General features: G+C 55.6%; 50 protein-coding genes (1 of these 50 running past the window's edge). 23 read left to right on the forward strand and 27 right to left on the reverse strand.

Annotation, left to right across the window (positions count from 1 at the left end):
* Nucleotides 1–1,381: 1,381 nt before the first annotated feature.
* Nucleotides 1,382–2,272, reverse strand: coding sequence for an MBL fold metallo-hydrolase (locus tag WCS52_15130; protein MEI6168514.1), 891 nt, complete (start codon nucleotides 2,270–2,272; stop codon nucleotides 1,382–1,384).
* A 256-nt stretch (nucleotides 2,273–2,528) separates the two neighbouring features.
* Between WCS52_15130 and WCS52_15135 the strand changes: the two genes are divergently transcribed.
* The 4 genes from WCS52_15135 (at nucleotide 2,529) to WCS52_15150 (ending at nucleotide 5,921) form a co-directional block, all read left to right on the forward strand.
* Entirely contained in the window at nucleotides 2,529–2,837 is a 309-nt protein-coding gene (locus WCS52_15135) for a hypothetical protein (protein MEI6168515.1), read from the forward strand.
* Nucleotide 2,838: 1 nt separating this feature from the next.
* Nucleotides 2,839–4,176, forward strand: a complete 1,338-nt coding sequence (locus tag WCS52_15140; protein MEI6168516.1) for a terminase family protein — start codon at nucleotides 2,839–2,841, stop codon at nucleotides 4,174–4,176.
* Nucleotides 4,177–4,245: 69 nt separating this feature from the next.
* Complete coding sequence (locus tag WCS52_15145) at nucleotides 4,246–4,635, forward strand: hypothetical protein (protein MEI6168517.1); 390 nt, start codon at nucleotides 4,246–4,248, stop codon at nucleotides 4,633–4,635.
* Nucleotides 4,636–4,721: 86 nt separating this feature from the next.
* Nucleotides 4,722–5,921 (forward strand): DUF935 family protein, encoded by a 1,200-nt coding sequence (locus WCS52_15150; protein MEI6168518.1) that lies wholly within the window; start codon nucleotides 4,722–4,724, stop codon nucleotides 5,919–5,921.
* 244 nt (nucleotides 5,922–6,165) lie between these two features.
* On the opposite strand, the gene WCS52_15155 is transcribed toward WCS52_15150, so the two are convergent.
* Both WCS52_15155 and WCS52_15160 read right to left on the reverse strand, forming a co-directional pair.
* Nucleotides 6,166–6,687 (reverse strand): hypothetical protein, encoded by a 522-nt coding sequence (locus WCS52_15155; protein MEI6168519.1) that lies wholly within the window; start codon nucleotides 6,685–6,687, stop codon nucleotides 6,166–6,168.
* 31 nt (nucleotides 6,688–6,718) lie between these two features.
* Complete coding sequence (locus WCS52_15160; protein ID MEI6168520.1) at nucleotides 6,719–8,221, reverse strand: ATP-binding protein; 1,503 nt, start codon at nucleotides 8,219–8,221, stop codon at nucleotides 6,719–6,721.
* Nucleotides 8,222–8,410: 189 nt separating this feature from the next.
* Between WCS52_15160 and WCS52_15165 the strand changes: the two genes are divergently transcribed.
* From WCS52_15165 to WCS52_15205, 9 genes are all read left to right on the forward strand, one after another.
* Nucleotides 8,411–9,553, forward strand: a complete 1,143-nt coding sequence (locus tag WCS52_15165; GenBank protein ID MEI6168521.1) for a phage protease — start codon at nucleotides 8,411–8,413, stop codon at nucleotides 9,551–9,553.
* Between the two features lie 57 nt (nucleotides 9,554–9,610).
* A complete protein-coding gene (locus tag WCS52_15170) occupies nucleotides 9,611–10,033 on the forward strand; it encodes a hypothetical protein (protein ID MEI6168522.1) in 423 nt (140 codons plus the stop codon).
* A 58-nt stretch (nucleotides 10,034–10,091) separates the two neighbouring features.
* Nucleotides 10,092–11,036 carry a hypothetical protein gene (locus WCS52_15175; GenBank protein ID MEI6168523.1) on the forward strand — a complete coding sequence of 315 codons (945 nt, stop codon included), beginning with the start codon at nucleotides 10,092–10,094 and terminating at the stop codon, nucleotides 11,034–11,036.
* Nucleotides 11,037–11,105: 69 nt separating this feature from the next.
* Nucleotides 11,106–11,531, forward strand: a complete 426-nt coding sequence (locus WCS52_15180; protein ID MEI6168524.1) for a hypothetical protein — start codon at nucleotides 11,106–11,108, stop codon at nucleotides 11,529–11,531.
* Nucleotides 11,528–13,186 (forward strand): choice-of-anchor Q domain-containing protein, encoded by a 1,659-nt coding sequence (locus WCS52_15185; GenBank protein ID MEI6168525.1) that lies wholly within the window; start codon nucleotides 11,528–11,530, stop codon nucleotides 13,184–13,186. Before WCS52_15180 ends, WCS52_15185 begins: the two co-directional genes overlap by 4 nt.
* Before the next feature lie 15 nt (nucleotides 13,187–13,201).
* Complete coding sequence (locus tag WCS52_15190) at nucleotides 13,202–13,564, forward strand: hypothetical protein (GenBank protein ID MEI6168526.1); 363 nt, start codon at nucleotides 13,202–13,204, stop codon at nucleotides 13,562–13,564.
* Nucleotide 13,565: 1 nt separating this feature from the next.
* Nucleotides 13,566–14,258, forward strand: coding sequence for a hypothetical protein (locus tag WCS52_15195; protein ID MEI6168527.1), 693 nt, complete (start codon nucleotides 13,566–13,568; stop codon nucleotides 14,256–14,258).
* Nucleotides 14,259–14,270: 12 nt separating this feature from the next.
* Nucleotides 14,271–14,540, forward strand: a complete 270-nt coding sequence (locus WCS52_15200; GenBank protein MEI6168528.1) for a hypothetical protein — start codon at nucleotides 14,271–14,273, stop codon at nucleotides 14,538–14,540.
* Entirely contained in the window at nucleotides 14,540–14,977 is a 438-nt protein-coding gene (locus WCS52_15205) for a hypothetical protein (protein ID MEI6168529.1), read from the forward strand. The genes WCS52_15200 and WCS52_15205 overlap by 1 nt, the downstream gene beginning before the upstream one ends.
* Nucleotides 14,978–15,255: 278 nt before the next feature.
* Here the strand turns inward: WCS52_15205 and WCS52_15210 are convergent, their stop codons facing one another.
* The 6 genes from WCS52_15210 to WCS52_15235 form a co-directional block, all read right to left on the reverse strand.
* Nucleotides 15,256–15,849 (reverse strand): hypothetical protein, encoded by a 594-nt coding sequence (locus WCS52_15210; protein MEI6168530.1) that lies wholly within the window; start codon nucleotides 15,847–15,849, stop codon nucleotides 15,256–15,258.
* Nucleotides 15,850–15,915: 66 nt separating this feature from the next.
* Nucleotides 15,916–16,503, reverse strand: coding sequence for a hypothetical protein (locus WCS52_15215; protein ID MEI6168531.1), 588 nt, complete (start codon nucleotides 16,501–16,503; stop codon nucleotides 15,916–15,918).
* A gap of 102 nt (nucleotides 16,504–16,605) precedes the next feature.
* Nucleotides 16,606–17,325, reverse strand: a complete 720-nt coding sequence (locus WCS52_15220) for a polysaccharide biosynthesis/export family protein (GenBank protein ID MEI6168532.1) — start codon at nucleotides 17,323–17,325, stop codon at nucleotides 16,606–16,608.
* Nucleotides 17,325–19,523 (reverse strand): polysaccharide biosynthesis tyrosine autokinase, encoded by a 2,199-nt coding sequence (locus WCS52_15225; GenBank protein MEI6168533.1) that lies wholly within the window; start codon nucleotides 19,521–19,523, stop codon nucleotides 17,325–17,327. Before WCS52_15225 ends, WCS52_15220 begins: the two co-directional genes overlap by 1 nt.
* A 108-nt stretch (nucleotides 19,524–19,631) precedes the next feature.
* Nucleotides 19,632–20,840 (reverse strand): outer membrane beta-barrel protein, encoded by a 1,209-nt coding sequence (locus WCS52_15230; GenBank protein MEI6168534.1) that lies wholly within the window; start codon nucleotides 20,838–20,840, stop codon nucleotides 19,632–19,634.
* Complete coding sequence (locus WCS52_15235; GenBank protein ID MEI6168535.1) at nucleotides 20,837–21,208, reverse strand: hypothetical protein; 372 nt, start codon at nucleotides 21,206–21,208, stop codon at nucleotides 20,837–20,839. The genes WCS52_15230 and WCS52_15235 overlap by 4 nt, the downstream gene beginning before the upstream one ends.
* On the opposite strand from WCS52_15235, the gene rpoD reads away from it, so the two are divergent.
* Both rpoD and WCS52_15245 read left to right on the forward strand, forming a co-directional pair.
* Entirely contained in the window at nucleotides 21,201–23,039 is a 1,839-nt protein-coding gene (gene rpoD / locus WCS52_15240; protein ID MEI6168536.1) for an RNA polymerase sigma factor RpoD, read from the forward strand. The two genes, WCS52_15235 and rpoD, sit on opposite strands and share 8 nt — an antisense overlap.
* Before the next feature lie 66 nt (nucleotides 23,040–23,105).
* On the forward strand, nucleotides 23,106–23,531 hold the full coding sequence (locus WCS52_15245) for an RNA-binding protein (GenBank protein ID MEI6168537.1): 426 nt from the start codon (nucleotides 23,106–23,108) through the stop codon (nucleotides 23,529–23,531).
* Nucleotides 23,532–23,592: 61 nt separating this feature from the next.
* On the opposite strand, the gene WCS52_15250 is transcribed toward WCS52_15245, so the two are convergent.
* Nucleotides 23,593–25,800: an ATP-dependent RecD-like DNA helicase gene (locus WCS52_15250; GenBank protein ID MEI6168538.1), complete on the reverse strand. Its 2,208-nt coding sequence runs from the start codon at nucleotides 25,798–25,800 to the stop codon at nucleotides 23,593–23,595.
* 123 nt (nucleotides 25,801–25,923) lie between these two features.
* Here WCS52_15250 and WCS52_15255 point away from each other — a divergent pair, with 123 nt between their 5' ends.
* Together WCS52_15255 and WCS52_15260 are read left to right on the forward strand one after the other, a co-directional pair.
* On the forward strand, nucleotides 25,924–26,895 hold the full coding sequence (locus tag WCS52_15255; GenBank protein MEI6168539.1) for a CsgG/HfaB family protein: 972 nt from the start codon (nucleotides 25,924–25,926) through the stop codon (nucleotides 26,893–26,895).
* Between the two features lie 61 nt (nucleotides 26,896–26,956).
* Complete coding sequence (locus WCS52_15260; protein MEI6168540.1) at nucleotides 26,957–28,573, forward strand: protein kinase; 1,617 nt, start codon at nucleotides 26,957–26,959, stop codon at nucleotides 28,571–28,573.
* A 21-nt stretch (nucleotides 28,574–28,594) separates the two neighbouring features.
* Here WCS52_15260 and WCS52_15265 read toward each other — a convergent pair whose 3' ends face one another.
* Complete coding sequence (locus WCS52_15265; protein MEI6168541.1) at nucleotides 28,595–30,130, reverse strand: hypothetical protein; 1,536 nt, start codon at nucleotides 30,128–30,130, stop codon at nucleotides 28,595–28,597.
* A gap of 370 nt (nucleotides 30,131–30,500) precedes the next feature.
* Between WCS52_15265 and WCS52_15270 the strand changes: the two genes are divergently transcribed.
* Together WCS52_15270 and aroE are read left to right on the forward strand one after the other, a co-directional pair.
* On the forward strand, nucleotides 30,501–32,060 hold the full coding sequence (locus WCS52_15270) for a 2-isopropylmalate synthase (protein MEI6168542.1): 1,560 nt from the start codon (nucleotides 30,501–30,503) through the stop codon (nucleotides 32,058–32,060).
* A complete protein-coding gene (gene aroE / locus WCS52_15275) occupies nucleotides 32,057–32,920 on the forward strand; it encodes a shikimate dehydrogenase (GenBank protein ID MEI6168543.1) in 864 nt (287 codons plus the stop codon). The genes WCS52_15270 and aroE overlap by 4 nt, the downstream gene beginning before the upstream one ends.
* On the opposite strand, the gene WCS52_15280 is transcribed toward aroE, so the two are convergent.
* From WCS52_15280 to aroA, 4 genes are read right to left on the reverse strand one after another with little or no spacing between them, the layout of a single operon-like run.
* Nucleotides 32,917–33,606: a class I SAM-dependent methyltransferase gene (locus tag WCS52_15280; GenBank protein ID MEI6168544.1), complete on the reverse strand. Its 690-nt coding sequence runs from the start codon at nucleotides 33,604–33,606 to the stop codon at nucleotides 32,917–32,919. The two genes, aroE and WCS52_15280, sit on opposite strands and share 4 nt — an antisense overlap.
* A 2-nt stretch (nucleotides 33,607–33,608) precedes the next feature.
* Nucleotides 33,609–35,027, reverse strand: a complete 1,419-nt coding sequence (pcnB, locus tag WCS52_15285; protein MEI6168545.1) for a polynucleotide adenylyltransferase PcnB — start codon at nucleotides 35,025–35,027, stop codon at nucleotides 33,609–33,611.
* A 31-nt stretch (nucleotides 35,028–35,058) separates the two neighbouring features.
* Complete coding sequence (gene cmk / locus WCS52_15290; protein MEI6168546.1) at nucleotides 35,059–35,733, reverse strand: (d)CMP kinase; 675 nt, start codon at nucleotides 35,731–35,733, stop codon at nucleotides 35,059–35,061.
* Nucleotides 35,723–37,048, reverse strand: a complete 1,326-nt coding sequence (aroA, locus tag WCS52_15295) for a 3-phosphoshikimate 1-carboxyvinyltransferase (GenBank protein ID MEI6168547.1) — start codon at nucleotides 37,046–37,048, stop codon at nucleotides 35,723–35,725. Before aroA ends, cmk begins: the two co-directional genes overlap by 11 nt.
* A 134-nt stretch (nucleotides 37,049–37,182) precedes the next feature.
* Here aroA and WCS52_15300 point away from each other — a divergent pair, with 134 nt between their 5' ends.
* On the forward strand, nucleotides 37,183–38,340 hold the full coding sequence (locus tag WCS52_15300; protein MEI6168548.1) for a PAS domain-containing protein: 1,158 nt from the start codon (nucleotides 37,183–37,185) through the stop codon (nucleotides 38,338–38,340).
* A 66-nt stretch (nucleotides 38,341–38,406) separates the two neighbouring features.
* Here the strand turns inward: WCS52_15300 and WCS52_15305 are convergent, their stop codons facing one another.
* The 4 genes from WCS52_15305 to WCS52_15320 all read right to left on the reverse strand — a co-directional run bounded on the left by WCS52_15305 (nucleotide 38,407) and on the right by WCS52_15320 (nucleotide 42,613).
* Nucleotides 38,407–38,787 carry a prepilin-type N-terminal cleavage/methylation domain-containing protein gene (locus WCS52_15305; protein MEI6168549.1) on the reverse strand — a complete coding sequence of 127 codons (381 nt, stop codon included), beginning with the start codon at nucleotides 38,785–38,787 and terminating at the stop codon, nucleotides 38,407–38,409.
* A 226-nt stretch (nucleotides 38,788–39,013) separates the two neighbouring features.
* On the reverse strand, nucleotides 39,014–40,396 hold the full coding sequence (locus WCS52_15310; GenBank protein ID MEI6168550.1) for a sigma-54 dependent transcriptional regulator: 1,383 nt from the start codon (nucleotides 40,394–40,396) through the stop codon (nucleotides 39,014–39,016).
* 106 nt (nucleotides 40,397–40,502) lie between these two features.
* The gene (locus tag WCS52_15315; GenBank protein ID MEI6168551.1) at nucleotides 40,503–40,820 is read right to left on the reverse strand and encodes an HPr family phosphocarrier protein; all 318 of its coding nucleotides are present in this window, start codon (nucleotides 40,818–40,820) and stop codon (nucleotides 40,503–40,505) included.
* Nucleotides 40,817–42,613 (reverse strand): ATP-binding protein, encoded by a 1,797-nt coding sequence (locus WCS52_15320; protein MEI6168552.1) that lies wholly within the window; start codon nucleotides 42,611–42,613, stop codon nucleotides 40,817–40,819. The genes WCS52_15315 and WCS52_15320 overlap by 4 nt, the downstream gene beginning before the upstream one ends.
* Before the next feature lie 136 nt (nucleotides 42,614–42,749).
* Here WCS52_15320 and der point away from each other — a divergent pair, with 136 nt between their 5' ends.
* Together der and WCS52_15330 are read left to right on the forward strand one after the other, a co-directional pair.
* The gene (gene der / locus WCS52_15325; GenBank protein ID MEI6168553.1) at nucleotides 42,750–44,138 is read left to right on the forward strand and encodes a ribosome biogenesis GTPase Der; all 1,389 of its coding nucleotides are present in this window, start codon (nucleotides 42,750–42,752) and stop codon (nucleotides 44,136–44,138) included.
* A gap of 308 nt (nucleotides 44,139–44,446) precedes the next feature.
* Nucleotides 44,447–47,290 (forward strand): vitamin B12-dependent ribonucleotide reductase, encoded by a 2,844-nt coding sequence (locus WCS52_15330; GenBank protein MEI6168554.1) that lies wholly within the window; start codon nucleotides 44,447–44,449, stop codon nucleotides 47,288–47,290.
* 6 nt (nucleotides 47,291–47,296) lie between these two features.
* Here WCS52_15330 and WCS52_15335 read toward each other — a convergent pair whose 3' ends face one another.
* The 5 genes from WCS52_15335 to purN all read right to left on the reverse strand — a co-directional run bounded on the left by WCS52_15335 (nucleotide 47,297) and on the right by purN (nucleotide 51,378).
* Nucleotides 47,297–48,373: a glycosyltransferase gene (locus WCS52_15335; protein MEI6168555.1), complete on the reverse strand. Its 1,077-nt coding sequence runs from the start codon at nucleotides 48,371–48,373 to the stop codon at nucleotides 47,297–47,299.
* Nucleotides 48,374–48,378: 5 nt separating this feature from the next.
* Nucleotides 48,379–49,629: a tetratricopeptide repeat protein gene (locus WCS52_15340; protein MEI6168556.1), complete on the reverse strand. Its 1,251-nt coding sequence runs from the start codon at nucleotides 49,627–49,629 to the stop codon at nucleotides 48,379–48,381.
* Nucleotides 49,630–49,645: 16 nt separating this feature from the next.
* Nucleotides 49,646–49,735, reverse strand: coding sequence for an AURKAIP1/COX24 domain-containing protein (locus WCS52_15345; protein MEI6168557.1), 90 nt, complete (start codon nucleotides 49,733–49,735; stop codon nucleotides 49,646–49,648).
* Between the two features lie 41 nt (nucleotides 49,736–49,776).
* Nucleotides 49,777–50,664: an ATP phosphoribosyltransferase gene (gene hisG, locus WCS52_15350; protein ID MEI6168558.1), complete on the reverse strand. Its 888-nt coding sequence runs from the start codon at nucleotides 50,662–50,664 to the stop codon at nucleotides 49,777–49,779.
* 69 nt (nucleotides 50,665–50,733) lie between these two features.
* The gene (purN, locus tag WCS52_15355; GenBank protein ID MEI6168559.1) at nucleotides 50,734–51,378 is read right to left on the reverse strand and encodes a phosphoribosylglycinamide formyltransferase; all 645 of its coding nucleotides are present in this window, start codon (nucleotides 51,376–51,378) and stop codon (nucleotides 50,734–50,736) included.
* A 116-nt stretch (nucleotides 51,379–51,494) separates the two neighbouring features.
* On the opposite strand from purN, the gene WCS52_15360 reads away from it, so the two are divergent.
* Nucleotides 51,495–53,348: an ASKHA domain-containing protein gene (locus WCS52_15360; protein ID MEI6168560.1), complete on the forward strand. Its 1,854-nt coding sequence runs from the start codon at nucleotides 51,495–51,497 to the stop codon at nucleotides 53,346–53,348.
* A 43-nt stretch (nucleotides 53,349–53,391) separates the two neighbouring features.
* Here the strand turns inward: WCS52_15360 and WCS52_15365 are convergent, their stop codons facing one another.
* The 3 genes from WCS52_15365 to WCS52_15375 all read right to left on the reverse strand — a co-directional run.
* On the reverse strand, nucleotides 53,392–54,969 hold the full coding sequence (locus WCS52_15365) for a 3-phosphoglycerate dehydrogenase family protein (GenBank protein ID MEI6168561.1): 1,578 nt from the start codon (nucleotides 54,967–54,969) through the stop codon (nucleotides 53,392–53,394).
* 93 nt (nucleotides 54,970–55,062) lie between these two features.
* Complete coding sequence (lon, locus tag WCS52_15370) at nucleotides 55,063–57,537, reverse strand: endopeptidase La (GenBank protein ID MEI6168562.1); 2,475 nt, start codon at nucleotides 57,535–57,537, stop codon at nucleotides 55,063–55,065.
* A gap of 74 nt (nucleotides 57,538–57,611) precedes the next feature.
* Nucleotides 57,612–57,671, reverse strand: partial view of an aldo/keto reductase gene (locus WCS52_15375; protein MEI6168563.1) — the 3' end only. 930 nt of this gene lie beyond the right edge of the window; the window shows 60 of its 990 coding nt (coding positions 931–990); its start codon lies off the right edge, out of view — the gene reads right to left on this strand; it ends in the stop codon at nucleotides 57,612–57,614.

Below are 57,671 nucleotides of genomic sequence, written 5' to 3' on the forward strand. Positions count from 1 at the left end.
CGGGCAAGCCGAACGTTTAGGAAAACGGCACCCCGTTAGGTTGACGCATATGCGCGAAGCGGGACTTCGAGGACGGCTACTGCCGGACGAGTTCTTGGCGCTTGAAAGGGACGGGCGGGCGACACGTTTGTGGAAACTGAACCCATGGGGCGGATCCCGCCTCCGGCGGGACGAGTCGACCCCGACGGTTCGTGCGCGGGTGCGAGGCTTTTGCGAGCACGAGCCGTCGCGTATTTGCCATTTTGCGGGGGTGAGGTACGAACCTCCGCAATATGGCGCGACGGCGAAAGCGCACGATCCGTTGGGGTCGCGAGCGCGAAGCGGACGCCACATGGGTGAAAGTTGGAACAATAAGCGGCGATCCGAACGGCCCTTTGAAGCGCCCTGGACAATAGGGTGTCAATAGAGAGACCGGAGGCCGCGTAGCGGCGCCCTGGCGCGGCACCTGGCCTTTTCTTCGCAGGTGCCGTGACAGGGCGTAGCGGAGCGGTAAGGCCCATGAAAAAGATAATAGGGAGACCGAAGGCCGCGTAGCGGAGCTGACGGCGCGGCACCTGGCCTTTTGAAGCAGGTGCCGTGACGGAGGCGGAGCGTAGCGGTATGAGCGCCGGCTCCCGGCGCGCTGAGATGGGGCGGTGTTGAATCCGTCCGGGGCGAGATCCAGCGCGGTACGCGCCTCGACCCGGACGGATTGAACACCGCACTCCGGTTTGTATGGCGGAGCGCATGGAGAGATGGCTGTGGGGGAGTGCGGCGATTTGAACGGGGCCGACGATAGGCGGCACCGGGCAAATCGTCCGCACGGAGGAAACTGACAGCGCTCGATGCGCGTAGCGTTCCGCGCCGGTTGTCCGGCGCGGTGTGATGGGGCTGCCTTGGTGTGACCGATCCGGGTGGGGAGCGAGGAACGAGCGGAGACCCGGAACGGGCACACGAAGGCAGCACTCCGGTTTGTATTGTATTGCGGAGCGCCATGGAGTGGTGCTTGCGATGGAGCGAGACGGGCGGTCAACCTGACGAAGGAAGGTTGTACGACCGGCGCGCGGAGGCGCAAGTGACACTCGATGCGCGTAGCGGTCAATAGAGAGTCCGACCTGGATCGAAGATCTTTGGTCAATAGGGAGTCATGTGCTGAGGGCGGTCTGCGCCGGCCTCGTAGAGGCCGTCGCTGTCCGTCCGAAGCGCGTCCGGCAGGCCGTATTCACGGCGGAGAAATGCGGTCGCCGACGTAGACGGCGACTGCGTTTCGGAGCCGTGCTGGACCACAGCGACCCCTTTATGGGGGAGCGGTTTCTGTAAGGAAGCGTAGCGCTTCAGGTTGAGCGGAGCCCTGGCGCGGAACCTGGCCTTTCAAAGCAGGTTCCGTGTCAGGGCGTAGCGGTCAGTCCGTTGGGAGATTGTACCCACCCCGAATCAGCATGACAGGCCCTTGAAAACCGCTCTGTTCGATAACCGACCGGACATCTTCCATTGAGGACTGACTCTCATAACGTCTGCTCATGTGGAACAGGACCAGGTTCCGGACGCCGGCATCGCGTGCGGCGGCCATGACAGACTGGACATCAGAGTGCAGTCCCTTGGATGGATCGGCTTCGCCTGGCAATACGAATGACGCCTCATGAATCAGGACGTGCGCTTTGGCAAAGAAATCCGGTGCTGGCCGTAATGTGTCTCCCGAGTACGCAAGCTCGCACTCGAACACTTCCTCCTCCAGAGTTCCGCGAGGTTCCTGCCGTACAAGTTTGGCGATTTCGACTGCACCCAGCGTAGCATATTCGGCCTTGAGACCTCGACGCATGCGCCCAACGCGGTAGGCCATACACTGTTGTCCTGGCTGGTGCTCTACCGCTTTAGCCGCCAACACACGCCCGTTCCGGAGTTCGAATGTATCACCATCATCCATCGCCCGGAACGCAATCGACGCCATGCCGCGTCTGGCCGCAAAGGATTCTGCCTCCTGTATCCAATCGGCCATCGAGGATGATTGTTTTGGGTAGAGAATCGTCAGGGGCTTATCGTTTGCACCCATCAAGCCAGCCCGGGCATCCAGAAGGCCGATCAAGCCACGGCAGTGATCCGCATGGCCATGGGATATGGCCAACACTTCCGCACGAAAGACATGGTCGTCGAGGCGGATGGCTGATCCCTCTCCGCAATCCAATTGCAGGCGAAAAGCCCGCCATAGAAAGAAATGTGAGAACGACCACGAGTAGCCTTGCAGGTTAGATGTGATCATTTCGGGGATATTGGCGGCATTGAAAAGAATGTGCATGTGTTTGGTTGATCCCTTTCAATAACCGCCAGCAGCCAATGCGTCAAAGGTTGTGGTTGATGCGAAATTATTCATACGCACCAAATATGTTTTTGAGGCGATGGGTGCAACAACAAAATAGCTCCACTGGTTGATTTTCACCCATTTATTAGATGGCGTGATGAAATAACTGGCGAGGGTGCGAGATATGAGTTTTGAGACTGGAGAATCGGGCAATCCCCAAGGAAGACCAAAGGGATCATATGGTGGGCGCATTATGGCTTTGGCGAGTCTTGATACGTTACTGGCCAAAAAAAAGAATCAGAAGGCGCTTATGGCAGCACTGGAGCAGGATCTGTTGGAGGATCCTGTCCGGTTCTTCAAGACGGTGATCATGCCGTTGCTCCCCAGAGAGGCTAAGTTGTCGTTTGACCATGATGGGGTGATCCAGTGGAAGAGTTTATTGGGAGGGGAACCGGTGGACGGCCCCTCCTCCGCCCAAGGGGCTACGGAGGGCAAGGGGCAGTTGGCGGCTGGCGATGTCTCGGACGGAGCGGACGGGATCAGACGCATCGGGAAGGAGTAGTATGGCCTTCGTGTTCAATTATCTCCCCCACCCTGCACAACAGGCGATTCACAAGGCGCGTAAGAAAAGGTTTCGGACGGTGTGTACTGGGAGGCGATTCGGAAAGACTTTATGCCTGGCTGCGGAGTTACTGGATCGTGGTGGGTGTGAGAAGGCCGGTGATTATGGGTGGATTGCGCCGACCTATAATGTCGCTGATCGTGGGATTGAGGCTTTCCGGACCATTGCCGATGGATTTATCCAGATTTGTGGTCGGGCACCGACACGGGTTGAATTTACCGGGCCTGCTGGACCTGTGAGGATCTGGTTCTTGTCCGCCGATAACCCGGATAATATCCGCGGGTTCGGATTTCAAGGTATTGTGATTGATGAGGCGGCGATGATTTCACCGGATGTGTGGAATTATGTCCTGCGGCCCACCATTGCCCAGACTCTGGGATGGGCTGTATTCGTCAGTACCCCAAAGGGCCATAACTGGTTTTATGACCTGTACACCCGGGGGATGGATCCCGGCGAGGAGGATTACGCCAGTTTCACCTTTCCGAGCAAGGCATCACCATTCTTCCCAGTGAAGGAATGGGATGAGGCGAAGAGGACCTTGCCGGAAGATGTATTCCGGCAGGAATACATGGCTGAGTTTATGGAGGATAGTGCGGGTGTATTCCGGAATGTGGATGCCTGCCTGATAACACAGACAGAACGGACCGAAACGGACAAATATCACCGGCACGTCGTAATCGGCTGTGACGTGGCCAAGCATACGGACTGGACAGTCCTTATCGCCATGGATGCTGAGACGGGGCAATGCTTCGCAATGGAGCGGTTTAATCAACTGGACTGGCCGATCCAGAAGGAACGAATACTGGAGTTCGCGCGCAAATACCGGGGACGGTTGATATTGGACGCTACGGGTGTCGGGGATCCGATCTATGACGACCTGAAAAGGGTTTATGCCGATATTGAGGGGTTCAAGTTGACATCGTCGAGCAAGACGGCGTTGATCCAACGGTTGATTGTAAGCGTTGAACAACGGAAGTTAGCATGGCCCTCCTTCGCTCCCACGGCGCAATCGCCTGAAGTTACGCAGGGCAGGCCAAGTTCCGTACAATGGGATATCCTGACAGCTGAATTAAAGCGGTATGAGTACAAAATCTCACCGTCGGGTGGGATCACCTATAATGCCCCGTCGGGGTATCATGATGACTGCGTCATGGCCTTGGCCCTGGCGAACCATGGGCGGTGGGAAGCTGAGAGTAGCGGGAGTATGATTGCGCTGGGTGGATTTGGACGCCCGGCTGCCAGTACTTTACGCCGCCGTCAGCGTGTTCTACCGGGTTAATTCTCGCCCTCTTGCACCCGCATTAACTGTCGGGTGGTTGATTTCTGCCTATATATTGGAGGAATCAATATGAAAAAGTTTTTATTCGTAATGTTGGGTTCTGGGTTCTTGGTGTGTGGTGGATGCGCGTCCATGGTGAAGAAAGTGGACGTCAATAAGGGGTTGGACAGTTATTACAGCCAGCCAAGAACGATTGATCTGGTCACGATCAAGGGATCGAACATGACCATTTCGGCGACTGGGGTCAATGAGATGAAGGTTTCTTCGATCCTGCCGCCCTTGAATGCCATCCCCAGGGAGCCGGGTGTGCTGGAAAAGGCAATTGGTGGAGTTGCGGACGTGGCGAAGTTTGGGATCGGCTTCTATTACGGGAACCAGATGCTGGGTAAAGCGCTTGAACAGCCTCGCACGGTGAGTCCGGAAATTGTCAGGCCGGAAGTAATTCAGGCCGGACAATAGGCGGAATAGGACTCGGACGGACCCGCCTCCGCCTTGGGCTACGGCGCGGCAAGTCGGACGTTTCGGACGAATCTGTTGGTGAGACTATGGGAATCCAGATCTACGATCACAAAAGCCAAGGATGGCGTGATAAATATAATCCCCTGAGGGGGTTGAGCCTGCCGAAATTGGTCTCGCTCCTGGAAGCCGGGGAGCGCGGTGCCTATGCCGACCTGCAATGGTTTTACCATTACATGGAGCGGTCAGATGCCATGATCCATGCCGTAATCCAGAGGCGGAGGGCGGCGTTGCTGGCATGTGATTGGGATATACGCGTGAGCGCAGATGAGGATGCAGACAAATGCCTCGCGGAAGAACAATCCGCATTCCTCCGCGAGGCGTATGACCGGGTAGAGAACTTCCGGGATGCGGTATCATTTCTGTTTTCAGGATTATTCCGGGGGTATGCACATCTGGAAAAGCACTTTGCACCTTCGGGCCTGGTAACACGGCTGGAGCCGGTGGAACAGTGGTTCTGGGTTCGGGACGGTTTATTTGGGGAATGGGAGTATAACCAGAATGCAAGGAGCGGCGCTGCCCGAGGACTGGCGGTTGATTTTGAGAATTTCCTGGTCTTTGAATCTGTACCCCTGAATCGAATGCTGGCGGTGCTGTATCTCCGAAAGAATCTGAGTCAAAAAGACTGGGATTCGTTTCTGGAGGTTTACGGGATCCCATCCATATTTCTGGTCGGACCGCCGAATACACCGGAAACGAAGGAAACGGAATACCACAAGGTCGCCCAAGAGATCATGTCGGATGGCAGGGGCTACCTACCCTACGGCAGCGATGTGAAGTTTGTGAATGGCGGCGGCAATAAGCCACCGTTTTTGGAACATATTGACTACATCGACCGGCAGATTACCCTGGCCGCCACGGGCGGTCTCTTGACGATGCTGGCGGAGTCCGGATCCGGAACACTTGCCGGCAATGCGCACTCGGATACCTTTCTGCAGATCGCCCGGGGCGATGCGGCGTTGTTGAGCGGATTGTTTCAGGAACAGTTCGACACGCCATTGATGAGAGAATATTTCCCAGATCAACCGATCCTGGCCTATTTCGAGTTCGCCCCGCCTGCGGCGGATGAGGTGTCGAGGGTAGTCAAGGATGCGGTGGAGTTGGCGAAGGCGGGGGTGAGAATGGATTTGAGGGAGCTGAGCGAGAAGACGGGGTATAAATTGGAACGATCCGCCGCCGTTAAGTCAAACAATGATGGAGCCGAATCCCCTGTACTCCGCGCCACTTGACGATTACGGCTTTTCACTTGACGATTACTTGACGATTTTATCGGACCATAATGAGTTCGTATTCTATGCTTCTCACTACACAAACAGGCCAAATAGACCCTACTTTTCTGCATCTCATCGGTCGATTATCGGTCAGTATTCCAGAAATGTTTTTCTGACCAGTGATAGATTCCCGTATTTTGGTGATAGATAAGTAGGGAATAAGTACCGCCAACAGTGATCGACATGAACTCAATTGCAATGATCACTTTTTCTTTTGAGAATCGACGAGGGTCTGCGCCGCACTGCCGATCTGATCTGCACGTGCCAATTCTGTGCTGAACAGCCAGAACGGGAAAAACGACATTGATAATTTCTTTGTATGGATGTCCCAAATCTTTCCGTCACGAAACTTTAATCTCACGCATGAGCCCCCTGTAGGATCGAGAATGCCACAAAACAATGAATTCGCGTACATGGCGCGAATTGACACCTCATCAACATCAGCCCATTTGTATGAAACAAACTTCCCGTAAGATTCAACGGTAAAAGTTTTCTGTTCCCTTCCGATAAACTCTACGACGGTGAACCCATTCTCATCCGCACCGGTTTTGGACACGGCATCTTTCGTCCAGAATTCATGATTCCTTTTAATCGTGGCATCAATTGCCGCAACCTCGCTCTTTCCGTGAAAGGCGTGTGGCGATGGGGGCCGGGAAGAGATGCAGCCCGTACTCAGCATGACCAAACATAGCAACAAGGCTGGACGAATGATGTGGGGGAACATTCTCAGGATTCCTTTGAGTTATGGCGCTGCATCAACCCTTTGCATCCTTATCGAGCCTGACACGCCCCTTTGCCGTGAGACGGTATTTCTGGAGGCGACTGGTAGGCTTGGAAGGGATGGTCATTTCCAGTAAACCCTCTTCAAGAAGAGGGCCCACGACTTGGTGCCTGAACTTGGTGCGGTCTGATCGGCCCGCGATCTCCATAAGATCCACTAACGTGCTATCATTGTTGCACTTACGAAGAATTCCGACTTGGTGCCGACTTAGTGCCGACTTGGTGCCTAGCGGGGAAGGAACCTGCACTGCCGCGGCAGATTTTGTTCGCCACATTGTCTGAACGAAAAAGCCACCATCCTGGCGGAATTCTGGTTCCCGTAAACCGGCGTCCTGACATTGCTGGAGCATGTCAAGAATGCCACTGCCGGCCTTCTCGGCATACCGGGTCAGAAACATAGGATCGGCAATGAGCGGGTTCCTGGGTAAGGAGGGATGAGGATGATGGAGTTTGGCAACTGACAATGCCGACGGCAATTCCCCTGGATTCCAAATTTCCAGACGATCTGCAAAGAGCATGACCTGAACGCTACCGTTACTGGCATAGTCACGGTGGGTCACGGCATTAACAATGGCCTCACGCACCGCTTTCCAGGGAAGTTCGTATTCGACATCGCTTGCGACCTTACCGTCGCGAGGAATCACGGCCCGGGCAAGTTTGGACATAACAAAGTCAGCCGCCTGATCCACCATCTCAAACAAGTCACCCTTGTAAATGTGATAAGACGGTATCGGCTTACGCACTTCCAAGCCATGGAAATGCATGCACTTGACTTCGGACGTTATCATGAAGCGCTGGGGCTTCTTACCGAACAGGAGAATAGCGGCATGAGTTGGACGCTCGCCCGCGAGCAGGTTGAGATGCGTCAGGGCTTTTTGAACAGGAGTTCGGGGACCAAGGGCATAATCGCGTTCCGCCTGGGCACGTTCCAGGAAAGAAGTGATCTTCGCACGGGAAATATCGGTCATTGTAGCGCCCGAACAGACGGCGGCGTCAAACGGCCCGGTGTGAATAGCGCCCGAGCTGATCAGATATTCAACCAGACTGGCGTACAGTCCAGTTGTCAGTTCTGGAATGCTGCCAAATCGGCGGCGGACAAGTTGATCTCCGGCCTTACGGATCAGCGCAAGCATCTTCACATGCCGATTGTCATCATGGGCACCCTTGACGAAGATGAGCCGAAGTTTTGATTTCTGGGTGGCACGATCATATTCGATTTCAGTTGGCGACTTTCCATCGGGTCCTTCGTAGCCATAGGTGTCGCCAAACAGACCAACATAGATGGCACAACGGTCAACCTCCTCCAAGTAGACATCATCTGCACGACGATCTGACGCCGGGATATCCTCGAAGAGAAAGACATCAAAGAATCGCCGAAGAAGAGAATCCCCAGCCACAAAGGACATGATCGCCTGGCGTTCGGCCACCAATTCCTTCTGGACGCTGCTGATAAATATTTTCACCCGAGCTGTCGACATGAGCGCATGGTGCTAAAATGCGGCCACAAGTTCAAGCGGGATGATCAGCCCAACTCTGGGAGCAATCTACATTCAGTTTCCATCGGTCGATTACGGTGAAATATCGGTCGAATATCGGTTGATTAGTCCCACCTCGAATCTAGTCATGACACCTTATGTGGTTGATTTTCTCCTATCTAGTGGAGGCCCATGAATAATTTAATACTGAACAGAGATTTTCGACTGCCCGATGACGGGTGGTATCACATCGCTCCTTTCGGGGAATTCCCGCACGCCGCAGCCGGTATGATTCAGGTCATTGACCTGGAGGCCTGTATTGCCATGGCCGCACGATTCGCCGCAGACGCCCAAACCCCCAATTTCCCGGGATTGTTGGTTGATTTTGATCATTTCTCACTTGATGGAGAGAAGCGTTCTGAGGCCGCTGGCTGGATTATAGGCCTTGAAAACCGAGAAAACGGCCTTTGGGCGCAGATTCGATGGTCAGATTTGGGAGAAAAGGCCGTGAAAGGCGGGAGGTATCGCTTCTTGTCGCCGGTGTGGGCACGGTCGGATTGCGTTGATCTTGGCGATGGAAGGGTGCGTCCTGTTCGAATCCTGAACGCGGCTGTGACAAACGACCCAAATCTCAAAGGTTTGGTGCCCCTTTCCAACAGTGGACAGAGGGGGGTGGTTGATTTTCAGACATTATATGGAGGGGTAACAGACCAGGAGAACAAAAATATGAAAGCAGTGATTGAAAAGTTGGTGAATCATCTAGGTTTGGCAGCGGACGCGACGGAAGCGGTCATCCTGGAGAAGATGGGTGGGTTAATTTCGGCGACCGTGGTGACGGAGTTGCAGAACTCATTGTCGGTGCTCCAGAAAAAGCATGACGGATTGGTGGCGAACCTGAAAACGGTCGAGGATGAGTTGGTGAACCGGCACCTGGCCGACTTTGAGGGTTTAATCAACGAGGGGTCAAAGCCCTTTTGGGCCCAGCAGTTGATTCAGAACCGCGCCGGAGCGTTGACGGTACTCGGTGACCTACGGGAAATGGCCGGCACCGCGACGTCCGCCGTTGACACTACTACAGGTGGGAACAAAGAGAGCACCACCTCTTCGGCGGGTTCGACAGGCTCACCGCAGGCAGGCTCAGGGCAAGGCCGGAAGCCACTGCACAACCGGGCGAATGCCCGCCCTGTACCCTCTAGCCAGAGTGGCCAGTCCGGGCCGGATGGCGACAGCAAGGCCATGAAGATTCGTAACCGGGCGCAAGAAATCGCAGTTGCCGAGAAGATTCCTTTCATCGTCGCTTTCAGGCGGGCGGAACGGGAAGTAGTCGGCCAGTAGGGCCGGACATTGGGAAGTTTGAGGTAGGCAGGAAAATTTCAAAGAAAGGACATGGCTATGAGTCAGAGTAATACGAGGGTTGGGGATATTCGGATGAAGGCAGGCGGGGATCTGACGGGGAAGAATGGATACCTCGCCAAAATGATGGATGTATGGGGGCCAGCTGTTGATCTCGTGAAGTTCGCCGGGGAACGCCCGTTGTACGTGATCGTTGAAGGTGTGGCGCCACCGCAACTTGTTTCTGTCCGTCCTCTTGATCCCGGACGGAATGTCCGGCTGGTCTTGGTGGGCACATGTAACCCTGGCCAAACGCTGGTTGCCATGGTGGAGGCAGGAGCAAACAACGGCAAGGTACAGGCGTTGCCGGAAGTGGCGGGCACTTATATCGGGGTCGCCATTGCCGAGGAGGCTGGAATTGACGGGCAGTTGGTGCTGGCCCGTCCTTCGTTGATCGGAAACATCGTCGTCGCGGGAGAGTGACGATCCGGTGAACAGTTGGCAGTAAACAGTGAGCAGTTTCTAATAAGGAATAAACAGTATGAGCAGATTGAGTGATATCAGTGCGTCCCCTACCCTGCGCGAGTTCGCCCAGGGTGCGGCACAAAGCGCGATTATGCCGGTGGCAGATTTTCTGGCCCCGACTATCGAAGTGGCAACCAGTGTGGGGCGGTTTAAATCCTACACGGAGAAGAATCGTTTTCATCTCCCCAATACCCTGCGGACAATGGGTGGTCGGGCGTCGGAGTTGCGGTTCGAGGCGACCGATGCCACCTATAACTGCGAGCCACATGCCTTGGATTATCCGGTGGATAATCTGGAGCAGTTAGAGGCTGAAGGACTGGAGAACATGCTCCGGGAAGGCGCCACGGCGGTCGCTGAGGTGGCTGCCCTGTCCCATGAGAAGGCCGTCATTGACGCCGCCCTGGCGGCCGTAGGGGCCGGGACGGGGATGACCTGGAATGATGCGGCGGATCCCATCTCTGACGTGGATGACGCCATCCTGTCGGTAATCAAAGCGGCCAAGTACGGCAGTCTCATGGGGGTGGGAATCCTGTTCGGGGCCTCGGCTTGGAAGATCTTTAAGAATCAGGCCAAGGTTCGAGGCCGGTTCGTCGTGGGGAATGGACGAAACAAGAGCGACCTGGGCCTGGCGGTACCGACGGAGCAATCGGCCAGTCAGATGTTCATCGGGACGCCGGATGTCCGCACCTCCTACATGATCTATGACGCCAATCCGGAGGGGAAGGCGCAGGACATTAACTTCCTGCTGGATACCGCAGTGCTGATCTTCGCCCGGAAGGATGCGCCGAGTCGCCGTGACCCCAGTTTCATGAAGACCTTCCGTCTCATGAACAAGTTCATGGTGCCGGGCTCCTACATGCGTGATGACGGCCGCGTCGAGGTGGCGAAGTTTGACTGGTCTGAAGACGTGAAGGTGACGAACAGCACGGCCTGCGTGCGGATGAACGTCGCCGTGGAGTAAGGCTGGATTATGGGAAACGGGGGGGGCCTGGAGAAATCCAGGTCCCCGCTTTGGTATACGGGGTGACTGGTGAGCGGATGGAAAGAATTGACGGTTGAGACGGTGCTGAATGCCCTGCCGACGGACATGGGCAACCTGTACCGGTCTTGGGTGGACGCGAACCCGACAAAGGTCAACCGGCTGGCCGAGATCGTGTCGGAAACCGTCACCATGTTCCGCGAGGCCGTGGCGGTCTACCCCTGGTACGTGATGGATCCCGACATCACAATGGTGCCGGTTTCCGGGTTCCGGCATGCCTTGGACATGGTGATCTTCAACCTGGGGATGGAGATGGGCGTGCAGTTCGCCCCGGAGGTCTACAGCCTGATCACCCAGGCAAATGTGTGGCTGCGAATGGTCCAGACGGGAAAGATCAGGGCGGTGGATACGATTGGTGATGGCGGGACTCCTCTGTACTCACAGAAGTCAGTTTTCAGGATTCAGGCGTCAGAATGAAAAAGATAACGATTACTCTGGGGATAATTGCAGTGGCTGGAATCGGAACTTGTCTGGCCGGGTGGTTGAACCCGACTCAGCAAGGGTTTGTGATTCAGACTTTCACGACCTATGAACCCATGAGCGGAAACAACACCGGGACCATTGTCACCAATGGAAACTCCTACCAATTTGCCGGTGACAATGCCGGATGGCTCTGGATTGGCGGGCCGGGTTCTCAGTTCCGGGGCAAAAATGACGGGCAGATGTATCTGAACGGTGACGGGGCATTTATCCTTGGTTCCTTCGGGCCTCTGGCGGCCGTGACGAATCTTGGAAAAGGATCACTGCTTCTGGGGAATCTCTCTGGCGGCCAAAAGGCAGTCATCACGGATGTCGCCCATGCCTCGATCCTGCTGGGGGCCGGGACGGCCAGCAATTGTCAGTCCATTGTCGTGGGTGATGATAATGCGTCGCATGGAACCAAGTCAGTGACGGCGGGATCCGTCTGGGCCACCGGCACCGGGTTCTTTGGGCGGGGTGATGGGCTGACCAACCTCCGGGAGTTCGACACGAATGCGCTCGCCGCGATAGCGGCGCATTCCGGGCTTTCCGCCGGGGTACATGGGGTGAAGGACAGCCGCTATGTCTCGCTGGCTGGGGCGCATGTGAGCCCTTATACGACCTGGGCAACAGCGGCCACCAATATCCAGGCGGCGGTTGATGTGGCTATTGAAGGCGAAACCGTGTGGGTGACGAACGGCGTCTATGCGGCCGGGAGCCGGACTGCCGGGGACATGACAAGCCGGGTGGCCATTACGAATGCCATTACTGTCCGAAGCGTGAACGGGCCAAGCGACACGATTATCCAGGGCACACCAACCATTTGTGGCGTGTACATGGCGGAGAAAGCCTGGTTGATCGGGATGACCGTGACAAACGGTGGCACCTATGGGGTGAATGTAGGCGGCGTTTCCGGCGGGTCACTCTCGAATTGTGTACTGGCCGGGAACACTGGTTTCACGGCAGGCGGGGCCTATTCAAACACGCTGTATCACTGCACCCTCTCGGGGAATACGGGCTATGGCGGGGGCGGTGGAGCCTTTGCCTGCACTCTCTATGACTGCTTGTTGATTGGGAACCAGAGCGATACTGCGGGAGCAACTCTCTGCACCTTGTACAACTGCACCATGGTAGACAACGCGGGCGCCGCAGGATCCGTGTTCTACTGCACCCTCTACAATTGCATTTCATCGGGGAACAGTGAATTCGATTGGGATAGCGCGATCTACTACTCCCTTGGGAGTTACTACCCGATGAACGGGGTCGGAAATGTCGATGCCGAGCCCCTCTTCGTGGATGCGGCCAACGGTGATTACCGGCTGCGCCCAAATTCGCCATGCGTCAATGCCGGCACTAACGGGTTCTGGACTGCCGGGGCCGTTGACTTCGACGGCCAGAGGCGAGTCTATCCGGCCGGGGGCCGAGTTGACATGGGGGCCTTTGAGTTCTCCGGCGATGCTCAGGCTTTGCACAAGGGGGATGCAGTGCTGACGGCTGGGCAGGCGCTGGGACTGGGGTCGGTGGGTAAATTCATGATCTTGAACGGCACCCAGTTGGTTTTCGTGGCTGGGACAGCAACAAACGTCCTTGATGGAGATATTGGGCGACCTTGATGACTGGGAGTTACCATGAAACGCAACATCTTCACAATCTTAGGGCTTTTTTTGGTTGCCGGCGTGGCCTACGCGGCTCCCTGGGCACAAACCTATCCTTTGAGCGGATCAACGGTCGCTGTGACGAACCAGCAGGCCAACAGCATGTGGATACCGGAGGTCGTACTGTGGAAGTTCACGACAGCAACGAATGCCGCCTTGACCGTTTCCCGGTTGAGCCAGGGAAACACCTACCTTATTGGCAGTCTCTCCGTGACGAATGCCAGCACGGTCGTCTGGATTCCGGAGGCGGACTTCCCGTTTGAGTATGGAGATGCCCTGCAGTTGAGTAGCACTGTGACCAACGGACAGGTGCAAATCATCAGGAAAGGGAACTGAAGTGAAATACGCAGCGTTGATTTTTAGCGGTCTGATTCTTGCCTCGTTCCTCTGCCTTGCGGAGGGCGGGAAGAAGCATAAGCCGGAGCACTGGGTAATTGACGGGGCCCCGGCTGAGTGGACCAGCGATACGACATATTTGGGTTGGTTGACCAACCTGCCGATCCGGGCCGGAAACAATATCACTGTGACCCCTACCCCGACTGGCACCGTGGTGGCTGCATCCATGGGAAGCGTGACGAACCATTATGGGTGGATCCCGGCTGACTATCTCTACACCTGCCCGACGGAGAACCTGACCAACTCGAATGGCGGGGCGGTGTTCACCAAGCATGACAAAACAAAGACCGAGTACGCCGGACCGATCTCGTGCCCGGCTCCCTTGGGTTACTCGTCGAACGTAACTTTCCAGTGGTTCACCTACCACTCCCAGACCGGCACCTACGCCATGGCATGCCGGTGGCGCGAGGGCGGCCTGAAAGCATGGACCTGCGCAACCAGCGGCTTGTTCCAAGCCAGCACCACCCTCACCAACCTTTCAATGGCGACCCTCACAGCCTATGCCCCTGCCCCGGACAGCGGGCTGATTGAGATGGAGTACTGGGTGGTACCAACGAATTCGCCCGGTGGGGGAACGGCGGGCGGTTACGGGTATGTCCGGGGAATGAAGATTGAGTTTTGGGCAAAGTATTAGGAGGGCCTGAGAATGATAGGGAAACTTGAAGCGATAGTGGCAGGTGGCGCGGCGTTGGGGGCGACGACGGCGGCCGCTCTCCCGGATTCAGAAAGTCTCGATGCGATTGGGAGATGGCCACTGGTGGCCGTCCTGGGCGCGGTCTGTTGTTTCTGTGTCTGGATCATCTACTGCCAGGGGTGCCAGTTCGGGAAGCGGTTGGATAAGTTGTCGGACGCTATCATGAGACTGGCGGCCAATTTGAAAGAACGGCCCTGCATCCGGCATAAGGAGAATGACTGATGAGCTCTGAATTACTCAAGAAGCCTCCGTGCGGCTGTTCTGGCAAGCGAAAGATGCCCCGGGAGACCTCAGGCGGGGCGACCGAGGGCGGATTGGACCGTGCGACCGAGTATCACCGCATTATCGAATCCTTTGACGTTCTAAGCGTGCCCCGCGACATTCAGTGTCTGATCCGGGAAGCCTTGGACTCCAAGTCCTGGGACTGGTTTGAAAAATGTGATGGCTGCACCTGTGTCTCCGAGATGTATTGGCCGACGAAGTACTTTCCGCCGTGCTTGCGGCATGACTTCGACTGGCAGACAGGTCACGGCGGGTGGGAAGCAAATGCCCGGTTCTACCGGACCCAGAGGGCCTACCGGATGTCGGCCCTACAGGCCGGCACCCGGTTCATCGGCGTCACGGCCTCGTGGTATGCCTGGTTTAAGTGGTGGCAGTAAATGCCTGAGCGGGGGCGGTGAATTGAAACGAGCTATTGAAATTTTAAGGTTTTTCAATACCCATTCCAGCCCTGTGCACCACCTGAAAAGACACAAGGAAAACGCCCTTTCCCTGCTACGACTTTGCTACGTCCCCCCCGGTTTCATGCCCTTTCTCGCGGATCAAAACACGCAAAAAGGCCAATAAATACGCCTATTTCAAAGTGGAGCTCAAATTGTGATTCTGAATGTCGCGGGTTCGAGCCCCGTCATTCGCCCCACTCCCCTTCTCTCTTGGTCTATTCAGCCCAAAATGTTTTCTCACTTTCAATTAAAGCCCGGGTTGCATCATAAGCGGGAAATTGCTTAATCAGGTTAAGTTCGCGACCGGCTTTGTCAAATTCCCCATATTTCGCATATAGACCGGCGAGCGTTTCATGATTATAGGGCTCCCAGAATTGCCACCGGGTATGGCTCTCCCAATAAGCGATGGCTTCAGCGGGCGACTGCTCCCATAAAAAACGGGTTTTCAGGCGGCGCAGTTGGCTCCGGTATCTGTTCTGCATCAGGCCTCGTTCACACCAGAGCTGGGCCTGCTGCAACCGCTCCTTCCGGAAGTCCCCCTGGACTTCATCGGCCCTATAGTAGGCAAGTTCAGCCGCGAAAATACTGAAATAATAGTTCCAGGGATAGAGGACAAAGGCACGGCGACACTGATCCAGTACTTGCTCCACATTTGTACGAGAAGCCCCGTATTGGCCTTCCCAGGCTAACCGTGCGGCCATGGAGGCCCGGAGGCCATGCAGAATGCCTGCGGACGCGAGGCCCAGAAGCAGGACCCCTAGTGTTGCCAGAAACCATTGATCCACGCGGATACGTTCATACACCTTCATAGCACCTGAAAAAGAAAGCCCCGTCCATCATGGAGGGGCTTTCCCGAATCCTACATTTCCATTCCGTCAGCCACGGTTTCCGACAGGGGTCGGCGACGGCTGTGTGGTACTGGTGGTCGTGGAAGGAATCGTAACCCCGATGATCTCGATCCGGGGACGCGGCTTCAAAATCTCCTCGATGGTCTTTCCGATGCGAGCGGCGCGCGCGGCCAATGCTTCGGCCTCATCCGCCGCCTGTTCCGCTACCTTGGGGTCTGTGGACGCAGCCTTAGCGACCTGCTGTTTGGCTTTTTCTGCGATCAACCTCAACCGCTCAAGCTGTTGGGCCAATTCACGGGCCTTGCGGGCCGCCTCATCCGCCTCATGCCGGGCCTTTCTCAATGCCGCGTTGGCCGTCTTAATCTTTTCCTTGTCACCGGACGCAACAGCGATTTTCAAATCCTCATTCGCCTTGGCCGCCGCCGCCGCAGTCAAATCGGCTTCCTTCTGCACCTTGATCATCAGAGCCTGGGCCTGCTGATAAATCAAGTCAGCGTCAGCGGCAGACTTTATTGCCCGCTGCACAGGGGTGGGCGCAGGAGCGTCCGCTGCCATCCCAAGAATCGGTACCAAAGCTATTCCCGCCACCAAAATGCTCGCCATTAATTTCTTCATACTTCATTTCCTCCGTTTTGACCCTGTTTCTACAATACATGTGAAAACTGTTTCAATTATTCATCAGGTCCTTCACCCAGTCAAGTCTTTCAACACCCCCCATTACCATCTGGAGCGGGGAACTTCGACCACATCGCCTGAAATAATGACAATATCCTTCCGCTTCCCGTCACGGACCTCATCCACATTGATTTCCACACGCTCGTTGTTTCTCAGCAGGAACACCCGGTGTTGATCCGCATATTCCGTGTAACGCCCCGCGCGGGACAACGCCTGCATCAACGTCTGATCCCGCCCTAGCGGATACGGCCCGGGACGGATTACCTCACCGGAAACGGTATACTCCCCTTCAGGCGGCACAATAATCACCGTGACCGTCTTGTAAATCTGCTGATCAATATAGGCCTTTTCAATCAACCGTTGGGCGGCACCGCAGGATTTTCCCGCCACCTCCATCGTCCCGATCAACGGAATATTGATCCGCCCCTCCTCGTCCACGACATGCGGGCAACTAAACGGCTCGGGCGGGGCATAGATGGTCACCTGAATGCGGTCCCCTTTACGCAGGACGCGCTCGGTCTGCTCCATCACAGCGGCCCACGCCTTATTGGTGCCCGTTGGCGCCGTAGTGACCCGCTCACGCAGGTCCTCTGTTTTCTCAGGTTTGGCCGCCCGTGACGGGGGTGGCGTGATGGTGCGTTGCAACTGGGGGCGATACGGATCCACTCCGGCCACTGAGCGGGGTCCCGTCACACACCCGGCCAACATCATCAGGACTAGCGCACCGCCCATCATCCCGACCGTCTTTAGTAAGCTGTTCATCACGTTTTCGTCACCTGGTTCTCTTTCGGCATGGTGGTGGGAGCAACTAACGCCTTATCCAGTTTTTCCTGACGCCGGTCCCGAGGGGTCCCGTATGAGTAATTATAATAGGCGTTGTGATAATAGTAATAATCGCGGGTGACATTCAGATTATTCAGGACGACCCCCAGCAGATTTCCCCCGGCATTATCCACCATGGTCCTCGCGCGCAGGGAAACCGCCCGGGGATACGTGCGATGCTGGATGACCAACAATACGCCATCGACTTCACTACACAGGATGGCGGCATCACTCACCCCCATAATCGGCGGCGAGTCAAAAAAAACATAATCATAACGGGTCTTGAGCTGATCAATCAGGGCGCGCAGCCGCTGCGCACTTAAAATACCGTGAGCGACCGAGGGAAGTTTTCCGCTCGGCATGAAATCCACCGTACCCACCGCATTCATAACAATGGCGTCATTGATACCGACCTTATCGAGCAGCACATCGGCCAGCCCCGTCTTATTGGACACCTTGAACATTTTATGCTGGGTTGGCCGGCGCATGTCCGAGTCAATCACAATAACTTTTTTTCCGGCCTGGGAACAGATATACGCGAGATTGAACAGGGTCAGAGACTTCCCTTCGCCTGCACCCCCGCTCGTCACACACATCGTATTCCCGCCACCCAACTTCTTGGATAGCTCCAGGTTCATCCGCAGCACGCGATAGGCCTCGGCATGGGGACTGTCGGCCCCTTCATCTGGTAGCGGGCGCACCTTTTGCGGAATGATGCCAATAATCGTGGAGCCGATAAATTTCTCGATGTCGTCCACCGTTTTGACCGAGGTGTCCACATACTCGATAAAGAACACCAGACCGATGCCACACGCTAGCCCCATGACAATACTTAAAATCACATTCAATACCATTTTAGGGCTCACGGGCTCATTTTCCGAAGGCACTTCAGCGGGATCCACCACCTCGACGGGAGTGCGCGGCAGATCAATCCCGATACTTTCCTGCACCAGACGGGTCTCCAAAGTGTCCCGCATCTGGCGTTGCCGCTGGACTTCGCTCTCCAGTTTATTAAAGGGCAGATACTGTTCGCTATGGGCACTGATGTCGCTTTTCTTGGCGTCAACCAGATCCTGATCGGCCGCTTCATACGACCGTTTTGCGATCTCGTAACTGGTTTGCAACCCGAGGAGCTGCCCCTTGAGCGTCTCTTCAATTTTCCGTTTCAGGTCATTGACCACGGACGCCGCTCCCACCACATCCGGATGGCGCTCCCCGAACATTTCCTGTTTACGCTTGAGATTGGTCTCCGCCTCGGTCAATTGCTGCCGCAGGGTAGTCAAGGTGGGATCCTGAATGACATACGCCGAGGAATAGAGCAGATCCGACCCTTTGAGATTCTCAATCTGCTTCAGCCGCGTTTCGTGATCCAGCAGCTCCTTGCGGGCCACGATCCGGTTCAACTCCAGCCGTTCCAACTTGGCATTCTCCAAACTGGCCACTGAACTTCCCGACTGATTCTGGGAAAACACGTTGATTTTAAGATTTTTACGGATCGCTTCCAGCTGCCCCTCTGCCAGTTCCACTTTGCGTTGCTGGGCCTTGAGGGCCTCGCTCAAGGCCGTGACCCCCTGTTCGGAAATTTCCCGTGTCTGTTTCATGCGAAAATCGCGGTACACCGAGGCAATTTCATTCGCAATCCGTGCCGCATCTCGCCGCGCCGTATCCTTGGTGCTGCGTCGACTGCTCCTGAAAATGCGGACTTCAATCAGATTTGTATCCCGATACTGCTGGACCTTCATCCCATCCACCAGAATCCGGTAGGTTTCTGCGAGATCCAGAGGTGCGCCATCGTCAGAATAAATCCGTCCAAAATCCTCCTGCAGCCGGCAATTCCGGATCACTGCATAAAGAATCGGCCGGGACTGAATCACCTCGAATTCGGTGCGGAGAAAATACATGTCATATACCGACATCATCTGTTGCTGTTGCGAAGCCGTATAAAACGGCGTCACATTCGGGGTATCCTGCCGCACCTTGATGCGGGTGGCGGCCATATAGGTTTTCGGCAGCGTCATGGTAATGACAATGCCTGCGGTAACCACAATCAGAAAGACCGCAATGACGACCTCAATGCGGGATTTGATCATCCGCCAGTAGTCCATGAAATGAGCGGATTCTTCAGTATTTTCAGCCATTTTCTATATCTCTCCGAAAAAACTGGTGAGACCCGGGGGGCCTCACCAGTAATTACTCATCATGATCCCCGCGACACCGAAGCGGTCGACTCGGGATGGGCGGCAGTCTTACAACTGGGCCTTAACGCCGCAATCAACCAGGTTACGGGTGAACGATTCACGAACATCCGAGTCCCAGTTCTCGAGACTGTAACCGGCATTCACGCTCCAGTTGCGATTCAAGCGGTAGTCTGCACGCACTCCGACCATGACCATGGCATCGTTCCCGCTGGGAAGATCGCCCTCTTTATCATAATGGCCATTACCATACTGACCGTTCAGGCTGACCGTCAAACGATTGCTGAGCACGTCATGATCTACTCCGACATTGACGGCGGTCAACTTCTGAATGGAGTAGGGCCGCACATAAGGCGCATACAGGCCGTAGCTGCCACCCACACGGAAACGGGTCTCGGACGCCGCCCGCATGGTCAACTCCGCAGAACCGTTCGGGGTGTCAATCGAATCCATGGCCGAGTCCTCATACTCGCCATGCTGATAACCGGCCATCACTTTGCCGATCAGATCAGGGGTAAAGGTTTTCTCAACTCCGCCGCCCACGGACAGCACGGTTGAACCCCGCGTCCGGTCAATCGCCTTATTCTTGAACTGAGAACCGCCCACGGTACCGATCAGTTTGTAGCCGGACCCCATCGCATACTTCGCATTCACATTAGCCGTGACAATATCCTCATCCTCATTATCCGCCACTACCGAATCCGAATACCGCTTGAGCTCGTACGTCCCGCCCACACCAGCACTCAACTGCTCGGTCACCGCATAGCCGAGATCGGCATGGGCATTATTCCAGATGTGGTTATTGCTGTAACGGACGTTCGCGCCGCCATTACTGACCTGCGGATCATCATTATAGGTAATGGCATCACCAATGCTAAGCGACAAACGGGGCGTCAACTGATGGGCCAACTCGGCGATGGCGGTCCCGAAAAGCTCGGAATCATTCTGTCCGGAACCCAGTGACGCATCACGGGGGTTGCTATGCCACTTCACCATCGGCAATGCCGCCAGATCCAGGACCGTGCGATCTCCATCACGGAACCGGTAGTCAACACGCGGCTCGATAAAGAGATCCACATTGGATTCCTTATTGTCTTTCGTGCCATCACGATTATCAGAAAATTCAGCGCCAGCCCGGGTGGAAAACAGCCAGGGGCCATCTGTGGGGGATCCAAGATCCTGTTCCTGCGCAACGCCTTTTGTCCCAGCCATCAACGACACCAGCATCATGGCCAAAAACACTTTATTGATATACTTCATAAGAATTTGTCTCCCTCAACGTGGTAAAAACTATTCCTAACACAACTCTTGTAATTTTTGCCGACAAGTTCATGAAAAGTCAAATCAAAACAATTAAAACACACCTTCGCCGTTTTGTTATTGCCAGCGCCCCCTGCTTCTGACATATTTGACCAGTCGACGTTGTATTCTGCCTTTTTATGGGCATTTGAAGTCTGATTGTTATCGAGGAACACTATGGCGAAGAGTAAAGTCACCGCATCAAAACAGGCGGCTAAGGTTGTCAACAAGGCAAACAAGCAGCAGAAGAAAGCTTCCGTCCCCGCAGCGAAAGCCCCTGAAAAAACAAAAGCGTCCTCCCCATCGAAAAAGAAACCAGACGTGGTCAAGCCCGTTGCGGCTCCTGTTTTGAAAGAAGTAAAGCTCCCTCCGGCCCCCCTGCCGGTCAAAAAGGGGAAGCTTAAAGCCATCTCCATCCCGAAAATCACCGAAGGCTCGCCCAGCGGGGCGTTGCTTGAAGATTCCCCTGAGAACGAGCCCAAAACGGAGTCCGATGGCGGCGGGGACGAAGGGGGCGCAACTGCAGCCGGAAGCCTGAGCTGGGAAGAGCGCAGCCAACGGATCAAGGATCTGGTCAAACTCGCCGAAGAACAGGGGTATCTGACCTTTGACGACGTCAATGAGATGATTCCCAACTCCGTGATCAATCCGGAGGAACTTGAGGGATATCTCGAACTCCTGCGCAGCATGGATATCGAGATCATCGAGGCTTCCGACGCCGAGAAATTCCGCAAGGAGCCGGCCAAGCAGACCACCTCCGTGGCCCGTGCCGAGCGGTTGGATATTTTCGATGACCCCATCCGCATGTATCTGCACCAAATGGGTCAGGTTCCCCTGCTCACCCGCGAACAGGAAGTTGAAATCTGCAAACGCATTGAGAGCGCCGAAGTTTCGGTTCGATTGCTTTTTGACGAATTGGGCGTGGCGGCGGACATGTATCTGGCGACCGCCGAACGGCTGGAAACCGGCCGGGACCGTTTTGATCGCGTCATTGAGGACAAATTCGTAGACAGCCGCGACACCTATCTCAAGGCCCTGCCCCGCCTGAAGCGGGAAATCCTCAAGAACCGCGACAAACTCCTGGAAGCGTCGGCCGTCTTCCGCAAAAGCAAGTCCACCGTAGCGCAGAAAGCCGACGCCAAGAAGGAATTGGAGAAAATCCGCAAGCGCCTCTCCGAGCTCTTTGAAAACCTTTACTTCAAGCAGAAGATTATCGAGACGCTGGCGGCCAAGGCCGAGGATGAATACAAGGAAGTCCTGGCCTGCCTGTCTCAGATCGACCTTCATACCAAAGCGCGGAAGTCGCCCAAGCAGGCCGAGGCCCTGGCGGCCGAACAGCGCAAACTTCGCAAGCTTGAAGATGTCATCGGTCTGGATGCCACCGAATTTGTGGCCAAATACAAGCAGCTTAAAGACGCCATGCGCAAGGGCATGATCGCCCGCACCGAAATGGTGGAAGCCAACCTGCGACTGGTCATCAGCATTGTAAAAAAATACATGAACCGCGGACTCTCTTTCCTGGATCTGATCCAGGAGGGCAATACCGGCCTGATGAAGGCCGTCGAGAAGTTCGAGTATCGCCGTGGTTATAAATTCAGCACCTATGCCACCTGGTGGATTCGTCAGGCTGCCACCCGCGCCATCGCGGACCAGGCCCGGACCATCCGCATTCCGGTGCACATGATTGAGACCATCAATAAATTGATGCGCGTCCAGAAAAAGCTGGTCCAGGAGCTGGGTCGTGAGCCAACCCCCGAGGAAGTGGCTGAAGACATGAGCCTCCCTGTGGACCGGGTGCGCGCCGTCTACAAGATGGCCCAGCAACCGATTTCACTCCAGAGCCCGGTGGGCGATGGGGATGACGCGCATTTTGGTGATTTTATCGAGGACAAGGGCGCTGAAAATCCGTCCGAAATGACCGCTTACAGCTTGCTCAAGGATCGTCTGAAAGACGTCCTCGGCACGCTGACTGAGCGTGAACAGCAGGTTCTTAACCTGCGATTCGGCCTGGCGGATGGATATTCGCGCACCCTCGAAGAGGTAGGAAAGCAGTTCAACGTCACTCGTGAACGGATCCGCCAGATTGAAGCAAAGGCTCTCCGGAAATTGCGCCATCCAACGCGCATCCGGAAGCTGGAAGGATTCATCGAGATGAAGTGACCGGGCCAGGACGTCGCACCTCTCGACGTTACCCCCCGGACCCCCAGAAGGAACAGGAAAAGAAGAATGAATGGAGTATGCACAGTGAGTATGTGGTCGTGGATCAGCGCATCAGCGATCGGATTAGCCATCTTTTTGGCCGGTGTTCTTGCCGGAATGAAATTTGGCGGACGGCGTAGCAGTGGATCCCATGGTGGCGGCAGTAATCGCCCGGTCCGCTCCCCCGATCTGTATATCGGAAACCTGACGGAGGATATCTCCGGCGAAGAACTGCAGAAACAGTTCAGCAAATACGGCGATGTCCGCGAAGTTCGCATGGTGCCGCCCCGTAATGGCGAAACCAAGACCTTCGCCTTTATCACCATGAGCAGTGTGGAAGCGGCTCAATCCGCCATGAACGGAATGAACGGCAAGGATGTTGACGGACGTAAAATCGTCGTCAGCGAAGCCCGCTCACGCGGGAGCAGTGGCCGTCGCGGTCCGCGCCGGTAATATCGCAACCAAAAAAAGAGGGCAGGCAGGTTCAGTGAATCTGGCCTGCCTTTTTTTGGATCTACAGCCGGCCTTTGAGCCGGTCCTTCAGCGCGGTTCGCCGGAATGAGACGTGGTTGTTCCGGATCGCCATGCTTACCGCTTTTTTGGAGCCAATCAGGCAGACCAGCTTGCGCCCACGGGTCATGGCCGTGTAGAGCAGGTTCCGTTGCAGCAGCTTGAAGTGATGCGTCGTCATCAGCAAGACCACGGCCGGATATTCGCTTCCCTGCGATTTATGCACCGAGCAGGCGTAGGCGAGGTCCAATTCATCCAGCTCCTCAACCGAATACACCACCCGTCTTCCATCGTAATTCACGATCACTTCCTGTATGTCCGGATCCACCGCGGCGACCTGTCCGATATCGCCATTAAACACATCTTTATCGTAGTTATTGCGGATCTGCAGGACGCGGTCGCCCTCCCGGTACTCTCGTCCAAAACGCCGGATGGCCACCCCCCCGGGATTAAGCGCCTGCTGCAGGATCGGATTGAGATTTTCGCTACCCAGTTGGTTTCGCCGCATAGGCGTCAGAACCTGAATCTCTGTCATGGGGTCAAAATGGAATTTCCGGGGAATGCGGGAGGAAACCAGTTCCAGCATTTTGGCAATCACATCCTCAGGCGTGTCGGATTCGATAAAGAAAAAATCGGAAGGGGCTGCGTTTTCCGGGAATTCAAAAGGTAGACCGCTATTCACCCGATGGGCGTTGCGAACAATCCAGCTTTGGGCCTCTTGCCTGAAAATGGTTTCCAGGATGGTCAGGGGAATCACTCCGGAATCAATCATATCCCGCAGCACGTTGCCGGCGCCCACACTTGGCAATTGATCCGCATCCCCCACAAACACCAGGGTCGCCGTGGGCGGCAGCGCCCCCAGAAAGGCATTCATCAACTGGATATCAATCATCGAGACTTCGTCCAGAATGAACACCTCCCCCTTCAGGGGATTGCCAGGGCCATGTTCAAAACGATTGGTTCCGGGAATGTATTTCAAAAGCCGATGGAGCGTTTTGGCCGGGATCCCGGTCGATTCCTCCATCCGTTTGGCGGCACGCCCGGTGGGTGCGGCCAGGCAGATTTCGAACTTACGGGTGTTGTAAATATCGACCAGCGCACGCACAATGGTTGTTTTCCCGACACCCGGTCCACCGGTAATGATCGAGACTTTCCGGGACAAGGCCATTTCCAGTGCGCTCCGCTGGGCGGCCGCAAATCCAATTCCCATCTGCTCCTCCGCCCAGGACAGGGCTTTGTCAAACTGGATGGGGGGATGGGACACATGGGTGTCCAGCAACCGCTCCAAAGACTCGGCCACTCCGGTTTCCGCCTGATATAACGGCATCAAATAGACCGTACCGCGCTCATCCACCAGAGTGCCATCCCCCACTCCTTGCGCAATGGCCTCCTTCAGGATATCACCGGGAATCTCCAACATCTGTTCCGCTGCGGGAATGAGATCTTCGCGCGGGCAAAAACAATGTCCCTCCTCCGACATGGTCTGCAAAATGTACAGAATGCCCGCCCGGGCCCGGTTCAGGGAATGCGGAGGCACCCCCAGACTCAGGGCGACCCGGTCGGCCGTTTTAAATCCGATGCCCCAGACATCGTAGCAAAGCCGGTAGGGATTTTCACGCACGACGCTGATAGCCTGCTCGCCATATTGCTTGTAAATCCGCATGGCGCAGGCGGTACCCACCTCATGGGACTGGAGAAACACCATGATATCCCGGATTGCCTTCTGCTCCCGCCAGGATTCCTTGATCATCTCACGCCGGTTGGCCCCGATGCCAGCCACCTCCTGTAGCCGAAAGGGTTCTTTATCAATAATCTCAAGGGTCCGCTTCCCGAAGGCCTCCACCAGACGATCGGCCAGTCCTGCCCGGATTCCCTTGATCATCCCGCTCGACAGGTACCGTTTAATACCTGCGATGGTGACGGGAGCATGACATTCGATGCGGGTCGCCTGAAACTGCCGGCCATGCTTCGAATGATGGGTCCAACGGCCCTCGGCTTCAATCGTTTCTCCCTCAACCGCGGTGGGCGCATTCCCGACCACCATCACCTCGTCCTTGACATCTTTATCCCGGGGAATGACCCCACATACGCAATATCCGGTATCCGTAGAGCAATACAGGACCCGGTTAACGGTCCCCTTCAGGATTTCAAGAACGCCGCCATCGGGAGGAGGGGTCGGGCGCTTCTCATGAAAATCAATTTCGTCTTGCACAATGGCCGGGAATGCTACCGTCTCAATTGAGGTCCGTCAAACGGTGTCTGCCCGGACAGTCCAAGGCAAAACAGAAGACAGCATTGATTTATACGGTCCGGATGGTTATAGATACCCGTATCTATGAAAGCTTCTCGTTGTCGCGTTAATTTGATTTCCGCCAGTCTGGCAGGACTGGTCACCCTGCTGGGCCTCACAAGCTGCAACTCGACACACGTCCGGTCCACTCCGTCCCTGCCGGAGGAGTTACATGCCCCCGTCGTAGCGGTCACCTCGTTTGAAAACCGTGCCGGGTTTGAGGGACAATGGAGACTGGGCGACGGCATGGCGGATCTCCTGGTATCCGAACTGGTATTGTCGCGCAACTTTGTCGTCGTCGAGCGCCAGCATTTCGAAAATATCACCAGTGAACTCCAGCGCCAGCAAAGTGCTCTTTTCCGCTTTGAGGGAAAAACCCCTACCGGCCGGATGAAAAATGCCCAATACCTGATCCGGGGGGTCATCACGGATTTTTCCCAGACCGGCGGGAGCGGGCTGACCTTCTATATCCGCAGTTTCTTTCTGCTGGGGCGAAGCCAGACGGCCCGCGTTTCGCTCACACTCACCCTCATCGATGTTGAGAGCGGACAGATCCTGAGTTCAGTCCAAAGCACGGGGCTGGTCCGGACGCATGAAGCCTTCGCCAAAGCCACCTATGAGGGGGTCTCCTTCGGCGGAGAAGTTTTTTTCGCCACGCCCCTCGGCCAAGCCACCGCACGTGCCATTGAAGGCGGCGTAGCCCAGATTATCAAGGATATGCCGCCGAATCCCTGGCGCCCAATGATCAGTTGCGTCCAGAACGGCGCCATTCTGTTGAACGGGGGGAAAGACCGGGGCTTCAGGGAAGGCACGGACTATATTGCCCGCGGCCCTGCGGAACCGGTAACGGATCCCGCCACCGGTGACGTTCTCACCTTAATGCCCGGACACCGGATCGGATTGCTCCGCATTGTGCAGGTGGACGAAAAAGTTTCTTTCGCCAAGGCCATCCAGGGGCAGGGATTCAGCCGTGGACAATGGTTAGGGAAAGCAGTTCCAGCCGACCGGGGGCCCTGAGGGCCTATCCCCTTTTAAAGGAACGAGCATGCATTTGTTTTTTATATGCAATCACTGCGGAATGGACATTAAACGGTCTACCCCCCAACCCGCCCCGCTATTGTTCTGCCCCCGATGCGGCTCCATCAACCGGCTGTGCCCCCAACATCTTAAAACCGGCACCGTACTGGCCGGCTACCGGCTCCTTCAGCGGATTGAAGCCAGCGGGAATGCGGAGACCTACCTTGCAGAACTCCCTCAGGACCATTCATCAATCAAACTCCAGACCTTTTCCGCCACCACCTTTTCACGCGGACCGGCCGCTGATTATTACCTGGCCGGCTTGAAACAATGGATGCAGGTGCGTCAACCCAATGTGATCAAAGTGCTTGAGGCTGGCCGCAGCAGCAACGGGACTTTTTTTGCCGCCAGCGCCCCACCCGTCGGCATCACCCTTGAGGAGCGCATCTGGACAGACGGCGCAATCGACCTGAAGGCGGCCATTAATCTGGCCATTTCGATCAGCCGAATTCTGGAATGGCTTTGGAAAGAGCATGGCCTGATTTACGGCCAGATCACCCCGCGGAACATTATTCTGACGCCAGACCGAAATATCCATCTCGCCCATATGGCACTCTCGCCCCTCTGCAAGGTGCGTCCGCCCGGTCTTTCGCTGAAGGAGTTTGTTGCCAGCACCCCCGGGTTTACCAGTCCGGAACAATTATCCACTTCTGACACCATGGACCACCGGGCGGACATGTATGCGCTGGGCGCCACGCTGTACCATATGCTGACCGGCTCCCCGCCCTTTGCCTGTTTGAACGCCGGGGAAGTGGCCGCCCGCCACCAAAGTCCCTCCCTGGCCGATCCCCGTCTACTCCGACCTGATCTACCTGATGAGTTTGTCTGGCTCCTTGAAATTCTGATGGCGCATGATCCGCAAGAGCGTTTTGATGATTGGGACTACCTGATTAAAATCCTGGAATCCCTGAATTTCCAAAAAACATTGGCTCAACAAAAACCAATGAAAAGCCATTCGGTCTTGATCCGGCTTCCGCCCTCCGATATTACCAAACTGACCGTTCACACAAAACCCAAGCCGGTCAAATCGCTCTATCCCAGTCGACTGCCCCCGCGGAAGAAAGACTATTTCGGCATTATGTTAAGCATCACCCTCTTGCTGGGCGCAGCGCTGATCATCCTCGTTGCCCTCTTGGCCCGGGAAAACACTTCAGCCCCACCCCCCCGGCTCGCCCCCTTTCAGCCCCCCCTCCGGCCCGCTCCTGCAAGCAGCAGCCCAAGGGACGTGGCATCGCCTACCCCGGCCTCCACTCCACCGGTTACCGCCTCCAACCCGTTCATGACACTACTGGTGGAGACGAGGAAGTTTGCCCGGCTCTATCCCGATAAACATGAAGAAATCTATGACCGCTATTTAAGATTGCTCGCCTTAGCTGAAACCCAGGCACCACGCTGGGTTCCTGACCTGCAACGGCAGGTTCGCGCCATGGATCTGGCGATGGCGGCACCACTGGATGATGCAGAACAGGCCATCCGGCTGCGCGTCAGCCAATTTGAAGACCAGCGGCAATATCAGGAGGGAATGAATTGGCTCGAGCAGTACTCCGGCCCTTTTATCCAGAAGACTAAACCCCTTCGCCAATCCCTGATTAACATGCTGAAGACGCTTACGAAATAACCATAGGGGGGGCCCCGCGACTCACCCCTGCGGGATCTCATTGAGTTCCCGTATGATCTTCTTGTTTTCACCGGTAGAGGAATCAGGAAATTTCTTCAAGGCATTCGCATAATGCTGCCGAGCCTCCGCATAGGCTTTGGCCGCTTCGCCACTGTTTCCTGCTTTTCCCCAGAGGTCACCAATACGACGGGCATTCAATCCAAGAATCATGTCAGGGGTAACGCGGATCTGCTCAATCGGATCAATGGTTTCGGCATTCTCTTTCGCAATAATTTCCATGAATTTACGGAAATGGGCAATCGCACCCGGGTAGTCGCCTTTCTTGAGGGCAATGTGGGCATTGACCTTGGTGATCATCAATGCCTTTTTATCCGGATCTTCCAGGATCAGCCCGCGTTCAATAATTTTGAGGGAGCCCTCGTAATCCTCCCGGAAATAACTGATGTCCAATAGAATCCCATCCAACTGGCGCAAGTAGACTTCCGCCTGTGTACTCCCCCGTAGCGAGTTACATAACTGATTCAAGGCATCGAAAGTAGCCGGAGTCCCTCCCGGGATCAGGCCCGCATAATTCATCGAAATCAGGTTCACGATCAGATCCACGGGCATGTGCTTCGCTTGCAGCACCGTCAACCGACGGATCAATTCAACCGGACTCCTGCGCTTTCCCTGAATATTTACCCACCCGACCGCGGAGGCCTCCCTCAACAGAGGCCTCGCCGGGTCATCCACCAGACACGCCTCATAGAGGGCATCGGCAGCACCGGACGCATTGGCCGTGACCTCGGCCTCCCCCACCACACGCAGGTTACGGGCGGCCTCGCTGTCCGGCAATGTCGCGACCACCCCGCGGAAATAATCATCCGCCGCCTTCCAGCCATCCCTGGCCAAAACCAACCTTAACGTGAAACTGATGCCAGCGATACGTTTTCCGGGCGAGTCCTTCAGCGTCGTCTCCAGCACGTTCAACAAACTGACCGCACGTTCCCACTGCTGATTCTTTAATGCGGCAAAGAAATAGCCATTCACTAACCCAAGTGCCGCAGACTCTGACAACCGGGGCATATAACTGGCGATCACCCGGTCCAATTCCCCGGTCCGCCCCAGGGCGGAAAGCGCCATCACGTGATGGTTCGCAGTATCCGTTAACGCCGCATCCCCTAATGGATAGGCTCCCAGACTGACACACCAGGCCATCAACCCCTGAAATTCTTTTTTATCAATCAACGCACTCTCAATCAAGCCGGAGGCGGGCGCGGCCACAGCCGGGGATTTCGAGGCCACGGTCATAAAACGCTTCTGAGCGGACTCCATGCGATCGGCCATCAGTTCAATTTGAATCAGGCCCCTCAGGAACTCCGATTGTGCCTCTCTGTAGTACCGGCTATTATAAAATGATTCCAGTTTGGCTAAGGCCTGATCCACTTGCCCTTCCGCCGCCAACTGTCTGGCCTCCGACACAATCTGACTGATATCCAGGCCGGCTTTAGGCCCACACGACGAGACGGCCACAGCAACCAAGATCAGCCCTATTCCGTTAAGCAGACGTTTGTTCATTTTACCGCTCCTTTTTCGTGGACGCACTCATACAGTAGATCGAGGGTTACGATAATAGCCTAATCGTCAAACCAGTCAAGCGACCCTAGCACCAAAAACACCATTGACGGCAGCCCTCTTTTTCTGACAGATTTATGGCTAGATGAATGACAGGACCTCCATCGCCTCAGTTCCGGCCCTTCACAGCACTCTGCTGCGACTCGACGGGGTCTGCCTGCTTGTACTGGCACGCGGCACGCGGTGGAACGGGCGCATCTAACTGGAATCATTCAGAGTTGAAAGCAACCCACCGCGAAAAAAGCGGTGGGTTTTTTTGTCGGGTTAACTATAATGCAAAGGCTGTAAACAGGTGGAGACAACGATGAGCACAATGACTAATGAAAATCGGATTATAATTTTTGACACAACCCTCCGGGACGGTGAGCAGGCACCGGGGTGCAGCCTCAACCAACGCGAAAAACTGGAGATTGCCCGCGCCCTTGCGGCGCTGAATGTAGACGTGATTGAGGCGGGCTTCCCGATCGCCTCCCCGGACGATTTTGATGCCGTCCACCAGATCGCGGAGACCATCAAGGGCCCTACGATTGCAGCCCTTGCCCGGATCAAGGAAAAAGATATTGAGCGAGCCGGCCTGGCCATTGCCCCGGCTGCCAAACGACGGATCCATACTTTCAGCTCCGGCAGTGATATCCATCTTGAAAATATCATGAAGATGACACGGGCCCAGAATATTGAACGGTCCGTCGCAGCGGTGAAATTTGCGCGATCTTTCACCGATGATGTGGAATATTCCGCCCAGGACACCACCCGCTCCGACCGGGAGTATCTTGTGGATCTCTATACCGCCGTGGCCGAAGCCGGTGCCACTACCCTGAACATCCCGGACACCGTCGGGTATGCCATCCCGGAGGAGTACGGCAACATGATCGGATATGTATCCGGACGTGTGAAAATGCAGGTTCCCGGGGTCATCATTTCGGTCCACTGCCACAACGATCTCGGAATGGCGGTGGCCAATTCGCTGTCCGCCGTCCGAGCCGGGGCCCGCCAGATAGAGTGCACGATCAACGGACTCGGGGAACGGGCGGGAAACACCTCGCTGGAAGAGATCGTCATGGCTATCCGTACACGCCAGGACTACTTCAATTTCCACACCGCCATCGAAACCCGGGAAATTTTCCGCGTCAGCCGGATGGTCAGCCGGATGACCGGCATGACCGTGCAACGTAATAAAGCCATTGTGGGGGCCAACGCCTTCGCCCATGAGTCGGGCGTCCACCAGGACGGAGTCCTCAAGGAGCGCACGACCTACGAAATCATGCGCCCCGAGGATATCGGCATCGAGGGATCCGACCTCGTCCTCGGCAAACATTCCGGGCGACACGCTTTTCGCGACAAGCTCTCCAAAATGGGTATCAAACTAACTGATCCCGAAATTGAAAACGCCTATCATCGTTTCATTGAACTCGCGGATAAAAAGAAGAACATTTACGACGACGACCTCCTGGCCATCGCCCGGGACCAGATGGACGTGATCGAAAACGCCTATGTCCTGGATTACCTGCATGTCTCGGCCGGGACCGTCACCGTACCCACCGCCACCGTCCGCCTAAAACGCGGCAAGGAGATTGCTCAGGATGCGGGATGCGGGGACGGACCGGTGGATGCCGCGCTCAAAACCATTGACCGCATTACCAAAGTCAAGGGACAGCTGCTCGATTTCTCGTTGCAGGCCATCTCGGTTGGTAAGGATGCCATGGGTGAGGTCACCCTGCGCGTGGCCTTTGGTGACGACATCATCAGCGCCAAAGCGGCCAGCACGGATATTGTTGAGGCCGGCACCAAAGCCTATCTTTCCTGCGTAAACCGGATATTATTCAACCGGGCCACCCACGCCACCATTAAACACGTCGCAGGGACGTCCCTATGAAAGCCCTGAGCGGACACACCCAACCCTTCGCCGTGCTGGGCCATCCCATTGGCCACACGTTGTCGCCCGTGATGCATAATGCCGCCTTCGAAGCGCTCGGGCTGGATGCCATTTATCTGGCATTCGATGTGGCCCCCGCCGCCCTGCTGACGGTCCTGCCCGCCATGAAAGCCATGGGGTTCGGCGGGGTCAACCTCACCGTGCCCCTTAAAGAAGTCGCGTTCAAAGGACTGGCCGACCTGGATGACTCGGCGCGTCGCCTCGGGGCCGTCAATACGGTTGAATTTACGCCCCAGGGCTTACGGGGCCACAATACCGATGGTAAAGGGTTTCTCATGGCCATCCGGGAAGCCTTCTCCTATCCGGTCAAGGGACAAACCCTTTTTGTGATGGGCTGTGGCGGAGCAGGACGCGCCGTGGCGATTACGGCGGCCAGTGAAGGAGCCGGGCGCCTGATCCTGGCTGACATTGATGAAAGCCGCTGCCAGAACCTGGCCCGTGATATCAACACCTTGGCCCCCACCACTCACATTGAAATGGCGGGGACGACGCCGGAAGAATGGATGCAAAAAACGCACCAGGCTGACTTGATTATCCAGGCCTCCCCCGTAGGAATGAAAGCGGAAGATGTCTGTCCCCTGCTCCCCTCCTCTTTCAGGGCGGGACAACTGGCGTTTGACCTCGTCTATAACCGGCCGGAGACCTGCTTCACCCGGGCGGCCACCGCAGGCGGGGCCAAGGCGGTCAACGGATTAGGAATGCTCCTCCATCAGGGGGCCGAAGCCTTCACTATCTGGACCCATACCCCGGCGGCGGTGGAGGTCATGAGAAAAGCCCTGGAAAAGTCCTTGTACGGTTAAGCCTGAACGGGGGTGCGCAGAACCACTGCATTGCGACCATTGGAGGCGATCAGGGCAAGCCCCCATCGCTCGCTGATATAGCGAATGGTGGATTCGGAATAGAACACCACATGCGTGGGATCCGTGGCATAATGCCAGGAAGACACGTCGCGCCCCGGCTGCACCAGGCTTGTCACCACCACCAAAAGGCCACCCGGGCGGATTAACGAAACCATTTGGCCCCATTCCGTCCCGGGACTTCTGAAGTGTTCAACCGCTTCCGTGCATACCACGGCATCAAAAGGGCCCAGCCCGCTCACCGAAGCGGTCACCCCCACGCCCGGAGTGACCCGGTCTCCAAAAAAGGGATCATAGCCCGTGGCGGAAAATCCCGCCCGGTTGAGCAGTTGAACCAGTACGGGTTCCGGGCCGGAACCGTAATCGAGAATCGTCGGTGAAACCGCCCCCCCGTTGCCAAGATGGGTTTTAAGGTATTCCACCGCCACGCTCAGGAAGGTGACATAGCCAGTATCTGACAAACTGTTTTGGTGGAGCAGATAGCGTTGATATTCGGCTCCTGGAGAAAGGTGAAATCCGGGCGGGATAAATCGCAAGTCACATTTGGGACAGGCACAATGCTGACGGTGGAGCGCCCTCCCGACCGGGTCAGCCAACGTGCCACACAGAGGACAGACAGAGGGCTCCACGGTTACGTACCCGTGGGGCTGCCGCCCGTCACTTCCCCCGCCCCATCGGAGTCGCCCCGGCGCTCCCGGAAACTCTTCGCACGCCGGCCGCGCCGACGCGGCCGGGCATCCCCCCCAGCGGAGGAACACTCAGGCTCATCCCGTTGCTGACGCGGTTGCCAGGGGAGCGACAAGGCTCGCTCCAAAGCCTTATGATTGTCCCCGGTCAGGCGGACCATGAACTCAAGATAAGCTACCGATTCGGGGAAAAAAGCGCGGGTCGCCAGGGGGGCTGCACGCCGCCCGTTATCTGCCGTCAACCGCGGCTGGGAGGCCAGGATTTCAGCCGTCCGGTACCGGACGGCTTTGGGAACCTGTACGCGTTCGGTCAGTCCACCAAAATGCTCCATGGTCACTGAATGTAACGCCAGTCCGGGGTGATGCCCCTGACGGGCCATTTCACCGGCACGCGATTCATGCATCCCTCCGAACATCAACGCAAAAAGCAGGGCGGGCGACACCTCCCGGCCGGCGAGTCTCCAGTCGTCCACTTGTTTGAGGGCCTCGCTGATCCGCTGACACTGAGGGGTCCCCTTATCGGGCCCCAGCCAGGAACCAAGATCGGGGAAAAGAATTTCATAAAGCCCGAATTGACGCAACAGTTCATAGGCCCGTTGCGCGGCTTTGCAAAAGAAGAGCTTCTGAACTTCCTCATAGAGGCGTGACCGATTGGCCGTCGCCAGAGTGGCCGCGTGTGCCTGAATCGCCTGCGCGGTATCCGGCGCAATGGCGAAATCAAGCATGGCGGCAAAGCGCACGGCACGGACCATTCGCACGGGATCCTCCACACAACGTACCCCGGGCTCACCAATAAACCGAATCACCCGGCCGTTGAGGTCTTCCAGTCCACCGACAAAATCAATGAGTGAATAATCCCGGATATCATAGAACAAGGCATTGACGGTGAAATCCCGCCGCAACGCATCCTCTTCCGGCGAGCCGAACAGATTATCCCGGACAATCAGGCCGTCGTCCCTGCGAATATGGTGCTGACTTGACAGAGGCGGAAGAGGGTCACGGCTATTGTATGAATCAGGCACCTCGACCGGATCAACCAAATCTGAAGGGTCGGGAGGCTGATTGGCCCTGAAGGTGGCCACCTCAATGATTTTATCGCGTCCGAAAAAGACATGCGCCAACCTGAAGCGACGCCCGATCAGCCGGCTGTTCCGGAATACTTTCCTAACCTCGTTGGGAGTGGCATCAGTGACGACGTCAAAATCCTTTGGCTCGCGCCCCAACAGGAGATCACGGACACCTCCGCCGGCAATAAAGGCGATATAACCGGCGTCCTTAAGACCATAAAGCACTTTCAGAGCTTCAGGGCTGATGTTCTGGCGGCTTAAGGTATGATCTGAACGTTTAACAATAACGGGGTCCACACTGGTTCCTTATAAGACAAGTCCTAGTGTCTCACTCTCGTGGCAGAGTTGTCAATCTTCGAACAATCTCATCCACCACCTGATCAATATTCAGCCCGGTAGTATCCACCACCTGGGCGTCTTCGGCCAATTTCAAGGGGGCCGTTTTGCGGCCCGAATCACGTTTATCCCGATTGGTCAGCGAGACCATCACCCGCCCGACATCCGGGGGAGCGTTTTCGGATTTGAGTTCGGCGTGGCGGCGGCGGGCCCGTTCTTCAGGACTGGCATCCAGGTAAAATTTAGCCGCCGCCCCCGGGAACACCACCGTCCCGATATCACGCCCCTCCATCACAAGATTTCCATATGAGATCATCGCCTGCAACCACTGCGTCACCTGCGCCCGGACCTCCGGGATCGCCGCCACAAAACTGACGGACTCATTGACCTTCTCCATCCGGATCTCCTCACGGGGCTCAACCCCATTCATCCGGTAGCGAATGGCTTCACTCTCAACAATGAACTCAACCTTAATCCGTTGCATGGCCGCAATCACAGCCGCCGGATCGGACGGATCGAGTCCTAATTCGACCACCTTCCAGGCGAGGCCGCGATAGAGCGCCCCTGAATCCACATACTTATATCCCAGCCGGGCGGCCACTTTCCGGGCCACCGTGGATTTCCCTGATGCCGATGGGCCATCGATTGCAATTACTTTATTCGGCATGGCCACCCACTTTCCTCAAGTCATCCCAGAAACCGGGGTAAGATTTATTCACACAGGCAATATCCATCATCCGTACGGGAGCGTCAGCATAAAGCGCCAGCACGGACATCGCCATGGGAAGCCGGTGATCGCCATAGCTATCCACCGTTACCCCCCCCTTCAAGCGGGCGGGCCCCTCGATAATCATCCCATCAGGGGTTTCCTCAACCTGAACGCCCATCCGGGTGAGGTTATCCACCACACTGCGGATCCGGTCCGACTCTTTGACCCTCAACTCAGCCGCATCACGTATGATCGTGCGCCCCTGCGCCAACGCGCCCGCCACGGCCACCAGTGGTAGTTCGTCGATCAAATCGGGAATTTCACTTCCCCCGACTTCGGTTCCCCGCAACGTACGGCCTTCCACGCGGATCACCCCCAGACACTCACAGGCGGAGGCATCCGGTGTTTCAGTGAACGTAATGGCCGCCCCCATGCGTTGCAGGACGCTGATCAAAGCATTGCGGCGCGGGTTCCAGCCGACATCCGGTAATTCAAGCGCATGGCCTTCGCCACAGGCCGCGGCCGTTATCCAAAAGGCGGCAGACGAAATATCCCCGGGCACATTCCAGGAACGCGCCTCCAACCCCGGCCCCGCCGCGCCATAGCCCCGCAAAGACACCTGACGCCCATCGACGGCCACAGGGATTCCCATGGCATTCAGCAACCGCTCGGTATGGTCTCGGGTCGGACTGACCTCTGTAACGGTCGTCTGCCCCTCGGCAAATAAGGCGGCCAGCAACACACACGATTTCACCTGCGCGGAAGCGACCGGCGGTACGTAGTCAATGCCGACCAATTTACCCCCGGTGATACGGACCGGCGCACAGCCTTTGTCGCCCAGTAAATCAACATGGGCTCCCATCCGGATCAGCGGTTCAGAAATGCGCCGCATCGGCCTTGACCTTAACGAGGCATCACCCGTCATCTCGGACGTAAACGCCTGTCCGGCCAATAGCCCCGCCAACAGACGCATGCCAGTTCCCGAATTCCCCATATCAAGGACTTCAGCCGGACACGTGAAGACGCCCCCCACCCCGGTCACCCTGAGTACATCATCCCGAAACTCATACCGGGCACCCAGTTGAGTCATGGCCTTAAGAATGGTGAGACAATCCTCACTCCGGAGAAATCCACGTACCGTGGTTGTCCCCTTGGCATACGACGCCAGCATGGCAATCCGGTGTGAAATACTTTTATCGCCCGGCACCTTCAAGGTCCCGCTGATTCGCCGGCAAGGTGAAACGGTAATAGACTGGTTTATGATTGTATTCATAAAGGGGGCCTAGTCTAACCGCCCTTCAGGGGTAAGATCAAGCCGAACGCGATTTTTTTATACGGGTGGCTTGACACCCCTTTGTTTTGGCGTAAGGTAATGATTTTGATAGAATTACGAAAATGGGGGCGGTGATGAATAAAGCATCTCAAACCATGCGGATTGATATTCCGCCGGATATTAAATCCGCACAACATCAACCCAACACCAAGCATCGGCTCATGCCGCAGCCTGAGACCCCTCCTCAACTCCTCTCCCAGCGAAAAGCGTATTCCTCCCTCGGAGATCCGGATTTCCAGGAGCTTTTTCAGAGTGTGTATGACGGCGCCATTATTTTGACTATGACTGGAAAGGTGGTGGATGCCAACGTCCGGGCAACCATCTTCCTCCAATATTCCCGCGAGGAGTTACTTGCCCTGGATCTGGGGGATTTCGTGTCAGGCGCGAACCACGCCACCCTGACCACCATTCAGGTAGCCATTAAGAAGGATCGGTTCCTCCTGATCCAGGCCTACTGCGCCCGGAAAGATCAGGCCCTTTTCCCTGTTGAAATCGCCGTGAACCCCCTGAAAGTGGGGGGAATTGATTATTTCTGCTGTTTTATCCGTGATATCACCTGGCGGCGACAGGCCGAAGATATTTTGAAAACCATTCATACGGCCATTCAAAACGCAGCCACAGGAATTGTGATTGCCGACCTGGCTGGCCTGATTGATTATGCCAATCAAGCGGCGGGACAACTCTGCGGTGAACATGAAGCCCTTGCCGGGCGCCATGTTCAAGACCTGCTACAAGACGATCTGGTGTTTGCCGCACTGCTGACATCCATTCAGGCGGGAACAACGTGGTCCGGGGAAGTGATGCTGAAGCGGCTTCATGGTGCTCCGATCCACATTCAAATCGCGGCAGCCCCCAACCGGGATGCAGAGGACGCCTTAACTGGCATGATTCTCTCGCTTCTGGATATCAGTGACCGGATCCGGGCACAGGAGGCCGAGAAGCACTCGGAACGACAGAATGTCATGATCGAAAGTCTTGGAGCTGCCTGCCATCATCTGGGACAGCCGGCCACCGTCCTACTGGCCAGTCTTGAGCTCATGGTGCGGGTCAAGGATAACGACAAGGCCTTGGGAGAGGAACTCCTCGCCTCCAGTATCGATGCGGCCGAGTCCCTCCGGAAGATGCTGCACAACCTGAACGATATCACCGAGTACAAGACGGTTCCCTACATCGAGGGGCAAGACCCCATCACAGGCAACCAGTCCCGCATTCTGGATGTGCTCACGAAATAACGGCACAAAAAAACACAGCCCCAGTTAAGGGGCTGTGGGATCACACTCGCTCGCTTGAGCGGGTTGTTATTCGGCCAACTCGTGATTTCCAGCGGTACCCCGGGCAACCGTCGGGAAACCCTTTGAACAACTGGCGTTTGTGCCGATCGCATTGAAGCTAATCACACCGCCACCAGGGCAATTGGTTGCCGCCGACGGGTTTTTGACATATGCCAAAATAAGCGGTTCATCAGTAGCCGTGACAACATAACCCGAATCCTTCTTCGACGCCAACGCCCACTGTTCCTTACCAGCCTCGATCATGCGCAAGTTATTGATACAGGCGTTCATCTGAGACTGCGTTCTGGCCTTCATGAATGAAGGAATTGCAATCGCCGCTAACAACCCGATAATCGCGACCACAATCATAATCTCCACCAGCGTAAACCCTTGCTTCATCGTCTTCATTTTACTATCTCCTTCTTTGTTGGTTGTAAAACTTGTTTCTTACTGCCTTGATAATAAGCAGTCGCCATGCCAACTCTAAAAAAAGAATGAATATCGGTGATTGTCGCTAATTTTTGATTCTTTTTCCATTGATTAGGGGATTGGCAACCCACAACCTTCTCGTAATTGAAAAAAAGCCTTATTTCATCAGAAAAGAGGCCCCATTATTTCTCAATATCAAGAAAAATCATGAAGCAGGCTGATCTTCAGGTAGTTTTCTATAGAGGGTTGCCAGACTTATCTTCAGGGATTTAGCTGCTTTTTCCTTATCCCCCTTTGATGCCGCCAGTACCTGTTCGAGATATTCCTTTTCCCGTTCACGCAGGAAGGATTTAAGTGATTTATTTTTAAAAGAATCAGCCGCGATATCGGGCATTCCTGCGCCCCGCTCAACCGGTTTGACTTGATTCAAGATCCGGGGTGGCAGCACTTCCATTGTGATTTTATTATCCTGGGAAAAGGTGATGGCATGCTTCATCGCATTTTCGAGTTCCCTCACATTTCCAGGCCAGGCATATCGCTCCAAGGCGTCGCGTACTTCGGGCATCAATTTAGGAAGCTCACGCCCCTCCCCGGTTTCATGACGCAATACATGATATACCAGGGGCAGGATATCTTCCTGACGCTCCCGTAAAGGCTTGATATCGATGGGAATCACGCTCAAGCGATAATAGAGGTCCTCACGGAACGTTCCCAGTTTGATCATGGCTTCCAAGCTGGTATTCGTGGCGGCAATCACGCGGACATCTACCGGAATATTGTCATTTCCACCCACTCGTCTGATCTCTTTTTCCTGAAGCACCCGCAACAGTTTGCCCTGAATACTGATCGGCATAGACGGGATCTCGTCCAGAAAGAGAGTACCCCCATTAGCGGTTTCAAAAAGCCCGTCCTTATTGGCTGAAGCTCCTGTGAAGGCCCCCTTCATATGCCCGAACATTTCGGATTCGAGCAGGGCTTCCGGGAGCGCCGCGCAATTCACGGCCACAAAACGCTTGTCTTTCCTGCGGCTATTAAGGTGTATCGCCTTGGCTACCAGCTCTTTACCAGTACCGCTCTCGCCGGTGATCAACACGGTTGTATCCGCGGGAGCCACGCGTTTGATCATCTCACACACATTCCGCATGGCCGCACTTTCCGCCACAATATTTTCAAACTTGTAGCGCCCGACCAATTCTTCCTTGAGCTCAATGTTCTCTGAAAGAGCCCGACTATACTCCAAAGCCCTCTGAATGGTGATCAGGAGTTCATCCATCTTGAATGGTTTGGTCACATAATCGAAGGTGCCTAATTTCATGGCTTCGATCGCGGTTTCCACCGACCCATAGGCAGTAAGGATAATAACGGGCATGGCGGGCCGGACTTGCCGCGCTATTTTGAGAAGTTCAAGCCCGTCAATCGGAGTCATACGGATATCCGTAATCATCAAATCGAAGGTTTCCGTATTTAATATCTCAGGAACCTTACTGCTGTCCTGAACAGGAGTGAGCGTATACCCCTCCCCTTTGAGAATAGTATTCAACAGACTCAACATTCTCGGTTCGTCATCAATCAGCAGAATACGCGGCATGAGTATTGCCCTCTCGCTAAATAGTCTTATTGACTACATGGGGCTGATTGTAGACTCATTAAATACTATATACAATATGTTTTCTCATTTTTAAGACTAGCTGAGATTAGTCGCCGCTCAAGGTATTCATAATCATCGTCCGGCCATCCGTGGATAGGGGTGGAAAATCAAATTGCGTCTCAAATAACTCCACAATGCGATCGCAAACGGCCGATTCATCCCCACCTGTAACCTGAATCCGGACCTTGGTCCCTTCCTGTAGGCCTAGTGACACCAACGAGAGTAATGAACGGAGGTCCGCCTCACCCGCTTCAGCCACGACACGTATCTGCGAGGGATGGTGGCTGGCCTCCGTGACAATTTTAGCGGAAGGCCGGCAATGAATTCCCTGCCCATTACGGATGGTAGCGGAGCGTTCAATCATACTCGGTTAATGGTCCTTTCCGCCCCCAGCAATTCGCGGACCTTCCCGGCCAGGTCTTCCTGCTTATAAGGCTTCACAAGCATATGATCAAAAACCGGATCGACGCCATATTTGATGGCGGATTCCCGATCAAACCCTGTCACATAAAGGGCTTTGATATCCGGTTTAAATCCAAGAATCTTCTTCATCAGTACCGCCCCGCTCATTCCTGGCAGCACCACGTCGGATACAATCAGATGAATCTCACGGGAGACATCGCAACAGAGCTTCAAGGCATCTGCAGGGCTCGCCACTGCTAGAACCTGATAGCCCAATTGAGCCAGAGTCCGTTGCGTGAAAAAACGAACGGAAGGATCATCTTCGACCACCAGAATCGTCTCATGTCCGGATTTCACAGATTCCTGGCTCACCGAATCCACCAAGGCGATCTGGTCTGCGGTCCGCAAATAAATCCTAAATTCCGTACCAACCCCGACCTGGCTTTCCACCTCGATATATCCATGGCATTGCCGCACAATCCCATAAACCATGGAAAGGCCGAGCCCCGTGCCTCTGCCCCTTTCCTTCGTGGTGAAAAAAGGCTCAAAAATATGGTCCTGAACCGATGGCTCCATGCCACATCCCCCGTCTTTAATCTTCAGCATACCGTAACGTCCCGGTTCAACCGACACATGGGCCCGGCAATAGGCTTCGTCCAGGGTCACCCCAGAGGTTTGGATCTGCAAGCTCCCGCCCTTCGGCATGGCATCACGGGCATTTACCGCCAGATTAAGAATCACCTGCTCAATGCCCCCGAAATCCGCGCTGACAAATTCAGGCTCAGGGCTCATCTGAATATCAAGATGGATATCCTCCCCCAGCGTACGTTTGAGTAACAGAACCATCCCCTCCACCGTCTCATTTAAATTGATGCGCTGGATTTGTAGACTTTGCCGCCGACCGATCGCCAGAAGCTGGGCGGTCAACTTCGCCGCCCGTTCGGCACTATTCATCGCCTCCAGAACGTCCGCTCTCGCGGGATGGCCTTCCGGCAAGGCCTCGACTGCCAAGGCGCCAAACCCGAGAATGGAGGTCAGCAGATTGTTAAAATCATGGGCCACCCCGCCGGCCAACAGCCCTAAGGCTTCCATTTTCTGAGACTGACGAAGCTGCATTTCCCGCTCCAGCAGTAATTCCTCCGCATTTTTGCGCTCAGTAATATCCCTTAACAACAGGACGCTGCCCCCATGCCGGTTCAATACCCCTGAAATGATTTCCAGCGGAAAGGTCCGTCCGTCTTTCCGCTTGCCTGATGCCCACCCGACATGGAAACCCTCCCGCTCCAGGGCATCATAAATCTCGTGCTTGTTGCCAGCGGACTGACGCCGGTCGCCATATATCAGATCCGTCTTGCGCCCCACCACTTCATCGGGATGGTACCCGAACATCCGCAATACGGACGCACTCGTCGTCAAAATATTCCGGGCGGGATCCACCACCAGCAGGACATCGGGACTGATAGACTCAATAATATCTTCCAATTCCTCGTTTTTCATGGCCGTCTTGCGCCACCGGATATACGAATACACCAGCAGCACAATCATCCATAACACCAGGAAGTTGATCACAAACTGGACCAACCCCGATTTTGCATGCGGCTGGAAGAATTGGGCTATTTTCTCATTGAAATTGATGAAAACCCCGACCAGGGACACCGCAAAAGCCATAATCAGGGATAGGGTCAGTGCAAACCATTCCTGTATTTCGAGGTTCAACACCCAGAATTTTTTATTTTTGCGTTTTTGTATGATCATAAGTTCAATACATCCAAATCCATTGATCATAATTATATAGGTTCAGTAGCGAATGCCAGTCAATTCGCACGCTCGACATGGATTGCATTGTACAATGAAATGGCGTATGTTCTCCGGCGAAAGACGAAACATACCCATGAATACCATACCCAATCCAATCCCTCTGCCCGTTCATCCTGTCGTGGCGCTTGTCGGACGCCCCAATGTCGGGAAATCAGCCCTGTTCAACCGCATTCTCGGCCGACGCCTCGCCATTGTTCACGAAGAGTGCGGGGTGACCCGCGACCGCATTGTCGCCCGGTCGGAATGGAATGGGAAATGCTTTGATCTGGTCGACACCGGAGGACTGACCAAATTCAACCGCGCCACCAATGCCAACGTGATCGAAGCCGAAACACGCCAGCAGGCGGAAACCGCGATTGAGGATGCCACGTTGGTTATCCTCGTGGTCAATGTTGAAGATGGAATCCTCCCGATCGACAAGGAGGTTGAACGGCTGATCCACCAGAAGGGCACTCCTGCAGTGGTGGCGGTCAACAAGTGCGATAATCCCGACCGTAGCGAACTGGACGCCGCCCCGTTTGAGCGTCTGGGTTTCCCGGTATTCAGCGTATCCGCCCTGCATAATCTCGGACTTCAGGAACTGTTGGATCATGTCGCCGCCCAGCTTCCGATCACTCCGCCGGAACCCGTTCACGAACCATTGAAAATAGCGATTGTCGGCCGGCCCAATGTGGGAAAATCCTCTTTTATCAACCGCGTCATCCGCAAACAACGCGTCATTGTTTCAGACGTCCCCGGCACCACCCGTGACAGCATTGATGTTCCGTTGATCATTGGCAGCGGGCCCACCGCACGCCATTACCTGCTTACGGATACGGCCGGGATGCGCAAAATGGGTAAGGTGGATGGGGCCGTGGAGCGCTACAGTGTGTTCCGGGCCCAGGCCAGCATTGAACGCGCGGACGTAGTCGCCCTCGTGCTGGACGCCACCGTCGGCCCCACGGGCCACGACAAAACCATTGCCAGCCTGATTGAAGAACATGAAAAGGGTTGCGTGGTGATCGTCAACAAATGGGATCTCATGGCCGACAAGGCCACTCAGAAGGAATACCTTACCGCCCTCTCACGCGAAGTCCCTTTCCTGCACTGGGTCCCCATCCTTTTTGTCTCGGCCAAAGAGGGGTATAACATCCGTCAATGTCTTGATGCCATCGATCAGGTGGCAGAACAGATCCAAACCCGGATCCCGACCGGCCTGCTTAACCGCACGATCATGAAGGCCTACGAACGGGTTCAACCCCCTGTCATTAAAAACAAGCGCTTCAAAATTTATTACGCCACCCAACTTGGCATCAAACCCATACGGATTGGCTTGTTTGTCAATGATCCCAAGCGCCTCCCGGATACCTACCGCGAATTTCTGGTCAATTCCATGAGAAAAGCGTTCGGATTATTAGGCGCCCCCGTCATTTTCATCGCAAAAGAGCGGTCAAGAGCCCAGTTTGTGGCTAAACCCGAGTAAACTAGCTGTTGTATGATGGATGTTTTATATCCACAATGGATGGTATGCAAAACCCCATATAATTCGCTGTTTTTCGACATTATTATTTACAGATGTAATCGCAACATGTTATTAATGAACATGTTGTGATCTTAATCAAAAAACGAAACGCTGATCAGAAAAGTCTAAAATTTTTCTTTTTTCTCATTGCGTACCACAATCTGTAGTGGTAACCATTGAGGCGTCGGATGTGATGGCGCAATATTTTGTGCTATCTGTTCAATAAACATCATTTTTTTCACAAGTACAAGTTCCAGGAGAAATGCGTCATGATCGAGAGTAAAGTTGATTCAGCTGAGCCGAAACGTTCGAAAGCCACCCGTTCAGTCAAAAGTAAGTCTAAACATAAGGGTCTGTCGGTGAACCGGGTGTTTGCGCCAGCAGGAACGGATCCCTACGAGGGAATTGAATGGAGCCTCCGCAAGGCCTCGATTACTGATGACAAGGGGAAGGTTATTTTCATCCAGGACAATATTGAGGTTCCCAAAGCCTGGTCGATGCTCGCCACCAACATTGTTGCCTCAAAATATTTCTATGGGGGTGTCAAAACCAAGATTCGCGAAAGCTCAGTCCGGCAACTGGTGGATCGCGTTGCCCGGACCATCGCGGATTGGGGCAAGGCGGAGGGCTATTTCGCCACCCCTGACGATGCGGAAAATTTTTATGCCGATCTCGCCTGGTTGTGCGTGAACCAATTCGGCTCATTCAATAGCCCGGTCTGGTTCAACGTCGGCCTGCACCAGGCCTACGGGGCCACCTCGGACAGCCGCTCCAGTTACTACTACAATTCCGAGGCCGATAAAATCGTCTCGTCCCGCGACAGCTACAAGCACCCCCAGGCGTCCGCCTGCTTCATCCAGTCAGTAAAAGACACCATGGAAGACATCATGCGTCTGGCCGGTACGGAGGCGATGTTGTTCAAATACGGTTCCGGGACGGGCACGGACCTGAGCTCCCTACGCAGCAGCCGGGAAAAACTCTCCGGTGGCGGGACCCCGTCCGGCCCCTTGAGTTTCATGCGGGTCTTTGATCAGGTCGCCGCTGTCATTAAATCCGGAGGCAAAACACGCCGTGCCGCCAAAATGCAGAGTCTTAAAATCTCGCATCCGGACGTCATGGATTTCATCACCTGCAAAACCAATGAAGAGAAAAAAGCATGGGCCTTGATCGATCAGGGCTATGATGGCTCTTTCGGGGGCGAAGCCTATGAGTCCGTCATGTTCCAGAACGCCAACCTGTCCGTGCGGGTCACCGATGACTTCATGAAGGCCGTTGAGAATGACGGCGACTGGCAAACGCGCTCGGTCACCACCAACGAAGTCGTGGAAACCCTGCCCGCCAGCAAACTGATGCACCTGATGGCCGAAGGCACTCACCTGTGCGGGGATCCGGGCATGCAATACGACACGACCATCAACAAGTGGCATACCTGCATCAACAGTGGCCGCATCAATGCCAGCAATCCCTGCTCCGAGTACATGTTCATCGACGACAGTGCCTGCAACCTGGCGTCCCTGAACATCATGAAATTCATGAAGGATGACGGCACGCTTGACGTTGAACGCTTCAGCGCCGCCGTCCGTACCTTTATCATTGCCCAGGAGATTCTGGTCGGCTGTGCCAGCTATCCGACCGAGGAGATTGCCACCAACTCCTACCGCTTCCGTCCGTTGGGCCTCGGGTATGCCAATCTCGGCGCCGTGCTGATGAGCCTCGGGCTCCCCTATGACAGTGACGAGGGGCGCGCCTTTGCCGCCGTGGTCACCGCCATCATGACGGGGAACGCCTACGCCGCGTCTGCGGAACTCGCCACCGTCAAGGGAACCTTCGTCGAATATCCCAACAACCGTGAGCCCATGCTGAACGTGATCCGCATGCACGCCAATGCCCTGGTGGACATGGACAGCACATTGTGTCCTCCGGAACTCTACAAGGCGGCCGGGTCCATCTGGGCCAAGGTCCAGACGAACGGGGCCAAAAACGGCTTCCGTAATGCCCAGGTCACCGTCCTGGCCCCCACCGGCACGATCGGGTTCATGATGGACTGCGACACCACCGGTATTGAGCCTGATCTCGCCCTTATCAAGTACAAGCAACTGGCGGGCGGCGGGTTGATGAAGCTGGTCAACCGCACCGTGGAATCCGGTCTGCGCAAGTTGGGCTATAACGGCAGCATCGAGCGCATCCTGAAGTACATCGACGAACAGGAAACCATTGAGGGTTCACCCGACCTGAAAGACGATCACCTGCCCGTTTTTGACTGTGCTTTCAAGGCCAAGAAAGGGTCCCGCTGTATTTCCTACAAGGCGCACCTGAAAATGATGGCGGCCGTTCAACCTTTCCTCTCCGGCGCCATCAGCAAGACCATCAACATGCCCAAGGAGGCCACCGTGGATGACATCATCCAGGCCTACATGGACGGCTGGAAAATGGGGCTCAAGGCCATCGCGATCTACCGGGATGGCTCGAAACGGACTCAACCGCTGAATACCAGCCGGTCTGATTTTGATGGCAGCGACAAGGACACTGAGAGCAAGCCCAATGAAGGACCGAAGCCGACCCTGCGTGCCCGCATGCCGGCAACCCGCAGTTCCATCACCCATAAATTCGCCATCGCAGGGCATGAGGGGTATATGACCGTCGGCCTCTACGAGGATGGCCGCCCCGGAGAATTGTTCATTACCATGGCCAAGGAAGGTAGCACCGTGGGCGGCATTATGAACGCCTTCGGGACCGCCATCTCGCTGTGTCTGCAATACGGGGTACCGCTTCGCGCCCTGGTCGGGAAGTTTTCCCACAGCCGGTTTGAGCCCAGCGGGTATACCGATAATCCGGACATTCCCATCGCCAAGTCCCTGGTGGACTACATCTTCCGCTGGTTGGAATTCACCTTCCCCGCCGGCTCCATCCCGGAACTCGGACAATCCACAAAAAAAGCCGCCGCTTTAGCCGTGCCGCAGGAGCCTGTGGAAATGACGGATGCTGAAAAAATGCTGAGTCAGATTCAGAATCAGGAAGATTCGCCAGTCTGTGACCAGTGCGGACACATTACCACCCGTAATGGAGCCTGCTACCGCTGCCACAACTGCGGAAACTCCATGGGCTGTTCGTAAGCGGAATCAACGCCCCAGCAACGGGGCAAGATGAACACGGAGTTCCCGGGCAAGATCACGCGTCTTGAGCTGGAGCACCCGTTTATCCTGCCCCGCCAACAGGGCGGCGCGCAACGCCGGTTCACGGGAGAGCCGGCCCATCATTTCGGCAATCGCCTCGAACTGCTTCTCATGGACCAATACGCCTGCCCCGCCGAGGGTTTCGGGCACCGCACAGGCCGCATAGGCCAGCACCGGAACCCGGTGGACCAGACTCTCAACGAGGGGGATGCAGAACCCCTCATGCTCACTCATGCAGAGGAAGACCTGCGCACTCCGGTAGCAGGCATTCAGCTGGGCCTGGGGAATCGAGCCGGTAAACACAACATTCTCCAGTTTAAGATCCCGGGCCATCGTCACCAGCAGACGATGATAGCGCTCGGTCCCCGCAAATGAGCCGGCCAGGATCAGGCGTGAATGGGGTTCCACTCCCTTCTGGAAATAGGCAAACGCCGACATCACATCCTCAATTTTCTTATTCGGAGCACAGCGGCCGACAAACAAGATATTCACTTTGCCATCGCCGAACTGGCGCACGACCGACCGATCCGGCGTGCCGCCCAACTTCCCGAAATCCAGCATCAGGGGGAAGACCGCCGCAGGGGGATACCCCCAGGCGGTGAGTTCGCTGGCATTAAAGGCGCTGTCCGCTAAATTGACGGTCGCCACCCCGGCCAGTCCGGCCGCCTGCTTCCGGCCCCGTGCCAGATCGGCGGCCGTGGACGGTTGAACCAGCTGATAATAGTCAGGCGGCGTAATATTGTGATAAAGGATCGCTTTTTTAACAGGCAAGTCACGGAAAAGGTCATTGGCCTGAGACCCGATGGAAAGATGCAGCAATACCACATCCCCTGGCTGGCTCCCCTGTCGTAACTCATTAAGATCGGAGGCCTCAGCCCGTAATTCAGGGAGAATCCGGCGCTGCTCACAATAAATTTTGGAGTCAAAGCCCCAGTCCCGGAACAAGTCGCGCATCACCAGCGCTTCATTACTGATGGCATCGCCCCGGCTGAATCCCGCTACTAATTGATGTATCGCGGCCATGGATTTCACCGTTTCTTTGAGGCTTTTCGTGCAGCACGAAGATGCTCCACAATCGCCGGATCATCGCCTAGTTTCTTTAACGCCTGGATCAGGGTCTTTTCGGCCGTGCGATAATCACCTTGTTTATACTGGATCCATCCCAGCGTATCCAGATAGGCCCCATTGTCAGGCTCCTGCACCAGGGCCTTCTTAATGTAGCTTCCCGCCTTGTCAAGGTTGACGCCCCGCTCGGCCCACATATAGGCCAGGTAGTTCAAGGCCTCAGAAGACTCTGGATTGGCGGCGAGATAGCGGAGCAGATACCGTTCCCCGTCCTCCCATCGCCCGACCCGCTCGCAGGTATTGCCATACCAGAAGTAAAAGAGCGGTTGCAACTGAGTCGCGAGGGAGGCATTTCCCTCAACTCGGCGGGCCACGTCATCAAATTGCTTTACGGCCTCGCCATATTGATCCGCTTGCATGGAGAGTAACGCCATCACCACCCGGAGTCGCAGATCTTCAGGATGGGCTTTCAGGAGCACCCCGAACTCCGCCAGGGCTTTGCGCTCCTGCCCCACCGCCACATAACATCGGGCCAGAGCCTCACGCACCGCATCATGGCCGGATTTGTAAGCCAGGACCTGCTCAAAGAACGGAATGGCCCCGGGGACATCCTGCCCCGAAACGAAAAGATACCCAACCGCCTCACAGAATTCGATCAGGGGTTGCGGATCCTTCACCTGGCGCAAGCCATCCAGGACAACCCCCATCGCCTTGCGGGAGTCGCCCGCCATGGCCCGAAGAGTGCCTAGCCGGATGTACCCGTCAGGACGTTCAGGCGCCAGGCGGATGGCCGCTTGAAACTGCCGGACCGCCTCCTTCGGATTGCCCTGGGCCTGATAGACAGACCCTGACAGCAACCGAATTTCGACCACATCTGGATGAGCGCGTTCAAGCGAGTTCAGGACCGAAACCGCCCCCGTGTAATCCTTCCTCCCGATGTAATCGGCCACCACCTTGAGGTTAAGGGGGATGTGAGCGGGATCAAGCGCGGCCGCCTGCTTAAAATGAAAAAAAGCCGATTGCCCAGCTCCTAACGAGGCCTCTGCGATCAGGCCCTGGCTATAATGAGCCAACGCCTCGCCCAGGTTCGCATCAGCCGCTGATAAAGAAAGGGCTGAACCGGAACTGGCCAAACGAGGCGTCTGTTGGAACGTACTGCAACCGGCAATTACAAAGAGTGGAGCCAGCGCGAGCCATTGTGTAACTGCTCGCATGATCCCATTCCCTGCCTTACTTGTTCTTATGCCGCAGGGCCTTCATGCGTTTCTTGTATTTGTGCTTCGACATTTTAGACCGGCGTTTTTTCTTGATAGAACCCACAGTATGCTCCTTTACGTTAACCAACTACTTAAATTTGAAGTTTATCGGATTACTTTGTTCAAAGGCAACTCGATTATGCCTTCAGCGCCGACTCGTTTCAATTCCGGAATAATCTCCCGGACAATCTTCTCCTCGACTACTGACTCAATGGCCACCCAGCCATTCGTGCTCAAATGATTGATCGTCGGGGCGTGCAAGGCCGGCAGGATCTTGGACACAGCGTCCACTTTATCCACAGGGGCGTTCATCTTTAGCAGCACCCGCGACTCGGCGGCCAACGCCCCTTGCAACAGCATGGCAATCTGTTCCACTTTCGCCCGCTTGAATTCATCTTTCCATGCGGTTTTGTTGACAATGAACTTCGTCGTAGACTGCAATACCACATCCACAATACGCAGGTTATTAGCGCGCAAGGAGGATCCGGTTTCAGTCAACTCGACTATGGCGTCCACCAATTCCGGAACCTTTACTTCCGTGGCCCCCCAGGAAAACTCGACCTCGGCCTCCACCCCATGCTGGGCAAGATACCGCTTCGTGAGCCCGACGGCTTCGGTCGCAATCCGCTTCCCCTGCAAATCTTTGACGGACTTGACGGTAGAGTCATTATGAACCGCCAACACCCAACGCACGGGGCGCATCCCCTGCTTGGCATAAATCAGGTCAGCCACCTCATGAACATCCGAACCATTTTCCTGAATCCAGTCATATCCGGTGATCCCGGCATCCAGAACCCCCAGCTCAACATAACGGCTGATTTCCTGGGCCCGGATCAGGCGCCCTTCAATTTCAGGATCATCGACGTTGGGCAGATAGGAACGGGATCCCACTGACACCTTGAAGCCGGCCTTCTGAAACATGGCAAACGTGGAGTCCTGAAGACTGCCTTTAGGTAAACCTAATATCAATTTTTTCATATTCATGCCTTTCATCCGTAACCCCTGCGCATTCTGGGTAAAAGCGGGTGGATACTAGGGGAAGGAGGGGTCTGTCGTCCATCATTATCTTATGAGCGGGGCCGATGGTCTCAAACGGACCCGCCGCCCATCGACCTGAAGACGGCCCTCCGACAACAACCCGAGCGCCTCAGGCAAGGCAAGATGCTCCTGCTCCTGGATGCGGGCATGCAACGTTTCAGGAATGTCCTCATCCAGGATCGGCACCACTTTCTGTAAAATGATTGGCCCGGTATCGGTACCGGCATCCACGAAGTGAACCGTACATCCGGCCACCTTGGCTCCATATGCAAGGGCCTGCGTCCAGGATTCCATGCCAGGGAATGCCGGCAACAACGCCGGATGAAGATTGATGATCCGGTTCGGGAAAGCGGATAACAGCCCCCCCTTGATGATTCGCATGAACCCCGCCAGAACGACTACGTCAGCGCCATAGCGGCGCAGGGCTTCCAGATATCTGGACTCTCCCTCGCCGTCCAGTTTCGTCCTGTAGGGCGCGGCACTGACATATTCAGCCGCGAGGCCTTGCTGGCGCGCCCGCTCCAGAATAAAGGCATTTTCAACATCAGACAGAACGCAAACCACCCGGGCTTGTAAACGTCCCTCCGCAATGGCATCAAAAATTGCCTGGGCATTACTCCCTTTGCCGGAACCTAAAATCGCAATCTTCAAGGCGGTGTTTGCTTTCATCGGGCCTATGATAAATGGCGACCCCACCCCTTACAAGCCTAAGCTTGAACAGACACGGTTTGCCATCCACGAGGCTTTCCTGTAACGTTTTCACCAATTCGTCGCAGGGATTCAGCATGATTCAAAAAGAAGTCAAAGTCATTTTCGAACCGTCAGGACGGACAGTATATGCCCTGCCGGGCACCATTCTCCTGGAAGTAGCCGCCCGCGCCGGCTTTATTATCCACACGCCCTGCGGGGGAGCGGGGAAATGCGGGAAATGTATCATCCGCATCCGCCACGGCAAATGCCCTCCTACTCCCTCGGAGGCCGCCGTACTCGGTGAGATCCGCACCACCGAGGGATTCCGGCTCGCCTGTCTGGCCCGGGTCACCGGGCCGCTCACAATTGAAATCCCGGCCTCCTCTCTGTTTCAGTCGGACCAGCAAATCCTGACCACCGATGTCGGCGGCCACATGACGGTCACCCCGCGCGTCATCAAGACGTATATTCAACTCCCCCCCCCGGGGCAGCATGATGGAGGGTCTGACCTGGAGCGTTTGAGGGAGGTCATCGGCAACGGCCCGGTCTCCCTCTCCGCTCTGCAACAGCTGCCTGATGTGCTCCGCTCTTCGGGGTACCGAGTGACCACCGTGCAGGTGGACGGAGAGTTAATTGCGATTGAACCGGGCGATACCACCCCTGACTGTTTCGGGGTGGCGTTCGACATCGGCAGCACTACACTGGTCGGCACCCTGGTGAATTTGACCACCGGCGAAGATGTCGCCGTAGAGGCCTGCGTGAATCCGCAAACCTCATTCGGGGATGATGTGGTCGCGCGCATCCAGAAATGCCGAAGTGAGCCCGCTGGACTTGCCCAGCTTCACTCCGCCGTCCTGGAGGGGGTCAATAAACTCATTGATGACCTGGCCCTGAAAACCCGGATTTCCCCCGATCGTATTTACGAGGTGGTGTTCGCCGGTAACACGACCATGCAGCAAATCCTCTGCGGCATCAACCCGTCCGCCTTGGGAGAAATGCCCTTTATGCCGGCCTTCCGCGAGGCTTTGGAAGGCGAGGCCACCCCTCTCCAGCTGCACATTCATCCCCGCGCCAAATTCTATGTTTTTCCTCAAATCGGCGGATTCGTGGGAGGCGACACTACGGCAGGCATTCTAGCCACCCGCCTTGACCAGGCCACCGGCCCGACCCTCCTGGTGGACATTGGAACGAATGGCGAAATTGTACTGGCCCATCAGGGAAATCTGCTGGCCACCTCGGTCGCCGCAGGCCCCGCCTTTGAAGGCGCCCGTATCACCCACGGGATGCGTGCGACCCACGGCGCCATCGAAAAAGTTATCCTGGATGGGGATGTCCGCCTGAACGTCATCGGGAATACAAAGCCTTCGGGCATTTGCGGGAGCGGCCTGATTGACGTCGCGGCAGAACTACTGCGTCTGGGAATCCTTGAGTTTACCGGACGGATTCTGACTCCTGCCGAGGCTCCGCCCATGCTGTCCCCCGCCCTTCGCGCAAGGCTTGTTGAAGAGAACGGCGAAACCCATTTCCTCCTGGTCTCAGCCGATGACTCGGCTACCGGCTCACCCTTGTTGCTCTATCAGCGGGATATCCGGGAGCTTCAGTTAGCGAACGCTGCCATTCGCGCAGGCATCAATATCCTCCTGAAAAACGCGGGGCTTGAGCCGGACCAGCTGGACGCCATCCTCCTCGCCGGAGGGTTTGGTAATTTCATCAGGCGCAATCATGCCAGACGGATCGGAATGCTTCCCCCCATTCCCTGCAGTAAAATCAGGTTTGTGGGGAATACCGCCTCGTTTGGCGCCAAGCGCGCACTCCTGTCGACCTGCGAAAAACGCACCGCCGCTTCATTCCTCGACAAAGTCCGTCATGTGGATCTCTCCCTTGATCCCGACTTCATGAACGAATTCAGCAATGCCATGCTGATGCCCGAGGAAGATAGTGAACAGTGAGCAGTGAAATTCTGTTTACTGCGTGTTGCCTACTGCCAACTGCCTACAGCGTTGCCCCGAAGGCCATGCCTGCGCCCAGATCCGTCGCCAGCTTCTTAACCAGCTCCTTGCTGGCTGGCGCATTAAGCCGGAAGATCGCCAGGGATTGATCCGTCTGGGGGTGATGCGAATGCCGCACGTCCTCAATATTCAGCTTCGCCTCCGCCAGCGCCGCGCCAATGTGGCCAACCACACCCGGACGGTCCTTGTACTGGAAGCAGACCACATGCCCCTTGGGTTCGAAGTAGAGCTTCTCGAACTGGTTGATACGGGAGATCATCACGGTCCCCTCAGCCACGGTTCCCCGCACACTCACCTGACGCAGCGTGGACACGTCTAGTGACCCCGTCAAATCTATGGTCATGGAACTGGCAAACCCCTTGCGATCATCGGTATCCCGGCTCTGATAGGTCACCCCGCGGCCTTCCAGGAATTTCTCAGCCGCCTTGGAGTCCATCGAACAGTCGATTTCTTTCCAAAGTGCGGATACCACGGGAACAATCAACCAGCCCCTAAACGGTTTCAGCGCACCGTAACAGCTGGTCTCAATCTGCTTCAGGTTCGTTTCCTTGCCCAAAGCCAGACCGGCCACCCGGGCAATCGTATTGGCAAGGTCACAGTACGCCTGATCCAGACCCTCGGGGATATCGCGATTGACGATATACGAGGTCATGCCCTTCTCATCCAGCTCAATCAGCTGTTCGGCCGCCCGTTTGGCCGCCATCAAGTTAGCTTCTTTCGTGCTTGCGCCGAGATGGGGGACCATAATATCGGCAATATCAGCCACCGATTTCGGACCCGCCTCATCCTTGGGATAGACATCGTTCAGGAAACGCAGTCCTTTTTCCGCCTTGAGCTTGCGAAGCGCCTCTTCATCAATCACCCCCGCGCGGGCGCAATTGATGATGGTCGCCCCTTTCTTCATCAATCCCAGAAGTTTGGTGCTGATCAGTTTCTTCGTTTCAGGCGTCTCGGGAATATGAAGCGACACATAATCCGACTTGGAGAAGAGGGTTTCCAGGTCGACCAGTTCCACATCCATCTGCGCGGCACGTTCCGGAGAGATCAAGGGATCATACCCGAGGAATTTGCAACCGAAGCCCGACAGTCGCGTCACTACCAGGCGCCCGATATTGCCCAAGCCGACAATGCCCACCGTCTTGCCAGCCACCTCACGTCCCATGAAAGCCTTTTTCTCCCAGTCACCCGCCCGGCAAGAGGCATCGGCTTTGATCAGATGGCGGGCATCCGCCAGCATGAGCGCAATGACTTCCTCGGCAACCCCATTGGAATTGGCCCCCGGCGTGTTCATGACATCCACGCCTTTCTTGCGGGCATATTTGATATCAATGGTGTTATACCCGGCGCCAGCCCGAATCACGACCTTGAGCTTGGGCAGCACCTCCATCAGCTGAGCCGTCACGGCCTCGCTGCGGACAATCAGGGCATAGGCATCCGGATGCTGCGCGCATAAGGCCGAAATATCACCGCTGTCATCTTGGAAAACCTCGTAATGCCCGTTTGCCTTCAACAACTCCTGGGCCACTTTATCAAGTTTGGTTGGAATCAGTACTTTCTTCATGATTACTCTCCTGGGTCACATTCACTCGTAAGAAAAGCCGCATTATACGTCTTCACGCCACCAAATCAAGAAGCGGCTTTCAAGCGGTCGGGCTTACTTCCGCCGCTTTGCACCCGTTTTTTTGACGAGGGGTTTCGCTTTGAAGCACAGGTTCACCACGTCTTTGAACGTCGCCACGAAATGCGGCTTCAAGCCCTTGCGGATATGTGCGGGTAATTCCTCGAAGTCTTTTTGATTCTCCTTGGGGAAAATCAAATCATTCACTCCCGCCCGTTTGGCCGCAATGGTCTTTTCCTTCAATCCCCCGATGGGCAGGACAAAGCCGGTCAATGTCAATTCGCCCGTCATGGCATAATGCGCCCGGATCGGCTTCTGGATGGCCAGGGAATACAACGCGGTCGCCATGGTGATGCCTGCCGAGGGACCATCCTTGGGCGTGGCCCCTGCCGGCACATGGAGATGAATGAAATTCTTCTCAAAGAACGCTTTGGCCTTCGCATTGCCCGTCAGAAATGACCGGACATAGGTGTAGGCGATTTCAGAAGATTCCACCATCACACTGCCCAGCTGCCCCGTCTGTTTGAGTCCCGGGGTCTTGGATTCCACCTGCGTCGCCTCGATATATAAAGTCGACCCGCCCATCGCCGTCCAGGCCAGTCCCATCACCACCCCTACCCTCGGCTTCTTGTAGGGATCGGCCTCGGAGAACAGCCGCTTGCCCAGAAGCGTAACCACCCCCTTGAGATTCACCTCAACGCGCTGCACCTTTTTCTCAACGATCTGTTTGGCCGCCTTGCGACACAGCTTCTTGATATGGTTTTCCAGGCCGCGTACGCCCGGCTCACGGGCATACCCGTCAATCATCTCCTTCAGGGCCGGGTCATCAATCACCAGTTGCTTCGCTTGCAATCCGTGCGCTTTCAGCTGCTTGGGAATCAGGAATTTGCGGGCAATCTGGAGTTTCTCCTCCAGGATATATCCGGCCAGCTTGATCACCTCCATGCGGTCCAGCAACGGCGCAGGGATAGTGTCGAGCTGGTTGGCCGTGCAGATGAAAAGCACATTGGACAAATCGAAACGCACATCCAGATAATGATCGAGGAAGTCCTTGTTCTGTTCCGGATCCAACACCTCCAGCAACGCCGAAGCCGGGTCCCCGTGATAGCTGGCCCCGATCTTATCCACCTCATCCAGCATGATCACGGGATTCTGGGTTTTGCAGACCTTGATCGCCTGCAGGAATTTTCCCGGCATCGCCCCAATGTAAGTGCGGCGGTGGCCCTTGATTTCGGCTTCGTCGCGCATGCCGCCGACCGAAAACCGGTAGAATTGGCGTCCGATACTACGGGCAATGGATTGCCCGATGGAGGTCTTTCCCACCCCGGGCGGCCCGACAAAACAGATAATGGAACCGGAAATATTCCCCTTGAGAATCCCGACCGAGAGGAACTCCAGAACGCGATCCTTGACGTCTTCCAGGCCATAGTGATCGGTATTCAGGATGGAACCCGCTTTCTTGATGTCGTAACTATCCTTGCTGAATACACCCCAGGGCAATGAGGTCAGCCAATCCACATAGTTACGGCTAACGGTAAATTCCGGCGAGTGGGGCTCCATGATCCCGAGTTTATTCATTTCCTCGTCAATCCGCTCCTTGGCCTCATCCGTCAGGGTCAACTTGCTCAGGCGTTCCTTGAATTCATCCAGCTCGGTTTCCTTGCCTTCCTTGACCAGACCCAGCTCTTTCTTGATCGCCTTGAGCTGTTCCCGCAAAAAGAAATCACGCTGCTGCTTGTTGACTTTCTCCTCAATCTGCTTGTTGATTTTCACCTGCAGGCGGGAGATATCAATTTCCTTCTTAAGCAGCAACAGGACCTTCTCGATCCGGACACGGATCCCGAACGCCTCCAATACGTCCTGAAGGTCTTTCCCCGTGGCCGTCGTCATCGCGGCGGCAAAATCAGCCAGCCGGCCCGGTTCCTTGATATTGGAACGGTTCAAGAAGAGATTGAGCTCCTCCTTGAAGAGCGGATTTAACTGCAGCAGTTCCTTGATCGCCGTGATTATGGACAATGAATAAACACGAAGTTCATCGTTGTCCGACATTTCCGTTTCGACGACATAATCGGGACTGACCACGATATACGGGTCCTCGGAAATCACATTCTTGATCCTGAACCGGTCCAGAACGCCCACCATCAGCTGCAGGGGTGAATCGGAAGAAGGCTGACTGATCTGCAGGATTTCGGCAATGACGCCCACTTCATAAAGTTCAGAGGCACGCCGGGGAATATGGCGTTCCGCTTCCTCCTCGCCGTTCCTGGCCAGAACGAGGCCAATGAACTTGGAGGATGACTCCGCCGTCGCCGTCAGCATTTCCTTGAGGGCCGCATCATCAATGCTGAGCGGCACCATCATTTTTGGAAATAGCGGGCGAGTCATCAACGGCATGACCGGCAGGGTATTCGGGAATACAAACCGGGTCGGCATGATCGTCTTCGTGTCCGGTCGATGCCCGGGTTCCTGTCCCATTACCTCAACCGTCTCATCAGGTTTGGTTTCCGCCATAATGAACCTCCCTCTCAACACATCCGTTTGAGGTCATTATGACGTTTGGGGCACCAGAAGCAAGTGGAACCGCACTACGAAACGGCGGCCTCAATAGCGGTAAGCTCTTCGGGAGTGAAGGTGCGCTGCTCAAG

The sequence above is a fragment of the bacterium genome, assembly GCA_037128595.1.
GTDB lineage: Bacteria > Verrucomicrobiota > Kiritimatiellia > CAIKKV01 > CAITUY01 > JAABPW01.

Coding starts and splice junctions, on each gene's coding strand:
- WCS52_15340 (MEI6168556.1), bottom strand. CDS start 49,629: ATGCGAGCAGTTACACAATGGCTCGCGCTGGCTCCACTCTTTGTAATT.
- WCS52_15265 (MEI6168541.1), bottom strand. CDS start 30,130: ATGAACAAACGTCTGCTTAACGGAATAGGGCTGATCTTGGTTGCTGTG.
- WCS52_15135 (MEI6168515.1), top strand. CDS start 2,529: ATGGCTTTGGCGAGTCTTGATACGTTACTGGCCAAAAAAAAGAATCAG.
- WCS52_15160 (MEI6168520.1), bottom strand. CDS start 8,221: ATGTCGACAGCTCGGGTGAAAATATTTATCAGCAGCGTCCAGAAGGAA.
- WCS52_15220 (MEI6168532.1), bottom strand. CDS start 17,325: ATGAACAGCTTACTAAAGACGGTCGGGATGATGGGCGGTGCGCTAGTC.
- WCS52_15215 (MEI6168531.1), bottom strand. CDS start 16,503: ATGAAGAAATTAATGGCGAGCATTTTGGTGGCGGGAATAGCTTTGGTA.
- WCS52_15140 (MEI6168516.1), top strand. CDS start 2,839: ATGGCCTTCGTGTTCAATTATCTCCCCCACCCTGCACAACAGGCGATT.
- cmk (MEI6168546.1), bottom strand. CDS start 35,733: ATGCCGAATAAAGTAATTGCAATCGATGGCCCATCGGCATCAGGGAAA.
- WCS52_15310 (MEI6168550.1), bottom strand. CDS start 40,396: ATGCCGCGTATTCTGCTGATTGATGACGAACCGAGAATGTTGAGTCTG.
- WCS52_15175 (MEI6168523.1), top strand. CDS start 10,092: ATGAGCAGATTGAGTGATATCAGTGCGTCCCCTACCCTGCGCGAGTTC.
- aroA (MEI6168547.1), bottom strand. CDS start 37,048: ATGAATACAATCATAAACCAGTCTATTACCGTTTCACCTTGCCGGCGA.
- hisG (MEI6168558.1), bottom strand. CDS start 50,664: ATGAAAGGCATGAATATGAAAAAATTGATATTAGGTTTACCTAAAGGC.
- WCS52_15150 (MEI6168518.1), top strand. CDS start 4,722: ATGGGAATCCAGATCTACGATCACAAAAGCCAAGGATGGCGTGATAAA.
- WCS52_15185 (MEI6168525.1), top strand. CDS start 11,528: ATGAAAAAGATAACGATTACTCTGGGGATAATTGCAGTGGCTGGAATC.
- WCS52_15170 (MEI6168522.1), top strand. CDS start 9,611: ATGAGTCAGAGTAATACGAGGGTTGGGGATATTCGGATGAAGGCAGGC.
- WCS52_15320 (MEI6168552.1), bottom strand. CDS start 42,613: ATGATCATACAAAAACGCAAAAATAAAAAATTCTGGGTGTTGAACCTC.
- WCS52_15230 (MEI6168534.1), bottom strand. CDS start 20,840: ATGAAGTATATCAATAAAGTGTTTTTGGCCATGATGCTGGTGTCGTTG.
- WCS52_15315 (MEI6168551.1), bottom strand. CDS start 40,820: ATGATTGAACGCTCCGCTACCATCCGTAATGGGCAGGGAATTCATTGC.
- WCS52_15130 (MEI6168514.1), bottom strand. CDS start 2,272: ATGCACATTCTTTTCAATGCCGCCAATATCCCCGAAATGATCACATCT.
- WCS52_15330 (MEI6168554.1), top strand. CDS start 44,447: ATGATCGAGAGTAAAGTTGATTCAGCTGAGCCGAAACGTTCGAAAGCC.
- WCS52_15200 (MEI6168528.1), top strand. CDS start 14,271: ATGATAGGGAAACTTGAAGCGATAGTGGCAGGTGGCGCGGCGTTGGGG.
- der (MEI6168553.1), top strand. CDS start 42,750: ATGAATACCATACCCAATCCAATCCCTCTGCCCGTTCATCCTGTCGTG.
- WCS52_15300 (MEI6168548.1), top strand. CDS start 37,183: ATGAATAAAGCATCTCAAACCATGCGGATTGATATTCCGCCGGATATT.
- WCS52_15245 (MEI6168537.1), top strand. CDS start 23,106: ATGAATGGAGTATGCACAGTGAGTATGTGGTCGTGGATCAGCGCATCA.
- lon (MEI6168562.1), bottom strand. CDS start 57,537: ATGGCGGAAACCAAACCTGATGAGACGGTTGAGGTAATGGGACAGGAA.
- WCS52_15205 (MEI6168529.1), top strand. CDS start 14,540: ATGAGCTCTGAATTACTCAAGAAGCCTCCGTGCGGCTGTTCTGGCAAG.
- WCS52_15365 (MEI6168561.1), bottom strand. CDS start 54,969: ATGAAGAAAGTACTGATTCCAACCAAACTTGATAAAGTGGCCCAGGAG.
- aroE (MEI6168543.1), top strand. CDS start 32,057: ATGAAAGCCCTGAGCGGACACACCCAACCCTTCGCCGTGCTGGGCCAT.
- WCS52_15305 (MEI6168549.1), bottom strand. CDS start 38,787: ATGAAGACGATGAAGCAAGGGTTTACGCTGGTGGAGATTATGATTGTG.
- WCS52_15190 (MEI6168526.1), top strand. CDS start 13,202: ATGAAACGCAACATCTTCACAATCTTAGGGCTTTTTTTGGTTGCCGGC.
- WCS52_15155 (MEI6168519.1), bottom strand. CDS start 6,687: ATGTTCCCCCACATCATTCGTCCAGCCTTGTTGCTATGTTTGGTCATG.
- WCS52_15165 (MEI6168521.1), top strand. CDS start 8,411: ATGAATAATTTAATACTGAACAGAGATTTTCGACTGCCCGATGACGGG.
- WCS52_15360 (MEI6168560.1), top strand. CDS start 51,495: ATGATTCAAAAAGAAGTCAAAGTCATTTTCGAACCGTCAGGACGGACA.
- WCS52_15335 (MEI6168555.1), bottom strand. CDS start 48,373: ATGGCCGCGATACATCAATTAGTAGCGGGATTCAGCCGGGGCGATGCC.
- WCS52_15255 (MEI6168539.1), top strand. CDS start 25,924: ATGAAAGCTTCTCGTTGTCGCGTTAATTTGATTTCCGCCAGTCTGGCA.
- purN (MEI6168559.1), bottom strand. CDS start 51,378: ATGAAAGCAAACACCGCCTTGAAGATTGCGATTTTAGGTTCCGGCAAA.
- WCS52_15270 (MEI6168542.1), top strand. CDS start 30,501: ATGACTAATGAAAATCGGATTATAATTTTTGACACAACCCTCCGGGAC.
- WCS52_15260 (MEI6168540.1), top strand. CDS start 26,957: ATGGACATTAAACGGTCTACCCCCCAACCCGCCCCGCTATTGTTCTGC.
- WCS52_15145 (MEI6168517.1), top strand. CDS start 4,246: ATGAAAAAGTTTTTATTCGTAATGTTGGGTTCTGGGTTCTTGGTGTGT.
- WCS52_15225 (MEI6168533.1), bottom strand. CDS start 19,523: ATGGCTGAAAATACTGAAGAATCCGCTCATTTCATGGACTACTGGCGG.
- WCS52_15210 (MEI6168530.1), bottom strand. CDS start 15,849: ATGAAGGTGTATGAACGTATCCGCGTGGATCAATGGTTTCTGGCAACA.